This is a genomic window from Streptomyces sp. ISL-96, assembly GCF_018614035.1.
In the GTDB taxonomy this organism is placed as follows: domain Bacteria; phylum Actinomycetota; class Actinomycetes; order Streptomycetales; family Streptomycetaceae; genus Streptomyces.
Genome location: NZ_JAGGPA010000074.1, coordinates 1 through 57,671 on the forward strand (window position 1 = coordinate 1; position 57,671 = coordinate 57,671).

50 protein-coding genes (1 of these 50 running past the window's edge) are annotated in these 57,671 nt (G+C 69.1%); 27 read left to right on the plus strand and 23 right to left on the minus strand.

Annotated elements, in window-relative coordinates; translation table 11 throughout:
- The first annotated feature begins 1,245 nt into the window (after nt 1-1,245).
- The 3 genes from J7E96_RS33205 to J7E96_RS33215 all read left to right on the plus strand — a co-directional run bounded on the left by J7E96_RS33205 (nt 1,246) and on the right by J7E96_RS33215 (nt 5,266).
- A complete protein-coding gene (locus J7E96_RS33205) occupies nt 1,246-3,804 on the plus strand; it encodes a glycoside hydrolase family 95 protein (protein WP_285439551.1) in 2,559 nt (852 codons plus the stop codon).
- A gap of 456 nt (nt 3,805-4,260) precedes the next feature.
- Nucleotides 4,261-4,419 (plus strand): hypothetical protein, encoded by a 159-nt coding sequence (locus J7E96_RS38325; protein ID WP_285439552.1) that lies wholly within the window; start codon nt 4,261-4,263, stop codon nt 4,417-4,419.
- Nucleotides 4,420-4,429: 10 nt separating this feature from the next.
- Entirely contained in the window at nt 4,430-5,266 is an 837-nt protein-coding gene (locus J7E96_RS33215) for a MurR/RpiR family transcriptional regulator (RefSeq protein ID WP_215136978.1), read from the plus strand.
- Nucleotides 5,267-5,415: 149 nt separating this feature from the next.
- Here the strand turns inward: J7E96_RS33215 and J7E96_RS33220 are convergent, their stop codons facing one another.
- The 6 genes from J7E96_RS33220 to J7E96_RS33245 form a co-directional block, all read right to left on the minus strand.
- Entirely contained in the window at nt 5,416-5,790 is a 375-nt protein-coding gene (locus J7E96_RS33220; RefSeq protein WP_215136981.1) for a hypothetical protein, read from the minus strand.
- 65 nt (nt 5,791-5,855) lie between these two features.
- Nucleotides 5,856-6,239: a roadblock/LC7 domain-containing protein gene (locus J7E96_RS33225; protein WP_215137088.1), complete on the minus strand. Its 384-nt coding sequence runs from the start codon at nt 6,237-6,239 to the stop codon at nt 5,856-5,858.
- 35 nt (nt 6,240-6,274) lie between these two features.
- On the minus strand, nt 6,275-7,036 hold the full coding sequence (locus J7E96_RS33230; protein WP_215136982.1) for a transcriptional regulator: 762 nt from the start codon (nt 7,034-7,036) through the stop codon (nt 6,275-6,277).
- On the minus strand, nt 7,033-7,407 hold the full coding sequence (locus tag J7E96_RS33235; protein ID WP_215136984.1) for a hypothetical protein: 375 nt from the start codon (nt 7,405-7,407) through the stop codon (nt 7,033-7,035). The genes J7E96_RS33230 and J7E96_RS33235 overlap by 4 nt, the downstream gene beginning before the upstream one ends.
- Nucleotides 7,408-7,539: 132 nt before the next feature.
- Nucleotides 7,540-8,910 carry an APC family permease gene (locus J7E96_RS33240; protein WP_215136986.1) on the minus strand — a complete coding sequence of 457 codons (1,371 nt, stop codon included), beginning with the start codon at nt 8,908-8,910 and terminating at the stop codon, nt 7,540-7,542.
- Nucleotides 8,911-9,025: 115 nt separating this feature from the next.
- Nucleotides 9,026-10,360: a diaminopimelate decarboxylase gene (locus J7E96_RS33245; RefSeq protein ID WP_251070798.1), complete on the minus strand. Its 1,335-nt coding sequence runs from the start codon at nt 10,358-10,360 to the stop codon at nt 9,026-9,028.
- 142 nt (nt 10,361-10,502) lie between these two features.
- On the opposite strand from J7E96_RS33245, the gene hutU reads away from it, so the two are divergent.
- From hutU to hutI, 4 genes are all read left to right on the plus strand, one after another.
- Nucleotides 10,503-12,161 (plus strand): urocanate hydratase, encoded by a 1,659-nt coding sequence (hutU, locus tag J7E96_RS33250; protein ID WP_215136990.1) that lies wholly within the window; start codon nt 10,503-10,505, stop codon nt 12,159-12,161.
- A gap of 53 nt (nt 12,162-12,214) precedes the next feature.
- Entirely contained in the window at nt 12,215-13,414 is a 1,200-nt protein-coding gene (locus J7E96_RS33255; protein WP_215137090.1) for an allantoate amidohydrolase, read from the plus strand.
- Entirely contained in the window at nt 13,405-14,739 is a 1,335-nt protein-coding gene (locus tag J7E96_RS33260) for a formimidoylglutamate deiminase (RefSeq protein ID WP_215136992.1), read from the plus strand. Before J7E96_RS33255 ends, J7E96_RS33260 begins: the two co-directional genes overlap by 10 nt.
- A 245-nt stretch (nt 14,740-14,984) precedes the next feature.
- Complete coding sequence (hutI, locus tag J7E96_RS33265) at nt 14,985-16,172, plus strand: imidazolonepropionase (RefSeq protein WP_215136994.1); 1,188 nt, start codon at nt 14,985-14,987, stop codon at nt 16,170-16,172.
- Between the two features lie 106 nt (nt 16,173-16,278).
- On the opposite strand, the gene J7E96_RS33270 is transcribed toward hutI, so the two are convergent.
- A complete protein-coding gene (locus tag J7E96_RS33270; protein WP_374196744.1) occupies nt 16,279-17,214 on the minus strand; it encodes an RNA polymerase sigma factor SigF in 936 nt (311 codons plus the stop codon).
- A 251-nt stretch (nt 17,215-17,465) separates the two neighbouring features.
- Here J7E96_RS33270 and J7E96_RS33275 point away from each other — a divergent pair, with 251 nt between their 5' ends.
- The 6 genes from J7E96_RS33275 (at nt 17,466) to J7E96_RS33300 (ending at nt 22,794) form a co-directional block, all read left to right on the plus strand.
- Nucleotides 17,466-17,834 (plus strand): STAS domain-containing protein, encoded by a 369-nt coding sequence (locus J7E96_RS33275; RefSeq protein WP_215137092.1) that lies wholly within the window; start codon nt 17,466-17,468, stop codon nt 17,832-17,834.
- 194 nt (nt 17,835-18,028) lie between these two features.
- Nucleotides 18,029-18,532, plus strand: coding sequence for an ATP-binding protein (locus tag J7E96_RS33280; RefSeq protein WP_215136997.1), 504 nt, complete (start codon nt 18,029-18,031; stop codon nt 18,530-18,532).
- A 185-nt stretch (nt 18,533-18,717) separates the two neighbouring features.
- Nucleotides 18,718-19,407, plus strand: a complete 690-nt coding sequence (locus J7E96_RS33285; RefSeq protein WP_215136999.1) for a peptidase — start codon at nt 18,718-18,720, stop codon at nt 19,405-19,407.
- Nucleotides 19,408-19,415: 8 nt separating this feature from the next.
- The gene (locus J7E96_RS33290) at nt 19,416-20,342 is read left to right on the plus strand and encodes a hypothetical protein (RefSeq protein WP_215137000.1); all 927 of its coding nucleotides are present in this window, start codon (nt 19,416-19,418) and stop codon (nt 20,340-20,342) included.
- An 83-nt stretch (nt 20,343-20,425) separates the two neighbouring features.
- Nucleotides 20,426-21,472: a hypothetical protein gene (locus tag J7E96_RS33295; protein ID WP_215137094.1), complete on the plus strand. Its 1,047-nt coding sequence runs from the start codon at nt 20,426-20,428 to the stop codon at nt 21,470-21,472.
- Between the two features lie 14 nt (nt 21,473-21,486).
- The gene (locus J7E96_RS33300; RefSeq protein ID WP_215137096.1) at nt 21,487-22,794 is read left to right on the plus strand and encodes a hypothetical protein; all 1,308 of its coding nucleotides are present in this window, start codon (nt 21,487-21,489) and stop codon (nt 22,792-22,794) included.
- A 692-nt stretch (nt 22,795-23,486) separates the two neighbouring features.
- Here J7E96_RS33300 and J7E96_RS33305 read toward each other — a convergent pair.
- Nucleotides 23,487-24,986: a peptide MFS transporter gene (locus J7E96_RS33305; protein WP_215137002.1), complete on the minus strand. Its 1,500-nt coding sequence runs from the start codon at nt 24,984-24,986 to the stop codon at nt 23,487-23,489.
- A 470-nt stretch (nt 24,987-25,456) separates the two neighbouring features.
- Between J7E96_RS33305 and J7E96_RS33310 the strand changes: the two genes are divergently transcribed.
- Together J7E96_RS33310 and J7E96_RS33315 are read left to right on the plus strand one after the other, a co-directional pair.
- Nucleotides 25,457-26,134, plus strand: coding sequence for a response regulator transcription factor (locus J7E96_RS33310; RefSeq protein ID WP_215137004.1), 678 nt, complete (start codon nt 25,457-25,459; stop codon nt 26,132-26,134).
- A gap of 15 nt (nt 26,135-26,149) precedes the next feature.
- On the plus strand, nt 26,150-27,415 hold the full coding sequence (locus J7E96_RS33315; RefSeq protein WP_215137006.1) for an ATP-binding protein: 1,266 nt from the start codon (nt 26,150-26,152) through the stop codon (nt 27,413-27,415).
- Here the strand turns inward: J7E96_RS33315 and J7E96_RS33320 are convergent.
- A complete protein-coding gene (locus J7E96_RS33320; RefSeq protein WP_215137008.1) occupies nt 27,408-27,929 on the minus strand; it encodes a GtrA family protein in 522 nt (173 codons plus the stop codon). The genes J7E96_RS33315 and J7E96_RS33320 overlap by 8 nt on opposite strands.
- A gap of 244 nt (nt 27,930-28,173) precedes the next feature.
- Here J7E96_RS33320 and J7E96_RS33325 point away from each other — a divergent pair, with 244 nt between their 5' ends.
- The 4 genes from J7E96_RS33325 to J7E96_RS33340 all read left to right on the plus strand — a co-directional run bounded on the left by J7E96_RS33325 (nt 28,174) and on the right by J7E96_RS33340 (nt 33,218).
- Nucleotides 28,174-29,292: a 5-(carboxyamino)imidazole ribonucleotide synthase gene (locus tag J7E96_RS33325; protein ID WP_251070805.1), complete on the plus strand. Its 1,119-nt coding sequence runs from the start codon at nt 28,174-28,176 to the stop codon at nt 29,290-29,292.
- Nucleotides 29,289-29,828 (plus strand): 5-(carboxyamino)imidazole ribonucleotide mutase, encoded by a 540-nt coding sequence (gene purE, locus J7E96_RS33330; RefSeq protein ID WP_215137010.1) that lies wholly within the window; start codon nt 29,289-29,291, stop codon nt 29,826-29,828. Before J7E96_RS33325 ends, purE begins: the two co-directional genes overlap by 4 nt.
- A complete protein-coding gene (locus J7E96_RS33335) occupies nt 29,825-31,018 on the plus strand; it encodes a dipeptidase (RefSeq protein WP_215137012.1) in 1,194 nt (397 codons plus the stop codon). Before purE ends, J7E96_RS33335 begins: the two co-directional genes overlap by 4 nt.
- 955 nt (nt 31,019-31,973) lie before the next feature.
- Entirely contained in the window at nt 31,974-33,218 is a 1,245-nt protein-coding gene (locus J7E96_RS33340; RefSeq protein ID WP_215137014.1) for a dipeptidase, read from the plus strand.
- A 67-nt stretch (nt 33,219-33,285) separates the two neighbouring features.
- Here J7E96_RS33340 and J7E96_RS33345 read toward each other — a convergent pair whose 3' ends face one another.
- Nucleotides 33,286-34,632 (minus strand): UDP-glucose/GDP-mannose dehydrogenase family protein, encoded by a 1,347-nt coding sequence (locus J7E96_RS33345; RefSeq protein ID WP_215137016.1) that lies wholly within the window; start codon nt 34,630-34,632, stop codon nt 33,286-33,288.
- Between the two features lie 187 nt (nt 34,633-34,819).
- Between J7E96_RS33345 and J7E96_RS33350 the strand changes: the two genes are divergently transcribed.
- The gene (locus J7E96_RS33350; protein WP_215137018.1) at nt 34,820-35,977 is read left to right on the plus strand and encodes an acyl-CoA dehydrogenase family protein; all 1,158 of its coding nucleotides are present in this window, start codon (nt 34,820-34,822) and stop codon (nt 35,975-35,977) included.
- Nucleotides 35,978-36,177: 200 nt separating this feature from the next.
- Here J7E96_RS33350 and J7E96_RS38950 read toward each other — a convergent pair whose 3' ends face one another.
- Both J7E96_RS38950 and J7E96_RS38955 read right to left on the minus strand, forming a co-directional pair.
- Entirely contained in the window at nt 36,178-36,573 is a 396-nt protein-coding gene (locus tag J7E96_RS38950) for a tyrosine-type recombinase/integrase (protein WP_374196745.1), read from the minus strand.
- An 18-nt stretch (nt 36,574-36,591) separates the two neighbouring features.
- Nucleotides 36,592-37,353: a tyrosine-type recombinase/integrase gene (locus tag J7E96_RS38955; protein WP_374196746.1), complete on the minus strand. Its 762-nt coding sequence runs from the start codon at nt 37,351-37,353 to the stop codon at nt 36,592-36,594.
- Nucleotides 37,354-37,476: 123 nt separating this feature from the next.
- Here J7E96_RS38955 and J7E96_RS33360 point away from each other — a divergent pair, with 123 nt between their 5' ends.
- Nucleotides 37,477-38,019, plus strand: a complete 543-nt coding sequence (locus J7E96_RS33360; RefSeq protein ID WP_215137020.1) for a hypothetical protein — start codon at nt 37,477-37,479, stop codon at nt 38,017-38,019.
- Between the two features lie 82 nt (nt 38,020-38,101).
- Here J7E96_RS33360 and J7E96_RS33365 read toward each other — a convergent pair whose 3' ends face one another.
- The 5 genes from J7E96_RS33365 to J7E96_RS33385 all read right to left on the minus strand — a co-directional run bounded on the left by J7E96_RS33365 (nt 38,102) and on the right by J7E96_RS33385 (nt 41,892).
- The gene (locus J7E96_RS33365; protein ID WP_215137022.1) at nt 38,102-38,857 is read right to left on the minus strand and encodes a transposase family protein; all 756 of its coding nucleotides are present in this window, start codon (nt 38,855-38,857) and stop codon (nt 38,102-38,104) included.
- A gap of 295 nt (nt 38,858-39,152) precedes the next feature.
- On the minus strand, nt 39,153-39,362 hold the full coding sequence (locus J7E96_RS33370; RefSeq protein ID WP_215137024.1) for a DUF397 domain-containing protein: 210 nt from the start codon (nt 39,360-39,362) through the stop codon (nt 39,153-39,155).
- 997 nt (nt 39,363-40,359) lie between these two features.
- Nucleotides 40,360-41,211: a helix-turn-helix transcriptional regulator gene (locus J7E96_RS33375; RefSeq protein WP_215137026.1), complete on the minus strand. Its 852-nt coding sequence runs from the start codon at nt 41,209-41,211 to the stop codon at nt 40,360-40,362.
- Complete coding sequence (locus tag J7E96_RS33380) at nt 41,187-41,705, minus strand: DUF6879 family protein (protein ID WP_215137028.1); 519 nt, start codon at nt 41,703-41,705, stop codon at nt 41,187-41,189. Before J7E96_RS33380 ends, J7E96_RS33375 begins: the two co-directional genes overlap by 25 nt.
- Complete coding sequence (locus tag J7E96_RS33385; RefSeq protein WP_215137030.1) at nt 41,695-41,892, minus strand: hypothetical protein; 198 nt, start codon at nt 41,890-41,892, stop codon at nt 41,695-41,697. The genes J7E96_RS33380 and J7E96_RS33385 overlap by 11 nt, the downstream gene beginning before the upstream one ends.
- A gap of 377 nt (nt 41,893-42,269) precedes the next feature.
- Between J7E96_RS33385 and J7E96_RS33390 the strand changes: the two genes are divergently transcribed.
- The 3 genes from J7E96_RS33390 to J7E96_RS33400 all read left to right on the plus strand — a co-directional run bounded on the left by J7E96_RS33390 (nt 42,270) and on the right by J7E96_RS33400 (nt 46,105).
- A complete protein-coding gene (locus tag J7E96_RS33390; RefSeq protein ID WP_215137032.1) occupies nt 42,270-43,448 on the plus strand; it encodes a Cmx/CmrA family chloramphenicol efflux MFS transporter in 1,179 nt (392 codons plus the stop codon).
- Nucleotides 43,445-44,455 (plus strand): IS481 family transposase, encoded by a 1,011-nt coding sequence (locus tag J7E96_RS33395; protein WP_215137034.1) that lies wholly within the window; start codon nt 43,445-43,447, stop codon nt 44,453-44,455. Before J7E96_RS33390 ends, J7E96_RS33395 begins: the two co-directional genes overlap by 4 nt.
- Before the next feature lie 474 nt (nt 44,456-44,929).
- On the plus strand, nt 44,930-46,105 hold the full coding sequence (locus J7E96_RS33400; protein ID WP_215137036.1) for an amidinotransferase: 1,176 nt from the start codon (nt 44,930-44,932) through the stop codon (nt 46,103-46,105).
- A gap of 6 nt (nt 46,106-46,111) precedes the next feature.
- Here J7E96_RS33400 and J7E96_RS33405 read toward each other — a convergent pair whose 3' ends face one another.
- Nucleotides 46,112-47,368 carry an LCP family protein gene (locus J7E96_RS33405; RefSeq protein ID WP_215137038.1) on the minus strand — a complete coding sequence of 419 codons (1,257 nt, stop codon included), beginning with the start codon at nt 47,366-47,368 and terminating at the stop codon, nt 46,112-46,114.
- 108 nt (nt 47,369-47,476) lie between these two features.
- Between J7E96_RS33405 and J7E96_RS33410 the strand changes: the two genes are divergently transcribed.
- Entirely contained in the window at nt 47,477-48,031 is a 555-nt protein-coding gene (locus J7E96_RS33410) for an acyl-CoA thioesterase (RefSeq protein ID WP_215137040.1), read from the plus strand.
- Nucleotides 48,032-48,049: 18 nt separating this feature from the next.
- Here the strand turns inward: J7E96_RS33410 and J7E96_RS33415 are convergent, their stop codons facing one another.
- Nucleotides 48,050-49,411: an LCP family protein gene (locus J7E96_RS33415; RefSeq protein ID WP_215137099.1), complete on the minus strand. Its 1,362-nt coding sequence runs from the start codon at nt 49,409-49,411 to the stop codon at nt 48,050-48,052.
- Nucleotides 49,412-49,602: 191 nt separating this feature from the next.
- Here J7E96_RS33415 and J7E96_RS33420 point away from each other — a divergent pair, with 191 nt between their 5' ends.
- The gene (locus tag J7E96_RS33420; RefSeq protein ID WP_215137042.1) at nt 49,603-50,619 is read left to right on the plus strand and encodes a glycosyltransferase family 2 protein; all 1,017 of its coding nucleotides are present in this window, start codon (nt 49,603-49,605) and stop codon (nt 50,617-50,619) included.
- Nucleotides 50,620-50,675: 56 nt separating this feature from the next.
- On the opposite strand, the gene J7E96_RS33425 is transcribed toward J7E96_RS33420, so the two are convergent.
- From J7E96_RS33425 to J7E96_RS33440, 4 genes are all read right to left on the minus strand, one after another.
- Nucleotides 50,676-52,316: an LCP family protein gene (locus J7E96_RS33425; RefSeq protein WP_215137044.1), complete on the minus strand. Its 1,641-nt coding sequence runs from the start codon at nt 52,314-52,316 to the stop codon at nt 50,676-50,678.
- Between the two features lie 50 nt (nt 52,317-52,366).
- Nucleotides 52,367-54,112 carry an LCP family protein gene (locus tag J7E96_RS33430; protein ID WP_215137046.1) on the minus strand — a complete coding sequence of 582 codons (1,746 nt, stop codon included), beginning with the start codon at nt 54,110-54,112 and terminating at the stop codon, nt 52,367-52,369.
- Between the two features lie 217 nt (nt 54,113-54,329).
- Nucleotides 54,330-55,631: an LCP family protein gene (locus J7E96_RS33435; protein WP_215137048.1), complete on the minus strand. Its 1,302-nt coding sequence runs from the start codon at nt 55,629-55,631 to the stop codon at nt 54,330-54,332.
- Between the two features lie 153 nt (nt 55,632-55,784).
- Nucleotides 55,785-56,549, minus strand: a complete 765-nt coding sequence (locus J7E96_RS33440; protein WP_215137050.1) for a TIGR03089 family protein — start codon at nt 56,547-56,549, stop codon at nt 55,785-55,787.
- A 139-nt stretch (nt 56,550-56,688) separates the two neighbouring features.
- Here J7E96_RS33440 and J7E96_RS33445 point away from each other — a divergent pair, with 139 nt between their 5' ends.
- Nucleotides 56,689-57,671 carry the 5' portion of a peptidoglycan recognition protein gene (locus J7E96_RS33445; protein ID WP_215137052.1) on the plus strand. 445 nt of this gene lie beyond the right edge of the window, so the window shows 983 of its 1,428 coding nt (coding positions 1-983); its start codon is at nt 56,689-56,691; the stop codon falls past the right edge of the window.

The following is a 57,671-nucleotide window of genomic DNA, read 5'->3' on the forward strand; positions in this document are numbered from 1 at the left end:
GGGGGGGGGGGGGGGGGGGGCGGTGGGGGGGGGGCCACCGCGCGGCCGGGGGGGGGGGGCGCGGGGGGGGGGGGCGGGGTGGCGGGGGGGGGGGGGGGGGGGGGTGGGGGGGGGGGGGGGGGGGGGGGGGGGTGGGGGGGGGGGGGGGGGGGGGGTGGGGCGGCGGCGGGGGGGGGTGGGCGGTTGGGGGGCAAGCAGGTTGCTGGTGTGGGTGGGGGGAGGGGCGTCCAGGAGTCAGTCGCAGTCGGCCGGCTCGACACTCATGGCCCGGTCGACGGGTTCTCAACGGGGCTGGATGGAGTGAACCCAACAGAAGGCGGATGCGATCCCTACGGCTGAGGGGTGCGGTGAGGTTGCCTGGGCAGTGAGGCTGGTGACGTGAACGGGCGGCCGAGACATGATGGTGGTGGGGCCGTACAGGCGGCCACTGCGCCCGCGTTGTGGGCTTTCGAAATGCGACGAACCCGGCACTTGGCGAATTCCTTCACCTCTGCAGTCCCACCCGCCTCAGCCGTTTCGATTCCGGCTATCAGGTGAGCGTTTCGGCCCGCCTTGGCCCGACGAGCCCCCTGGACTCGCGGCTCGTGCGGCCGGTGTGACGGTTTGCCGACCGACGGCCTGGGGACCTGACCGGATCGAAAAACTTGGGGACGTGAGGCAGGCGAGTTTTGTCCTTGGTGGGGTTAGGGCATTCCAGCAATCCACCAGCTATGTAGATGGTCGGCCGGCAGCCTCGAGGGTCGAGGAGATCCGGGGTGCGTTCGGGCCGCGCTGCTGGATTCAGCATGTGCCGTATGGCTGAGGTAGGGGGCAGCCAGTGATGTCTTCCCACTCGGTCGACGATTCCGCCGAAGGACAACCAGAGCGTCAGTCAAGGGTCGGGTCAGACCACCCAAGCAGTGCCACCCACATCCTCACTGTCAAGGGTGAAGCGAAGCGCAATCGCCGCAGGCGACGCGACGTAGGAGCGCCCTTGAGGGGCGGGCCTCCGCCGCCACACTTACGTGTGGCGGCCCCCGTCGCAGACGCGACCAACGCCCCGGGGCCGCCAGAGCCCCGCGCCCCCTCAACGCCCCCGGCCCCGCCTCTGCCCCCGCTCGTAGCAGTGCGCAGGGCACAACATCCGATGAGTTCGTGGAATCCTGTCAAAGAATGCCGAACTATTGCCTCAACTGCCCCTCCACTTCTAGTTTCGGCTCGCCAGTCATCCGAGCTCTAGTGTGTGCTTGTTGAGGAGTGGGTTCGTTGTCACGGAAGTACACCAGGAGATCGGTCATCGGTGGAGGGACCTCCCACGCTGCCCCCACCGCCGGTCCCATCGCAGCCCCCAATCCCCAATCGAACGCCCCCGCCCTCCTCTGGTACGACAAGCCCGCCGCCAGCTGGGAGCGGGAAGCCCTGCCCATCGGTAATGGCGCCATGGGCGCCAAGGTCTTCGGTGGTGTGGCCCGGGACCGGCTTCAGCTCAACGAGAAGTCCTTGTGGACCGGCGGACCCGGCAGCAAAGAGGGGTACGACCACGGCAACTGGCCGCAGCCGCGGCCGGGGGCCATCGCCGACGTACAGAAGATCATCGACGAGAAGGGGGCGATGGACCCCGACGAAGTGTCCCGGCGGCTCGGGAATCCGGCGTACGCGACCGTCGGCAAAGTCCCCGGGTTTGGCGACTACCAGAACTTCGGCGATCTCTTCCTCGACATGCCCGGCGCCCCCGCCTCGCCCGTCGGCTACCGCCGCGGCCTCGACATCGCCGACGCCGTCGCCACCGTCTCGTACAGCGACGGTCAAACTCGCTTCACCCGCGAGTACTTCGCCAGCTACCCCGCCGGCGTCATCGCCGGACGCGTCTTCGCCGACCGGCCCGGCCAAGTTTCGTTCACGCTCAGCTTCAAAAGCGCGCAGGCCGGGGCCTCCGTTACCGCCAAGGACGGTCGGCTCCTCATCCGTGGCGCCCTCGCCGACAACGGGCTGAGGTACGAGGGGCAGGTGCACGTCCTCACAAGCGGCGGAACCCTTACCGACGGTCACGACGGCAGTGGTGACGGGCGGGTTGTCGTCGCTGGCGCGGACAGTGCCACCTTCGTGTTCTCCGCCGGGACGGACTACGCCGCCGCCACCCATCCGCACTACCGGGGCGACGACCCGCACGCCCGTGTCACCGCTGCCGTCGACCAAGCCGCCGAGCAGACGTACAGCGAGCTGCGTGAGGTCCACGTGGCCGACCATCGCGCTCTTTTCCACCGAGTACGGCTGGACATTGGGCAGCATGACGAAGCCGCCCCCGACCCAGCCTCTGCCCCGCCCCCCGAAGTGCCCACCGACCAGTTGCTCAGTTCCTACACCGGCGGGGCCTCGTCCGCCGACCGTGCGCTGGAAGCGCTCTTCTTCGCGTACGGGCGCTACCTGCTCATCGCCTCCTCACGGCCCGGCTCCCTCCCGGCCAACCTCCAGGGCGTCTGGAACAACTCCAACACCCCACCCTGGAACGCCGACTACCACACCAACATCAACGTCCAGATGAACTACTGGCCCGCCGAGTCGGCCAACCTCGCCGAGACCGCCCAGCCCTACCACCACTTCATCGACGACCTCCGGGCGCCGGGACGCAGTACCGCCCAGTCGATGTTCGGAACGGACGAAGGGTGGGTGGTGCATCAGAACACCAACCCGTTCGGCTACACCGGCGTACACGACTGGTCCACCTCCTTCTGGATGCCGGAGGCCAACGGCTGGCTCGTCCAGCAGCTGTACGAGCGCTACCTCTTCAGCCGGGACAGGGACTTCCTGCGCGAGCAGGCCTATCCCGCCATGAAAGAGGCCGCCCAGTTCTGGCTGGCGAACCTCCATACCGACCCGCGCGACGGCAAACTCGTCGTGTCGCCCAGCTACTCGCCCGAGCAGGGGAACTTCACCGCGGGCGCCTCCATATCCCAGCAGATCGTGCACGACCTGCTGGTGAATGTCGTCGAGGCGAGCGAAGTCCTCGGATCCGGTTGCGATGAGGAGTTCCGTACGACGGTCAAGGCCGCCCTCGTCGACCTCGACCCCGGACTGCGCATCGGCTCATGGGGGCAGCTCCAGGAGTGGAAGGCCGACCTCGACAGCCGTACCAACACCCACCGGCACGTCTCCCACCTCTTCGCGCTGCACCCGGGACGCCAGATCGAGGCAGGTTCGGCGTACGCCGACGCTGCGCGCGTCTCGCTCACGGCGCGCGGCGGCGGTGGCACCGGGTGGTCGAAGGCATGGAAGATCAACTTCTGGGCGCGGCTGCGCGACGGCGACCACGCCGCCAAAATGCTCGCCGAGCAGTTGAAGTCCTCGACCCTCCCGAATCTTTGGGACACCCACCCGCCGTTCCAGATCGACGGCAACTTCGGTGCCACGTCCGGGATCGCGGAGATGCTGCTCCAGAGCCACGCACGCGTTGCGGGTGCGGGTGCGGGTGCGGGTGCGGGTCCGGGGGCGGTCGTTGATGTGTTGCCCGCGCTGCCCTCCGCCTGGGCCGAGCGGGGTTCGTACGACGGCCTGCGCGCCCGTGGCGACTTCACCGTCGGGGTGGACTGGCGGCAGGGCGCCGCCACGGAGATCCGGATCGCGTCGGGCAGCGGCGTGACCGCGAAGCTGCGCAGTCCGCTCTTCGCGGGTCCCAGCCCCGGCCCGTTCCGTGTCGTACGAGCGGACGGGAACGGGGGCGGGGACGGGGGCGACGAGGAGCCCGTCGGCCACACGGTGCAGGACGGGGTCCTCACCTTGCCGACCCGCGCGGGCGAGCGCTACCGGATCGTCGCCAGGCAGGGATGACCGTCGAACTCCCCGGACTCGCTCACTCCGCCCGCCCGCCCGCAGGCGGCGCGGGCCGGTTCACCGTCCGTGCGACCGCCGGTACCTCCGACTGGTCGGTCTCGGCCACGCGCAAGGTGCTGGTCTTCGACGCGCCGGAGGCCGGGGCGCGGGTCGTCGACGCGGGTACGAACGCCAAGGCCAAGACGCGTCGCCCTGTATTGGGTGGACGGCCCGGCCGACGGAAATTACCCCGCCCGGACCGCCTCCGCCTCCGTCTCTCCCGTTCGGGAACCGCTTGTGCACTGTGTCAAATTTGATCACCGGCCACCCCTTGCCGGGGCTGTATATAGTCATGCAGAGTTCTTGGTGTCTGAATAGTGATGTCAATGGGCGGGCAGAGCCTCCCGGTCGCCGCATCCTCTTGCACGCGTCTACGGCCGCTTCACCGGAGTCGGCGCCAACCGCTCCGAGGCCTTGCCCACCGAGGCCGTGCCCACTGAGGCGGTTGCCGACCACGGCCTGCGTCTGCTGCGCAGCCATGACGCGGTGTTCGATCCTGACCCTGTGGACCGCCCGCTCACAGATGATGTGACTGCGGCGGCCGCGCTGCTCGACCAGTTCACGGACCTTTGAGGGGGATGGCATGAGCGACAGCCCTGCCGCACGACTGCAGCAGCTCTTCGACGGGCATCGGCTGACGCCGACGCAGCGGCGTATCGCGCACTGCATGGTGCGCAAGGCCGCCGATGTGCCGTTCCTGTCGAGCGTCGAGCTCGCGGAGCTGGCCGGGGTCAGCCAGCCGTCCGTCACGCGTTTCGCGGTCGCGCTCGGCTTCGACGGCTACCCGGCCCTGCGCAAGCACCTGCGCGAGGTCGCGCCCACCGAGCCGTCGCCGGGCGAGGACGACTACAACGAGTACCAGCAGGCGGTCCTGGCGGAGATCGAGAACCTCAAGCACCTCGCGGAGCTGCTGGCCGACCCCCGCCCGGTCGAGGAGGCGGGCCGCATCCTGGCCGCTTCCAGCCCGCTGCCGGTGCTGGGCCTGCGGGCGGCGTCCTCGCAGGCGCGTGGCTTCGCGTACTTCGCGGCGAAGGTCCATCCCGACGTACGGCTGCTCGACGAGAGCGGGTCGATGCTCGCCGACCGCATCGACGGGGCCCGCCGGGCGGGTGCGACCGCGCTGCTGTGCTTCGCGCTGCCGCGCCATCCGCGCGAGGTCGTGGACGCGCTGGCGTACGCGCGGGAGCAGGGGCTGACGGTGGTGACGGTCGCCGACTCCGCCTTCGCGCCGGTGGCCGGGCACAGCGACCTGCTGATCCCGGCGGCGGTCGGCACTGGCCTGGCCTTCGACACGGCGTGCGCGCCGATGCTGCTGGGGCGGGTGCTGCTGGAGGCGATGTGCGACGACTTGCCGGACGCGCAGGCGCGGCTGGAGGAGTTCGACGCGAGGGCGGCGGCGCGGGGGCTGTTCGTGGAGTAGGTCCGGCAGGCGATGGTGCTCGGCTCATGGCCCTGCGGGGCTTTCCCCTACCCGCCCCTCCCCGAACTGGGGGCAAGCCCCCAAACCCCCGAGACGCCCTACGGGCGTTTGAGGAGCGGGTCTGGGGGAGCGCACCGCACCGACGCCCGTCAAACGTCCAGTTCCGCCTCGATCCTCCGCAGCTGGTGGCGGGCCATCGCCAGATTCGCCCGCGCCTTGTCCAGCGCCAGGTAGAGGAACAGCCCGTTGGTGCCGCGCCCCTTGAGAAGCCGGATCAAGTGGTACTGGCCGCCGAGCGTGATCAGGATGTCCTCGATCTCGTCCTTGAGGCCCAGGTGCTCCATGGTGCGTACCTTGGCCCGCACCACATCGGTGTTGCCCGCGGCGGCCACTGTCAGGTCGAGGTCCTTGCTGCCGCCGAGCGTGCCCAGCGCCATGCCGCTGGTGTAGTCGACCAGGGCGACGCCGAGGGTTCCCTCGATGCCGGTCATCGCTTCCTTGAGCGCGGTTTCGGTGTTGGCCATGGGGCTCGCACTTCCTTTTCGTCCGGTGGTGTTCCTGGTTGCTGCTGTCGTGCGTTTCGGTACGGTCATGCCTTCTCCCGGGCGCTGTCGACCAGGGCGCCGATGCGGACACTGGCCCGGCGGGCCTCAAGGTGGAGCCGGCCCACGTTGATGCGCGGCCCGGCGAGGAGCGTGAGGACGGCGGAGGACCCCGCCGCGTAGGTGGCGACGTAGCCGTCGTCGCCGCGCACGAGCAGTTCGCGGAAGGCGCCCTGGCCGGTCGCCTCGCTGAGCCGCACGGCGACGCCGAGCGCCGCGGCGGTGAGCGCCGCCACCCCCTCGGGCTCCACGTTCGTGGTGTCCTGGGCCAGTACGAGGCCGTCGACGCTTGCCGCGAGCGCGCCGGTCAGCTGGGGAACCCTGGCTCTCAACTGCCGCAGCTCGTCGAGCACTTCGGGTTCAGCCGCCATCATTTTTCTCCTTTCCGCGCGTTGTCTCAGGGACATCACAGGCTTGCCTCCAGGGCGTCGCGGAGCCGGCGCAACAGGGCGGTGTCCGGGTCGTCGGCGACCCGCCCGACCCAGGCGGGCACGGGAGACGGGGGCGGTGGCGCGTCACGCGGGGTGGCGACCGTGCCCGCCGCCGCGAGCCTGCGTACGTCGATCAGCGTGTGGAAGGCCGGCCGGCCCAGGGCCCGGGCGATGTCCCCCGGCGTGCGTTCCCCGTCCGCCAGGTCGAGGACGGCGCGCTGCCTGCGGGTGACCGGCTGCCCCGATGGGGTGGTGCGGCGTACGACGGGTGCGGTGTCGGTGTCCGGGTACGGCCAGAGCTCGTCCAGCAGCTGTCTGCGCCGCCGCGACTCGCGCTCCACCACGGCGGCGGAGACCGGGCGTATGCGGCCCAGCCAGTGGGCCGCGCCGTACCGGAAGCGGGTCGGGCCGCTGCCGGGGGCGAGGGCGAAGAAGGCGGCGTCGAACAGCGCGCTCAGATGGCACAGTTCCAGCTCGCCGCCGGCCAGCCGGCCGCTGTCGACGAGGAAGCGCCCGACCCGGCCCCGGGTGCCCGCCCGGTCGACGGCCTCCTGCCAGTCCTCGGCGGGCAGCCGCCCGGTCGAGGTCAGCAGTACGTCGATGCCGGGCGCGGCGGGGCTCTCGGCGTGCACGACCTGGCCGTCGACGAGGTACAGGGTCCCGTGGTCCCGCAACAGGGCGCCGGTGGCGCGCTCGGCGGCCAGCCGGTCCAGCATCGGGGACACGGTCCCGGTCATCCCAGGACCAGCCGCTCGGCGAGGCTGCTCAGGCGTAATCGGGCCAGCGCCAGATTGCCGTGCTCGCGGTCGAGCCACAGGTGCAGGAAGACGCTGCTGTCGAAAGTGGTCTCGACGAAACGCAGCAGGTGGTAGCCGCTCGGCGTGGTGATGATGACGTCCTCGACGGGCAGGCCGTTCGGGGAGAACGCCCGCTGCTCGGCGGCCATCCGGGCCAGTTCCGCGGTCTCCGCCGCGGTGGCCTCGTGGTCACCGTTCGGCGACTCCCCTTCCGTGCCCAGCGCGAGTCCGCTCGTCCAGTCCACCAGGGAGGCTCCGAGAGCGCCGGGCAGAGCCATCGCCGCGCGCAGACATTCGTCGATTCCGGGCATGCGGAACCCCCCTTCCGGTGTGGCACACGGATGCGGACTGCCGGACACGCGTTCTGTGGCAGTGACGAGGAGATTACGTAAAGGGAGGTGCGCAGGCAGGTAGTTCTGGCATTTTCCACGTGCACATGCCAGCTAGCTTTCGTTTCGTGCCTTCATTACTGCTTTATTGATCGCCCATAGACCGATTCCGATCAAAAGTAGGACGCCTGCGCGGATGTAGACGTCCGCCGGCCGGTCGGCCAGCGGACTGGCGAGGACCAGGGCGGTGATCGCGCCCAGCACCGGCAGGACCGTCGGCGTACGGAAATGCTGGTGCGCCACGCGGTCCCTGCGCAGGACCAGCACCGCGACATTGACCACGGCGAACACGCACAGCAGCAGAAACGCCGTCGTGTCGCCGAGCCCCTCGATCTCGCCGGTCGACACCAGGCCGATCGCCAGCAGCGACACGAACACGATGCCGACGACGGGTGTACGGCGCCGGGAAAGGACCCGGCCCATGGCGCGCGGCAGGATGCGTTCGTTCGCCATGCCGTAGCAGAGCCGTGAGGCCATCATGATGTTGATCAGCGCGGAGTTGGTCACGGCGAACAGCGCGATCAGGGCGAAGAGTCGGGGCGGGAAGTCGACGCCGCCCGCCTTCACGACCTCAAGCAGCGGTCCGCTCGATTTCTGCAGCGTCGTGTAGTCGACGAGCAGCGACGAGACCAGCGCGACCAGGACGTAGATGGTGCCGGTGACCGCGACGCCGATGAAGATGGCCTTGGGGAAGGTGCGTTGCGGATTCTTCGTCTCCTCCGCCATGTTGACGGAGTCCTCGAAGCCGACGAAGGCGAAGAAGCCGAGCGCGGTGGCGCCGAGGACGCTGGTGAGCAGGGTGTAACCCGTACCGGACGCCTGGAACTCGCCCAGCCGCGCGGGCTCGCCGTCGCCCGAGAAGACGGCGTACGCACCGATCGTGAGGATGATGGCCAGGCCGGTCAGCTCCACCAGCGTCAGCACCACATTCGTCTTCACCGACTCCGACACGCCCCGCAGATTCAGGGCGGCGAGCGCGACGATGAACAGGATCGCGACGAGCGTCGGCGGCACGGCGTCCGTGAACTCCGCCAGATAGTCGCCGCTGAAGGCACGGGCGGCCGCGCTCGCGGACGACAGGCCCGAGCACATCACCATGAAGGCGATGATGAAGGTGAAGAACGGGACCTTGAAGGCCTTCTGCGTGTAGAGCGCGGCGCCGGCGGCCTTCGGGTACTTGCCGACGAGTTCGACGTACGACGCCGCCGTCAGCAGCGCCACGACGAAACCGATGGCGAACGGCAGCCACAGCGCGCCGCCGACCTTCCCCGCCACCTTGCCGGTGGTGGCGTAGATGCCGGTGCCCAGGATGTCGCCGATCACGAACAGGATCAGCAGCTTGGGACCGAGCGCGCGCTTGAGCGGTGTGTCGTCGACGGCTGCGGGTGCTCCTGGCGATCCGGGCACTTCGGAACTGGTGGTCATGGGACCTCCCCCGATGTCGGTGTGGGGGATTCTCTGCCCGGTGGAACCCGAGTGATGCCCGCGAGTCCGTTCGCGGCGACGGCTCCAGGGCCTCCGCCTTCTCCTCGCCGCTCAGTTACAGGACGTCCTGGAGGAGCGCGTCCGGGTGTTTCCCGCCCGACTCCGCGACGATCTCGGCGAGCGTCTGCGGCGGCCGTACGACGCTGAAGCGGACCTCGTCAGGAGTGGCGGTGAAGCCGTGGATCGGGGCCCTGGCAAGGCTGTTGTAGGCGTAGTGCGCGGCCATGTAGTACGCCCCGGTGTCCAGCACCGCCGCGTAGTCGCCCTGGTCCAGGAGCGGCAGCAGCCGGTTCTCGGCGAGCAGGTCGCCCGCGAAGCACGCGGGGCCCGCCACGTCCTGCGCGACCGGCGGGCCCGGCTTGGGCAGGCCCTTCGCGTCGTACGCCGCGATGCGCAGTGGCCAGGACTCGGGGGCGTACACGGTCCGGGTCGCGATCTGGACGCCCGCGTGGGTGACGGCGATCGGCCGGTCCCCGGACCTCTTCGCGTACTCGACGCGGGCGAGGACCGTGCCGTGCTTGGCGAGCAGCGAGCGGCCGAACTCGGTGACCAGGCCGTAGCGCCCGTCCAGCAGGCCGGGGACGTGCTGCTTGAGGAGCCGGGCGTAGTCGGCGTACGTCGGTGCCTCGGCGTCGGAGGTGAAGTTGACCGGGAGGCCGCCGCCGATGTCGACGGTGTCGATCTGCTGCCGGCCCGCAGCCGCGTTGATCTCCTCGGCGAGGTCGTACGCCGCCGCCACGCCCCGTGCCATCAGCTCCAGCGGCAGGCCCTGCGAGCCCGAGTGGGTGTGCAGGCGGGTCATCCACGGCCGGTCGAGGTACGTGCGTACGACCCATTCGCGGGCGCCGGGGTCACGCAGCGCCACGCCGAACTTGGACGTCGCGGTGGCGGTGGAGAGCGCGCCGATGGAGCCGCCGCCGATCTGCGGGTTGACGCGCAGGCCGATGGGGGAGGTGGTCGGGGCTGATGCGGCCAGCGCGTCGATGCGCGCCAGCTCCTGCGGATTGTCGGCGTTGACCGCGATGCCCAGCGCGAGGGCTTCACGCAGCTCGGCGGGGGTTTTGGCAGGGGAGTCGAGCACGGTGTGCGCCGGGCGTACGCCGGCGGCCCGGGCCAGGGCCAGCTCGCCGGGACTCGCGACTTCGGCGCCGATGGCGGCGTGCTCGTACAGCAGCCGCAGGACCGGGACCAGCGGCGTCGCCTTGACGGCGAACGCGTGCAGGACCGGGGTGCCGGGCGGGGTGACCCCGCCGAACGCGGCGCGCAGGGCGGCGGCCGAGGCGCGGATGCCGGTGACGTCGAGGAGGCCGGCGATGGGTGCGTCGGGGCCGACGATGCCCTGCTCGACGGCAGCGCGTACGGCCTGCTCGCGCCGCTGGGGCGCACTCATGTCCGGGCTCATGTCCGAAGCCATGTGTTCCAGCCAACCACTGCCTTGAACCCCGCGCAGGCGGCCGGGTGTATTGACTAGCTCTATTCATCCAGCCAGGATGTGAATAGACCCCAATGCAGTAGTCGCGAGGAGGCACACCATGTCAGGACCCCGACCCGTACGGGCGCCGCGCGGTACGGAGCTGAGCGCCCTGGGATGGCAGCAGGAAGCCGCCCTGCGCATGCTCCAGAACAACCTCGACCCCGAGGTCGCCGAGCACCCCGACAAGCTCGTCGTCTACGGCGGCACGGGCAAGGCGGCCCGCGACTGGCGCTCGTTCGACGCCATGGTGCGCACCCTCAAGACCCTGAAGCAGGACGAGACGATGCTCGTCCAGTCCGGGCGTCCGGTCGGCGTCATGCAGACCCACGAATGGGCGCCGCGCGTGCTCATCGCCAACTCCAACCTGGTCGGCGACTGGGCGAACTGGGAGGAGTTCCGCCGCCTGGAGGCGCTCGGCCTGACCATGTACGGCCAGATGACCGCCGGGTCGTGGATCTACATCGGCACCCAGGGCATCCTCCAGGGCACTTACGAGACCTTCGCGGCCGTAGCGGCGAAGAAGTTCAACAACACCCTCGCCGGCACCATCACCCTCACCGCCGGCCTCGGCGGCATGGGCGGCGCCCAGCCGCTCGCCGTGACCATGAACGACGGCGTCGCCATCTGCATCGACGTCGACCCGCGCGCCATCGAGCGCCGCATCGAGCACCGCTACCTCGACGTCAAGGCCAACAGCCTGGAGCACGCCCTCCAGCTCGCCGTCGAGGCCCGCGACGCCCGGAGGCCCCTCTCCATCGGCCTCCTCGGCAACGCGGCCGAGCTCCTGCCGCGCATGCTCGCCGAGGGCGCGCCGATCGACATCGTGACCGACCAGACGAGCGCCCACGACCCGCTCTCGTACTGCCCGCTCGGTGTCGACTTCGACGACATGGCGTCGTACGCCGCCGAGAAGCCCGCCGACTTCACCGTGCGCGCCCGCGAGTCCATGGCCAAGCACGTCGAGGCGATGGTCGGCTTCATGGACGCGGGCGCCGAGGTCTTCGACTACGGCAACTCGATCCGCGGCGAGGCCCAACTGGCGGGCTACGCGCGCGCCTTCGACTTTCCCGGCTTCGTACCTGCGTACATCCGCCCGCTCTTCTGCGAGGGCAAGGGCCCGTTCCGCTGGGCGGCGCTGTCCGGCGAGGCGTCGGACATCCACAAGACGGACAAGGCGCTGCTCGACCTCTTCCCCGAGAACGAGTCGCTGCACCGCTGGATCAAGATGGCCGGCGAGCGCGTCCACTTCCAGGGCCTGCCGGCCCGTATCTGCTGGCTGGGCCAGGGCGAGCGCGACAAGGCGGGCGCCCTGTTCAACGACATGGTGGGTGACGGCACCCTCGCGGCCCCCCTCGCGATCGGCCGCGACCACCTCGACTGCGGCTCCGTCGCCTCGCCGTACCGCGAGACCGAGGCCATGCTCGACGGCTCGGACGCGATCGCCGACTGGCCGCTGCTCAACGCCATGGTGAACGTCGCCTCCGGCGCGTCGTGGGTGTCCATCCACCACGGCGGCGGCGTCGGAATGGGCCGCTCCATCCACGCGGGCCAGGTCTCGGTGGCGGACGGCACGAAGCTCGCGGGCGAGAAGATCCGCCGCGTACTGACGAACGACCCCGGCATGGGCGTCATCCGGCACGTGGACGCGGGCTACGACATCGCGGAGAAGACGGCCGACGAGCAGGGCGTACGGATCCCGATGCGGGAGGGCGAGTGACCTCCGTGGCGCGCACAGACGGCCCGCCGCACACCTCCACCTCGTTCCACGAAATGTGGGCGGACCTCAAGCCCATCGGCCGTAACGCCACCTCCGGCGGCTACCGCCGCTACGCCTGGACGGCAGCCGACCAGGACTGCAGGGCGTGGTTCCGTGCCCAGGCCGAATCCCGCGGCCTGACCTACGAGGTCGACCGCAACGGCAACCAGTGGGCCTGGCAGGGCGACCCCCTCGCCGGGGACGCGGTCGTCACCGGCTCCCACCTCGACTCCGTCCCGGACGGCGGTGCGTTCGACGGCCCGCTCGGCGTCGTGTCCTCCTTCGCCGCGCTCGACGAACTCCGCCACAGGGGGGTGGAGTTCACCAAGCCGCTCGCCATCACCAACTTCGGTGACGAGGAGGGCGCCCGCTTCGGCCTGGCCTGCGTGGGCTCCCGCCTGGCGGCCGGGCAGCTCACGGTCGCCAAGGCCCACGAGCTGCGTGACGCGGACGGAACGACCCTCCCCCAGGCCATGGAGGCGGCCGGCTACGACCCGACCACCATCGGCCCGGACCCGGACCGCCTCTCCCGTATCGGCGCGTTCGTCGAGCTGCACGTGGAACAGGGCCGAGCCCTGGACCTGACCGGTCACCCCGTAGGCATCGCATCCGCCATCTGGCCGCACGGCCGCTGGCGGTTCGACTTCCACGGCGAGGCCAATCACGCGGGCACCACCCGCTTGGAGGACCGCCGCGATCCGATGCTGACGTACGCGGAGACGGTCGTCGCGGCCCGCCGCGAGGCGCAGCTGGCCGGGGCCCTCGCGACGTTCGCGAAGATCACCGTCGAGCCGAACGGCGTAAACGCGATCCCCTCCCTCGTACGCGGCTGGCTCGACTCGCGCGCCGCTGACCAGGCGACTCTCGACCAGGTCATCGCCGGCATCGAGCAGGCGGCCCGCGAGAACGCCACCCGCGCGGGCATCGACCTGCGCATCACACAGGAGTCCTTCACTCCGGTGGTGGAGTTCGAGCACGCCCTGCGCGACGAACTGGCGAAGCTCCTCCAAGGCGGTCACGGCGACATTCCCGTCCTCGGCACGGGCGCGGGACACGACGCGGGTATTTTGTCCGCTTCGGTCCCGACCGCCATGCTGTTCGTACGGAACCCCACGGGTATCTCGCACTCCCCGGCCGAGTACGCCGGCGAGGACGACTGCGTCGCGGGGGTCATCGCACTCGCCGACGTACTGGAGGGGCTCGCGTGCACGTGACCTACTGGCTGGAGCACGCCTGGCTGCACACCTTCGTCGAGCAGGGCGTGGTCCTGGACGTGGCGGACGGCCGCATCACGGCCGTCCGCAAGGACGTCCCGGCCCCGCCGCCCGGCGCCACGGTCCTGCGGGGCCTGACCCTGCCGGGCTTCGCGAACACCCACTCGCACGCCTTTCACCGGGCGCTGCGCTCGACGGTGCAGGTCGGCTCGGGGACGTTCTGGACCTGGCGGGAGGTGATGTACGGCGTCGCCTCCCGCCTGACGCCCGAGACGTACTTCGACCTGGCGAAGGCGGTGTACGCGGAGATGGCGCTGGCGGGGATCAGCGCGGTGGGGGAGTTCCACTACCTGCACCACGCACCCGGCGGTACGCCCTACTCCGACCCGAACACCATGGGCGAGGCCCTGATCGCCGCCGCCGACGAGGCGGGCATCCGCATCACGCTCCTGGACACGGCGTACCTCGCGTCGGGCTTCGGTACGCCGCCGAACCGCCAGCAGCAGCGCTTCTCCGACGGCACGGCGGACGCGTGGGCGGAGCGGGCGTCGCTGCTGAAGGACCGCGATCACGCTCGTATTGGCGCGGCGATCCACTCGGTACGGGCCGTACCGGCGGACCAGCTGGCGACGGTGGCGGCGTGGGCGCAGGCCCGGGTGACGCCGCTGCACGTGCACCTGTCCGAGCAGACCGCCGAGAACGACGCGTGCCTGGCCACGCATGGCTGTACGCCGACGCGCCTGCTGGCGGACAACGGGGTCCTGGGGCCGCGTACGACGGGCGTACACAACACGCACCTGACGGATGAGGACATCGCCCTCCTGGGCAGCACCTCCACCGGCACCTGCATGTGCCCGACGACGGAACGGGACCTGGCGGACGGCATCGGCCCGGCGACCCGACTCCAGAAGGCGGGCTCCACCCTCTCGCTGGGCAGCGACAGCCACGCGGTGATCGACATGCTGGAGGAGGCGCGGGCGATGGAACTGAACGAACGCCTGCGCTCGCGTACGCGCGGCCACTGGACGGCGGCGTCCCTGCTCCGGGCGGCGTCGGCCGACGGGCACGAGGCGCTGGGGTGGCGGGACGCGGGGGTGATCGAGCAGGGTGCGCTGGCGGACCTGACGACGATCGCGCTGGACTCGGTCCGGACGGCGGGGCCGCTGCCTCGGCTGGGCGGGGAGACGGCGGTGTTCGCCGCGTCGGCGTGCGACGTGCGGCACACGATTGTGGCGGGACGCCACATCGTGAAGGACGGCACCCACACGATGATCCCGGACGTCCCCCAGGCCATGGCGAAGGCGATCACCGCCGTTTATCGATAACGGGTCCCGAACTGGGGGCAAGCCCCCGGCCCCCAGTCAACACAGACGCCCTCCGGGCGTGTCCTCAAACGCCGGACGGGCTGGAAAATCCAGCCCCTCCGGCGTTTGAGGAGCGGGGTCTGGGGCGGAGCCCCAGTTCGGGAAGGGGCGGGTCGGGGAACAGCCCCGCGCAGCGGCCCGCCCCACCCCGCGCGCCCAGCCCACCGCACCGCACCGCACCGCACCGCACCCCCGGAGAGGACCCCGTGACCACCACCCTCATCACCAACATCGGCACCCTCGTCACCAACGACCCCACCCGAGCCACCGCCACAGATCCCCTCGGCCTCATCTACGACGCCGCCGTCCTCATAGACGGCGCCCGCATCGCCTGGACCGGCAAAGCCCAAGCCGCACCCCCCGCCGACACCGCCCACGACGCGCAAGGCCGAGCCGCGATCCCCGGCTTCGTCGACTCCCACTCCCACCTCGTCTTCGCCGGCGACCGCACCGACGAGTTCAACGCCCGCATGTCCGGGCAGCCGTACGCCGCCGGCGGCATCCGCACCACCGTCGCCGCCACCCGCGCCGCGACCGACGAGGCGCTCGAAGCGAACCTCACCCGCTACCTCCGCGAGGCCCTGCGCCAGGGCACGACCACCTTCGAGACGAAATCCGGCTACGGCCTGACGACCCACGACGAGGCCCGCGCCCTCCGCATCGCCGCGGCGCACACCGACGAGGTCACCTACCTCGGCGCCCACATCGTCTCCCCCGACTACGCCGACGACCCGGCCGCGTACGTCGAACTCGTCACCGGCGAAATGCTCGACGCCTGCGCCCCCCACGCCCGCTGGATCGACGTCTTCTGCGAGAAGGGCGCCTTCGACGGCGACCAGGCCCGCGCCATCCTCACCGCCGGCAAGGCGAAGGGCCTGCACCCCCGCATCCACGCCAACCAGCTCACCTACGGCCCCGGCGTCCAGCTCGCCGCCGAGCTCGACGCGGCGAGCGCCGACCACTGCACCCACCTCACCGACGCCGACGTGGACGCCCTCGCGAACAGCGACACCGTCGCCACGCTCCTCCCCGGCGCCGAGTTTTCCACCCGCGCCACCTGGCCAAACGCCCGCAGGCTCATCGACGCGGGAGCAACGGTCGCACTCTCCACGGACTGCAACCCGGGCTCGTCCTTCACCAGCTCGATGCCGTTCTGCATCGCACTCGCCGTACGCGACATGGGGATGACCCCGGACGAAGCCATCTGGTCGGCCACAGCGGGCGGCGCGGCAGCCCTGCGCCGTACGGACATCGGCCGCATCGCCCCCGGCGCCCGGGCCGACCTGGCCCTCCTCGACGCCCCGTCGCACGTCCACCTCGCCTACCGCCCCGGAGTCCCCCTCGTATCCGAGGTCTGGCAAAAGGGTGTGCGTACGACGGGACACGCCGGGTAGGCGCCACAACGTAGAGGAGGGCCTGCCCCGGATAGCGCCTGGGGCAGACCCTCACTCACACACACTTCGCGCCGTACGCCGAGGCGAGGCGACACGACGCGAGGTATTACTCCTCCAGCGTCAGCCCCTTGCGCAGTTTGTTCAGCGTGCGCGACAGCAGGCGCGACACGTGCATCTGCGAGATGCCGAGCTCGTCGCCGATCTCCGACTGCGTCATGTTGGCGACGAAGCGCAGCGAGAGGATCTTCCGGTCCCGCGAAGGGAGTTCGGCGATCAGCGGCTTCAGGGACTCGACGTACTCGATGCCTTCGAGCCCGTGGTCCTCGTAGCCGATCCGGTCGGCCAGCGCGCCCTCGGAGTCGTCCTCCTCGGGCTGGGCGTCCAGCGAGCTCGCGGTGTACGCGTTGCTCGCGGCCATGCCCTCGACGACCTCTTCGTTGCTGAGGTCGAGGCGCTTCGCGAGTTCGCCCACCGTCGGGGCGCGGTCCAGCTGCTGGGAGAGCTCGTCACCGGCCTTCGCGAGGTCCAGGCGCAGTTCCTGGAGGCGGCGCGGGACGCGGACCGACCAGGACGTGTCACGGAAGAAGCGCTTGATCTCGCCGACGATCGTCGGCATCGCGAAGGTGGGGAACTCGACGCCACGGCTGAGTTCGAAGCGGTCGATCGCCTTGATCAGGCCGATGGTGCCGACCTGGATGATGTCCTCCATCGGTTCGCTGCGGGAGCGGAACCGGGAGGCGGCGAACTTGACCAGGGCCAGGTTCAGTTCGACGAGTGTGTTGCGTACGTACGCGTACTCGTGCGTTCCCTCTTCGAGGATTTCGAGGCGCGCGAAGAGCGTCTTCGACAGGGCTCTGGCGTCCAGCGGCCCCACCTCGTTGTACGGGGGGATCTCCGGGAGGCCTTCGAGGCCCTCGGCTCTGGTCTCGATCTGCTCGGAGAGGGCGGGTGGGGCGGGCGGGGGTGTCGACGGCGCGGTCTGCTGCACGGGGAGCGCAGGGAGCGCAGAGAGCGTTCGCGTTTCGTCGAGCCGGGGTGACATGGTCTCCTCCATCGTTCTCGGCATATGGCTGCCGATGCCGATACGTCTGCGTGCGATGTGCGGCGCCTCCAAAGCCGGTCGTGTTGGTTGTGTCCCTACTAGGCCTACCCGCTCTTGACCAGCACTTGCAAGTCCCTTATGTCCGAATTGGTCAGTATTGCAGGGGTCTTCGGGTACCGATCGGCGTGGAGAAGGCGTAAGGTTCTGGCACGTTAATGACAGTCACGACTGCGAAGAGGGACGAGACGGACATGGAGCGCGGGACGGTCGGCAGCGCGAACCGGGGTCGGCTCCGGGTCGCAGTTCGGACCGAGGGTCAGAGCGAAATTGTCACGCCGGCGGGTGAGCTCGATCACCACACCGCCGAGTTGCTCCGTGAACCTCTGGAGAATGCCCTTGAAGCCGGGCGTGCGCGCCTGGTCATCGACTGTTCGGCCCTCGATTTCTGTGATTCCACCGGGCTCAATGTGCTGCTGGGTGCTCGCCTCAAGGCCGAAGCGGCCGGGGGCGGGGTTCACCTGGCCGGGATGCAGCCAGTGGTGGCCAGGGTCTTCGAGATCACGGGGGCCGAGGCCGTCTTCACCGTCCACGAGTCACTCGAAGCCGCGATGGAAGAGTGAATTCCGCCTCAGTGGCACCTCCTGCTGACCGGTTTGGTAACCCGTGTCACACGTCCGTACCGAAAAAGTGGGTGTTCTCACCGTTCGGCCGGGCAGGAGGTCTCTGACCCTGTTGACCCCAGGGGGCCCGGATGCCCCCGCCGTCCTTGCAGCGATGAATTGATGAATTGGCGAATCGGTGAGGTGAAGCGCTGATGGGCACCACCCGGCAGCCTCGGTCGGGCGGCCTCGGCCCGGACTCGGCGAGCCACGGCTCTGCCTCGGCCCCGGCCTCTGCCGTGTCCGCCGCCGGTCAGGGGCGTTCCCTGGCGCTGACCAGTGCCAGCGGCATCGTGCCGCTCGCTCGCGACTTCACCCGCCAGGCGCTGTACGACTGGGGCTGGCTCCCCGCTTCGTCGGCCGACCGGCGGGCCGCTGCCGAGGACGTCCTGCTCGTCGTCTCCGAGCTGGTCACCAACGCCTGCCTGCACGCCGAGGGGCCCGAAGAACTGCGCGTCGCGTGCGACGGCAAAGTGCTGCGCCTGGAGGTCGTCGACCGTGGCACCGGCCAGCCTGCCCCGCGCACGCCGCACCGGGCCGGGCGGCCCGGCGGCCACGGCATGTTCATCGTGCAGCGGCTGTGCCTGGACTGGGGAGTCGAGCGGAGCCAGGAGTCCACAGGCAAGACCGTCTGGGCGGAACTCGCCGCTCCGGCGTAGTAGTCCGTAGTCACGCAGTCCACCGCACGGTCCCTCCCCAGGCGTTACCGGCGGTTCGCGGTCATTCAGGTGCACGTCTATCCGGCGTGCACTTTCTCTTCCCCCCGCAAGGCCTCAGGCGTACCTTGACGCCCAATCTGATGTGTCGTCAGTAACCTGAAGCTTCCGGCATAAGGGGACTCGAGGTGTCGTACCAGAAGCGGACAACTCTCGCGCTGGCAGCGGCGGTCGCGGGCTCGGTGGTGCTGCTGGCCGCCCCCGCGGCCCATGCCGACGTCGTGGACGTCAACTACCAGTGCAAGACGCCGATCGGGAACAAGGGAGCCGTCTCCCCGATCGACATCAAGGCCGTCAAGAGCGGCAGCGCGTACAAGCTCACCATGTCCTTCCAGAAGGGCGTCTCGTCCAGCCCCGTGGAACTGGGCAAGGGGGCGATGAATCCGAGCGCCGTCATCAAACTGGGCGGTGCGGACAGCGGCACCGTGCCGGTGTCGGGCCCGCCGAACCCGGCGGCCATCCCCGCCAACACCCCCATCAAAATCAGCGACTTGACGGGTACGTACACCCCTGCCAAGAGCGGCAAGGTCACCTTCACGGCGTCCGTCCTGACCATCAAGGCGCTCGGTACGACCACCACCTGCACCCCCTCCAACAACCCCAAGCCGTCGCTCGAACTCGACGTCAAGGGCGCGGGCGGCGGCGGCTCCTCGGGCGGTACGTCGCAGAACGCGTCCGGCGGCAGCCCCGGCGAGCTGCCGAAGACGGGCCCGCTGGACTCCGCACTGGCGCTCGGCACGCTCGGCGGCACGGTCCTGCTGACCGGGGCGGCCGGGGCGCTGTGGCTGACCCGGCGCGGCCAGCGGCCCACGGGCTGAAGCCGCCCGTGCAGCCGCCGCGCAGTGTCCGTCACGCCGGCCACCGCCGCCGTCTCGCCGTCGCGGCCGTGGTGCTGCTGTGCGCCGCTGCCGCTGCCGTGCTGCCGCCGTCCGCCGCCGCGGCGGACGGCGGGCCACCCTGGACCGCGGCCCCGAGCGGCGACGGCAGACCGTACTTCTACCTGGAGGGCGTGGCCGGCACGGTCTTCGAGGACACCCTGTCGCTGACCAACCCGGGCAGCGAGCCCCGCACGGTCGGGCTGCGCGGCACGGGCAAGGGTGCCGGGGCATGGATCGTGCTCGCCACCCCCGAGCTGAAGATCCCGCCGCGCACCCGCGCGGAGGTCCCCTTCACGGTGACGGTGCCGCCGGGTGCGGCGCCCGGCGACCACACGGGCGCGATCGTCGCCTCGGGAGCGGGCCGTGAGACGGACGTACGCGTTCATCTGCGCGTCAGTGGCCCGAGGCTGGCGGCGCTGACGGTCGAGGACGTGACGGTCAGCTCTCAGGGCGACGGCGCGGTCATCGCATACGCACTGGTCAACCGGGGCAACACCACGCTCACCCCGCGCCTGGCCGTCCGCGCCGAAGGCCTGGCCGGCGGCGATCTCCTGCACCGCGCGCCCCGCACCCTCCCGGAGCGCCTCGCCCCCGGCGAACGCGTGGAACGCACCGAACCCTGGCCCGACGCCCCCGCGCTCGACGCGGCGACCGTACGCCTCACCGCGACCGCGGCAGGCGGCGCACGCGGCGAGGCGACGGCGTCGGCGTCCTTCGTGCCCTGGCCCACGGTGACGGGCGCGGCGCTGCTGGTACTGGCCGCCGGGGGAGCGGCGGCACGACACGTACGCCGCCGCCGAACCCCGCCAACGACGCCCACGGCCCCTCCAACGACCCCCGAACGGCACCTGGCGCAGGCAGGAGCGACAACGTGACCCCCGCCACCCCCGACTGCCTCCGACCTGGCGCCCGCTCCGACACCCGAGGCCGCCCTGCGGGAGCGACCCCTGCTTGCGCACTGGGGGCCGTAGCGTTGCTGCTGGGCCTGGTCCTTCTCCCCGCCAGTGCCGCCGCCAGTGCCGCCGCCAGGGCCGACCCGCCCCCCGTGGTCACGCTCTCCCAGCAGGAGGCCGGCAAGGGCGGTGACATCACCGTCAGCGGGACAGGGTGGCGGCCCAAAACGCTCCTCATGATGCTGATCTGCGGCCAGTCCGCCCCCGGCAGAGGCGTGATCGGTGGCACCAACTCCTGCGCGAACTCCGACGGCCGCGCCGTGACCACCGACGCCCAAGGCGCCTTCCGCAAGAAGATGCCGGTGGCCGAGCCGCCGAAGCCCTGCCCGTGCGTCGTGCACGTCGCGACGGTCACCGGCAGCGAACCAGCCGCAGTGGACGCCGAGTTCAAGGTCGCCGGCCACCCCGTCGCACCGCTCCCGCAGCCCGGCGAGGGCGGAAAACTCGCCGTGCTCGCGGCCGCCCGGCTCGATGGTTCGGGCTCCGTACTGACCTGGTTCGGCGCCCCGCAGACCCGCAGACTCGTCGTCACCGTCGGCAATCTCGGCTCCGACCCCGTGAAGGACCCCGTCTTCCAAGTCGGCACCTCGCACGGCGTGTTCGCCCCGCAGTGGGAGGAACGCCAGTGGCGGGGCACCATCCAGCCCGGCAAGAAGGCCCGCGTCGCCCTGGACGTCCAGCTGTCGGCCGGCGCGCACGGCGACTACCTCGTGTCACTCAAGTACGGGCAGAAGGTACTGGCCGAGCAGCCGTGGGGCGTGGGACGGCCGTGGGGCGTCACGCTCTTCTGGGTCCTGCTGTGCGTCGTCGTCCCGGCGGCGGTCTTCCGTATCGGCATGGCGGCAGTCGACCGGGTCCGGCCGGTCCGGCCGCGTACGCCGGGCCGCCACCGCCCGGCGCGCCTCCAGACCCGACCCCCTACACCACGACGGAACGCGACAAGCGCCCCGGCCCTGCCGTGGTTCACCCCGGACAACGCGCCGGGCCCGCACACCCAGATCTCCGCACCGTCCAAGTCCCAGAACAGTCCGACGACGAAGGGAAATTCGTGACCACGCAACGGAGGATGAGCGCGGCCGGCGTCGCGCTGATGCTCGGCGGCGCGGGAATCCTGCTCGCGGCGAGTCCCGCGCAAGCAGCCGAAGTCTCGTTCAAGACCGAGTGCATACCCCCGCCCATCTCCGGCATGCCGCCCGTACAGGGCACCACGAAGGTGCAGATCACCGCACCCGCGGAGGCCAAGGTGGGCGACGAGGTCGAGGTGGTGTGGAAGACGGTCGAGGCCGCTTCCAAGAACCCCGACGTCATCGATCTGGAGAAGGACACCGTCAAGCCGACCGGAACCATCAAGGTGACCGGCGCGGCGACCGCAGACCTGAAGATGGAGGGTCCGCGGCAGAACCCGCCGATCCCCAAGAACAGCCCGATGGTGCTGTCCGACATGAAGGGCAAGCTGAAACTGGAGAAGGCCGGCGAGGTCACTCTCACGCCCGACGCGTACAACATCAACGTCAGCAAGCCGATGTCCACGGACACCAAGTGCACGCCGAAGGAGACGGTCAAGGCCGCCGCGACCATCAAGGTCACGGAGGCCGGCGGCGGTACGTCGGGCGGCACGACGTCCGGCGGCAGCGATACGGGCGGAACCGCTGCCGGTGGTACGGCCTCGTCCGGCGGCAGCACGACGTCCGCCGGCGGCACCACGTCCGGCGGTGGTGACGGCGGGCAGAGCGACTTCCCCGGCAAGGAGGTCACCGTAGCCTTCGAGTGCAAGTCACCGGGCCCGGCGAGCATCAACTCCAAGGTGGCGATCAACGCCAAGAAGAACAACGGCAGTTACGACCTGATCGTCAAGACCGCCAAGGGCGTCATGGACAGCCCGGCCGCACTCCCGGCCGGCGCGCTCAAGCCGTCCATGGCGATCCCGGTCGGCGGCGCAGACAAGGGCACGGTCCCCGTGACCGGCCCCGCCAACAAGGACCCACTGGAACAGGGCAAGCCGGTGGATCTACCGGACATGACAGGGACGTACAAGCCGGGAGCCACCGGCAAGTCCACCCTCAGCCCGGGCACGCTAACGATCGAGGTGACCCTGGGCGCCCAGAAGATCACCATCCCCTGCACCGTCAAGGGCAAGGCGGAGGTCTCCCTGGAGCTCGACACCTCCGCCCAGCCCGGCGGCGCGTCGGGCGGCACCACGTCCGGCGGTACGGCCGGCGGAGGCACAGCGACCACCGGCGGCGGCCTGGCCGACACCGGCGCAGCCGACAACGGCGGCCTGCGCGCCCTGGGCCTCGTAGCGGGCACGGTGATCCTGCTGGGCGGCGCGGTGTTCACGTTCACCCCGTGGCGCCACTTGCGCGGCAGCCGCTGAGCCGTTGCGCAGAGCGGGTGCCGGGACAGCTCGCGCTTCCCGGCACCCGCGGTACGTCCGCCGTCGCTCGACACCCGCGCTGTGGGTGCGGGGCCGCATTCTCGACGAGGCGGATGCGATGAACCCCCCACTTAACGAATCGCAACGCCCCTTCAGCCCCACCAACCCCAGCCGTGACGCTTCCCGCCCCTTCGGGAGCGTTTCAACCCGCTCCACCCCCGGCGACACCACCACTCACCCACACCAGCCACGTGCTTGAGGCTCCACCGACCACCGCTCGGGGGTGGGCGCCGAACCGGCCCGAGTCACCCCATTCAACTTTCGCGCTCAGCCTGCAGACTGTCCGGTCCGCAGGTCGACCCGACTGCGCGGCCGTCCACCGGGCGTGGGTGATCTGTGCGTCCGGAATGGGAGTGTCGCACCAGCAACCGTCGCCGCACCCGCTGAGACTGGGGCCGAGCTGCCCCCTCAACCTTCCGCGCCCCACCCACACACCCGCCGCTCGGCAGCGATAGCCGGGCCAGCAGCTCAGCTTGCGCCGGGCCCGCCCCCGGGGGCGGCCCCTCACCCCAAACAACCAACGCCCCGGCCCCGCCCAGCGACGCGGCAAAGGCCGGGGCCCCCACGCAACAGCGTGGCGGCCCCGGCCTCCGGAACGACAGCTACTCAGTGCACCAGCCAGTGCACCCCCGTCAGTGCACCCCGCCCATAAGCGGCTGCACCTTCCTCCGGTACATGAAGATCGCGAACCCGCCCAGCATCGCGATGGCGCCCTGGCTGGCGAACCACCACTCCGTGTCCGTCGGCGCTCCGATCAACTGCAGCAGCGCGATCACCGAGGATCCCGCGGTCACGGCGAGGAACCAGACACCCATCATCTGCGACGCGTACTTGGCCGGAGCCAGCTTCGTCGTCAGCGACAGGCCGACCGGCGAGAGCGTGAGCTCACCGACGGTCTGGATCAGGTAGACCGAGCACAGCCACAGCGGAGTGACCTTGACGTCGCCCCCGGACGCCGTCTGGGCCAGCATCATCACGAAGAACGAGGCGCCGATCATCACCAGACCGAACGCGAACTTACTCAGCGTGCTCGGCTCCTTGGCGCGGCGCGAGAGCGCCACCCACAGCCAGGCGAAGACCGGCGCGAGCGCCATCACGTACAGCGGGTTCAGCGACTGGAACCAGCTCTCCGGGAAGGCGAAGCCGAGCATCGAGCTCGCGGTGTTGTCCTTGGCGAACAGGGTCAGCGTGGAGCCGGTCTGGTCGTAGATGCCCCAGAAGGCGGCGGCGGCCACGAAGAACCAGACGTACGCCGACACCCGCGACCGCTCGACGGCGCTCAGGTCGCTGTCGCGCTTGATACGGATGATGTAGAACGCGGGCAGCACCAGACCAAGGATGGTCAGCGGCCACAGCACCCAGTCGATCGTGAACTGGCCACTGAGACCGACCACCGTGTACGCGACGCCCGCGACGGCAAGCCACACCAGCGCCTTGCGGACAATGCCCACGCGGTCCGCGTCCGACAGCGGCGCCGGCACCTCATTCGACTCCGGCGCCAGGTTGCGGAAGCCGAGGAAGTAGAAGGCGAGGCCGATGGCCATGCCGACACCGGCCATGGCGAAGCCGTAGTGCCAGTTGACCTTCTGGCCGACCCAGCCGATCGTCAGCGGGGCGACGAAGGCGCCGAGGTTGATGCCCATGTAGAAGATCGTGAAGCCACCGTCACGACGCGGGTCGTTCTTGTCCCGGTACAGGTGGCCGACCATCGTCGAGATGTTGGCCTTGAGGAGACCGGAACCGGCGGCGATGAACGCCAGGCCGATGAAGAACGACACCACCGTCGGCAGCGCCAGCAGGAAGTGGCCGATCATGATGATCGTGCCGGAGACCGCCACGGTCTTCCGGGCGCCCCAGACACGGTCGCCGAACCAGCCGCCCGGCAGGGCGAGCAGGTACACCATCGCGTTGTACACGGAGTAGATGGCGATGGCGGTGCCCGCGTCGAACCCGAGGCCGCCGTCGGCCACCGCGGCCGACAGGTAGAGCACGAGCAGGGCGCGCATGCCGTAATAGCTGTAGCGCTCCCACATCTCGGTCATGAACAGGTTGGCCAAGCCGCGGGGGTGGCCGAGGAAGGTCCTCTCGACGCCAGGAGTACTGGCCGAGTCCTTCGTCAGGCTGGACGCCATGGTGGATCCTCGCTCGCTCGGGACGCGTCCGCCTCGTGAGCGGGTGCGCGCCCGGTGTGGGGGTGGCCGACGGCACGCGACGGCCCGGCCGACAGGTCATTCACTGTCCGGGCAGGCGATGCCATGGCGGGCGATGCCAATCCCGCACAGAAAAGAGCCCTTTGGTGTGTTTCATCGCCAAAAGGTCTCTCGGTCCTGCTACAGACGACTCGCCACGATACGGCACGACACCGGTACATATGGAAGGACTTGAGATATGGATCACAGGGTGTACCGGAACCAGCGAGCCTGATTCGAAGGTCGATACCAGGATCGCATCCCACAGCCGCAGGACAGCACGAGGACGGCACGAGGACAGCGCAAGGACGGCACGAACACAGCACGAGGACAGCACGAGGACGGCGCGAGGACAGAACGATCACTCGGCATCGAGACCCCTCCCCGTACCCCACGCGGACTACCATCACCCCATGACCCGTGTACTGCTGGCCGAGGACGACGCATCCATCTCGGAGCCGCTGGCCCGTGCCCTGCGCCGGGAGGGCTACGAGGTCGAGGTGCGCGAGGACGGCCCGTCCGCGCTGGACGCCGGTCTCCAGGGCGGCGTCGACCTCGTCGTACTGGACCTGGGACTGCCCGGCATGGACGGCCTTGAGGTCGCCCGCCGGCTGCGCGCCGAGGGCCACGCCATCCCCATCCTGGTGCTGACCGCCCGCGCCGACGAGGTGGACACCGTCGTCGGCCTCGACGCCGGCGCCGACGACTACGTCACCAAGCCCTTCCGTCTCGCGGAGCTCCTCGCCCGCGTACGGGCCCTCCTGCGGCGCGGCGCCAGCGAGCCCGCCCCCCCGCCCGCCACCCACGGCGTACGGATCGACGTCGAGTCGCACCGCGCCTGGATGGGCGAGGAGGAACTCCAGCTCACGGCAAAGGAGTTCGACCTGCTCCGGGTCCTCGTCCGGGACGCCGGCCGCGTCGTCACCCGCGACCAGCTGATGCGCGAGGTCTGGGACACCACCTGGTGGTCGTCGACGAAAACCCTCGACATGCACATCTCCTGGCTCCGCAAGAAACTGGGAGACGACGCCGCCAACCCGCGCTACATCGCCACCGTGCGGGGCGTCGGCTTCCGCTTCGAGAAGAGCTGACGTACACACACAGCCATGCGCCGCCGCCTGATCAACTCCACGCTCGCCGTGGTGCTCGTCGTCATCGCCGTCTTCGGCGTCTCCCTGGTCCTCGTCGAGACGCGGACCATCAGCAACAGCGCCCAGGAGAGCGTCGACTCCGAGGCGCTGCGCCTGATCAGCGTCGTGGAGAGCCGCATCCTCGGTGAGGAGAGCGTCAACCCGGGTGTGCTGGAGGAGCAGATCCACCCCGAGCGGTACGCCCGTATCGAGATCCCGGGCCGCCCCCCCATCGAGATCGGCGAACGCCCTGAGGGCAGCCTCATCACGGGCGTCGCGCGGAGCAAGTCGGGCGAGAAGGTCACCGTCCAGGAGTCCCGCTCCACCGTCACCGACGAAGTCGGCCGTACGCTCATGATCATCGGGGCGGTGGCGCTGCTCGCCGTGATCGCCGCGGTACTCCTCGCCGTACGCCAGGCGAACCGGCTCGCCTCCCCGCTCACCGACCTCGCCGAAACCGCCGAACGCCTCGGCTCGGGCGACCCAAGACCCCGCCACAAGCGGTACGGCGTACCGGAGCTCGACCGGGTCGCCGACGTACTCGACTCCAGCGCAGAGCGCATCGGCCGGATGCTCACCGCCGAGCGCCGCCTGGCGGCCGACGCCTCCCACCAGCTCCGTACACCCCTCACAGCCCTCTCCATGCGGCTGGAGGAGATCACCCTCACCGAGGACCTGGACACGGTGAAGGAGGAGGCGACGATCGCGCTGACGCAGGTCGAGCGGCTCACCGACGTCGTACAGCGGCTGCTCACCAACTCCCGCGACCCGCGCACCGGCTCCGCCGTCGTCTTCGACATCGACGAGGTCGTCAAGCAGCAGATCGAGGAGTGGCGCCCGGCCTACCGCAGCGCGGGCCGCGCCATCGTGCACTCGGGCAAGCAGGGCCTGCGGGCCGTCGGCACACCGGGCGCGGTCGCTCAGGTGCTGGCCGCGCTGATCGAGAATTCGCTGATGCACGGTGGCGGTACGGTCGCCCTGCGCACCCGCGTCACCGGCAATCAGGCCGTCATCGAGGTGACCGACGAGGGTCCCGGCGTACCGGCGGACCTCGGCGCGCGGATCTTCGAGCGCAGCATCAGCGGCCGTAACTCGACCGGGATCGGGCTGGCCGTGGCGCGCGACCTGGCGGAGGCCGACGGCGGCCGGCTGGAAATGCTCCAGCAGCAGCCGCCGGTGTTCGCGCTCTTCCTGAGCAGGGTGGCGCGCCCGAAGCAGGAGCCGGAGCCGACGGTCAGGTGACGCGGTCGATTCGGGCGGCGTCCCGCCGGTCGTCCAGGAAGGGCTCCGCCGTCTCGGCGGCATCACCGCCGACGCCCGGCAGCTTCTGGAAGACCCAGGTGCGGTACGACCAGAACCGGAAGACGGTCGCGATGCCGATTCCGAGGAACTTGAAGAGGTTGCTCTGCAGCGGGCTGTCCCAGCCGAAGCCGTACGTCGCGGCGTACAGCACACCGCTCTGGATCACCAGGCCGATCACACTGAACAGCAGGAAGAGCGTGAGCTCCCTGGTCCTGCGGTTCTTGTCGCGCTCCCGGTAGGTGAAGTAGCGGAAGCCCAGGTAGTTGAAGCCGATCGCGACGACCGTGGCCACGATGCTCGCCCGGACGACGGGGAGGTCCGTGAGGTGCCGCACGAGGTTGAAGACGCCGAGGTCCACCAGCAGCCCCAGTCCACCGACCGTGCCGAACTTCGCGAACTCGCGCCCGATCTGTGCCAGGCGCCTTCGCAAGGGGCCGCCGTCCCGTCCACTCATGGTGTTCGCAGCCCCGTTTCGGTCGATGTCGTCAACGATCGGTCATGTCGTCAACCCAGCCATGCTAACCAGGCGCCCCCGGCACATGCCTGCGGGCACCGTCGACGCGTATTGACCGGTGTATCGAGGTGTATCCAGGTGTGCCGAGGCATGGCGGGGCCGTGACATTGTCCGCGCGGAACGCGCGGACAAGGGGCCGCGGGCCTGCGGATATCCTGGGGGCGTGACGTTCCCCGTAGTTGGCATGGTCGGTGGCGGTCAGCTCGCCCGTATGACCCACGAGGCGGGCATCCCCCTCGGCATCAGATTCAAGCTCCTCAGTGACACTCCCCAGGACTCGGCGGCCCAGGTCGTCAGCGATGTCGTCATAGGCGACTACCGCGATCTGGACACACTGCGCGCCTTCGCGCGTGGCTGCGACGTGATCACTTTCGATCACGAGCATGTCCCGACCGAGCACCTGCGGGCCCTGGAAGCGGACGGTATCCCCGTCCGGCCGGGGCCCGACGCACTGGTGAACGCCCAGGACAAGGGCGTAATGCGAGCGAAGCTCACGCAGATCGGAGCGCCTTGCCCGCGCCACCGCATCGTGAGCGACCCGGCGGACGCGGCGGCGTTCGCCGCCGAAACCGGCGGCTTCCCAGTGATCCTCAAAACAACCCGCGGCGGATACGACGGCAAGGGCGTCTGGTTCGTACGCAGCGAGAAGGACGCCGAGGAGCCCTTCAGGGCCGGCGTCCCGGTCCTCGCGGAGGAGAAGGTCGACTTCGTACGGGAACTGGCGGCGAACATCGTCCGCTCCCCGCACGGCCAGGCCGTCGCCTACCCCGTCGTCGAGTCGCAGCAGGTCGACGGCGTGTGTGACACCGTGATCGCCCCCGCGCCCGGCCTCTCCGAAGAGCTCGGCGGCCAGGCACAGGCGCTCGCACTGCGCATCGCGGGTGAGCTGGGCGTCGTCGGCCACCTCGCCGTGGAACTCTTCGAAACGACAGACGGCCGGATCCTCGTCAACGAACTGGCGATGCGCCCGCACAACTCCGGCCACTGGACCCAGGACGGCGCGATCACGTCCCAGTTCGCGAACCACGTCCGCGCCGTTCTCGACCTCCCGCTCGGGGACCCGCGCCCGCGCGCCAAGTGGACGGTCATGGCGAACGTCCTCGGCGGCGACTACCCGGACATGTACCAGGCGTACCTGCACTGCATGGCCCGCGACCCGCAGCTCAAGATCCACATGTACGGAAAAGACGTGAAGCCCGGCCGCAAGGTCGGCCACGTCAACACCTACGGCGACGACCTCGACGACGTGCTGGAGCGCGCCCGTCATGCCGCCGGCTACCTGCGAGGAACGATCACCGAATGACGACGACCCCTGCCGCAGCCCCCGTAGTCGGCATCGTGATGGGCTCGGACTCCGACTGGCCCGTCATGGAGGCGGCGGCCAAGGCGCTGGACGAGTTCTCGATTCCGTACGAGGTCGACGTCGTCTCGGCGCACCGGATGCCGCGCGAGATGATCACGTACGGCGAGGACGCGGACGCCCGCGGCCTCAAGGTGATCATCGCGGGCGCGGGCGGCGCGGCCCACCTCCCCGGCATGCTGGCGTCCGTGACGCCGCTGCCGGTCATCGGCGTACCGGTCCCCCTCAAATACCTCGACGGCATGGACTCGCTCCTGTCCATCGTCCAGATGCCGGCGGGCGTGCCGGTGGCCACGGTCTCGGTGGCGGGCGCGAGGAACGCGGGCCTGCTGGCGGCGCGCATCCTGGCCACACACGACAGCGACCTGCTCTCCCGCATGCGGGAGTTCCAGCAGGAGCTGAACGACCAGGCGACGGAGAAGGGCAAGCGGCTGCGCGCGAAGGCGCAGGGCGCGGACGCGTTCGGCTTCGGCAAGTGAACGAACCGCCCCAGGAACTGTCCCGGGCGCGCGAGCTGCTGGCCACCCACCCGGTGGTCGACGGCCACAACGACCTGCCCTGGGCGCTGCGCGAGCAGGTCCGCTACGACATCGGCCGGCGCGACATCGCCACCGACCAGTCGGCGCACCTCCACACGGACATCCCGCGCCTGCGCGCGGGCGGCGTGGGTGCGCAGTTCTGGTCGGTGTACGTACGCTCCGACCTGGCCGGGGACGAGGCGGTGAGCGCCACCCTGGAACAGATCGACGCCGTGACGCAGCTCCTGGCCCGCTACCCGGACGACCTGGTGCGAGCCCTGACAGCGGACGACATGGAGGCGGCACGGGCGGACGGCCGGATCGCCTCCCTGATGGGCGCCGAGGGCGGCCACTCCATCAACAACTCCCTGGCCACTCTCCGTGCGCTGCACACGCTGGGCGTCCGCTACCTGACCCTCACCCACAACGACAACATCGCGTGGGCGGACTCGGCGACGGACGAGCCGGGGGTGGGCGGCCTGTCGCCCTTCGGCCACGAGGTCGTCCGCGAAATGAACCGCATAGGCATGCTGGTGGACCTGTCCCACGTGGCGGCCACAACGATGCGAGCGGCCCTGGCCACCACCGTGGCCCCGGTGATCTTCTCCCACTCGTCAGCCCGTGCGGTCTGCGACCACCCGCGCAACATCCCGGACGACGTACTGGAACTCCTCCCCGCCAACGGCGGCGTGGCCATGGCGACGTTCGTACCGAAGTTCGTGCTGCCGGAGGCGGTGGACTGGACGCGGCGCGCGGACGAGAACATGCGCGCGCACGGCTTCCACCACCTGGCGATGACGGGGGAGGCGATGAAGGTCCAGCGCGCCTTCGAGGACGCGAACCCGCGTCCGATCGCGACGGTGGCCACGGTCGCCGACCACCTCGACCACATGCGCGAGGTCGCCGGCATCGACCACATCGGCATCGGCGGCGACTACGACGGGACGGCCTTCACCCCGGCCGGCCTGGAGGACGTGTCCGGCTACCCGAACCTGATCGCGGAGCTGCTGCGGCGCGCGTGGTCGGATTCCGACGTAGCGAAGCTGACCTGGCACAACGCGGTACGGACCCTACGCGACGCGCAATCAGTAGCCGACACACTCCAACACCGCCCCCCATCCAACGCAACGCTGCCCGAACTGGACACATAACCGCGCTTGCACCGTTCGGCCCTTGGGGGCCTCTCGGGCTTCGTGCGGCTGCGCCGGACTCCGTCCGTCGGCCGGTGGTCGTCCTGCGCGGGCTCTGGGGTCGGTGCCGCGCCGTGGCGGCTGTTTTGGACGCCGCGCTTGCACCGCTCGGCCCTGGGGGCCTCTCGGGCTTCGTGCGGCTGCGCCGGACTCCGTCCGTCGGCCGGTGGTCGTCCTGCGCGGGCTCTGGGGTCGGTGCCGCGCCGTGGCGTCTGTTTTGGACGCCGCGCTTGCACCGCTCGGCCCTGGGGGCCTCTCGGGCTTCGTGCGGCTGCGCCGGACTCCGTCCGTCGGCCGGTGGTCGTCCTGCGCGGGCTCTGGGGTCGGTGCCGCGCCGTGGCGTCTCCTCGGACGTCGAACGTTCGGGTACGGCGTTGTTTCGTTCGCGTTCGTTGCATTCGACGCCCTGCGGGGAGCGCCCCGGCACGTCCCCTCCTGGCACAGTGACAGGTGAAACGGGGTGGCGCGCGCCCTGCCCCGGCTGCGGCTGTGGCTGCTGTGGGCGGGGGCTTGCATCGTGATCCACTGCGCCGACGCGCGTCCTGCTGTGCGCGACCGCCACCGGGCGGGTCGGCCCCGTGTCCGGGGGTCTGCGGCTTGCCGGCCTCGTTGGGCGCGGGGCAGGTCCCGCCCGGCCTGGCCTCGCGGACCACCGTGCCAGGAGGGCACGTGTCGGGGCGCTCCCCGCAGGGCGTCGAACGCAACCCGCCCGGGGACTCCCAGTGCCCGAACGTTCGGCGCCCGAGGAGACGCCTCGGCGCGGGACCGACCCCAGCGTCCCAGGCTTCCGCCCCCCGTGGGGCCGCACCTCCGCCGCACGCACACCCCCCGTACCCCGAACGCACCACCCGCCGTGAACCCTCGCCGCTCCCGTGTCACCGTGGCCGTACCGTGTCCATGAATTCGGAGCCCCGTCATGGCAGATCTGCAGGACGACCCGCAATCCTCGTCCACCGCCGCGGTCGGCGAGCTCGACCGAATGGCGCCTGCGGCTGTCCCGAAGCGCACCGAGCCCGCGTCGGCGGAGTCCGTGTCCCGGCCGACGCCGGCCGCAGAGCCAACCGAGCCCGAGTTTGCCGAGCTCGTGCCCGACCCCGGCCCCGACCCCGAGCCCGACCCCGAGCGCAGTGAGCCCGAGGCCGCCGAGCCGCAGCCCCCCGAGCCCCAGGACAGCCTCAGCCGCGCCCATGCCCTTCTCGCGGCGCACCCCGTCGCCGACGGGTACAACCGTCTCGCCTGGACCCTCGGCCAACGCCAGTGGCACGACCTCGAACTGGGCGAGAGCACCCTGGACACCGACATCCCCCGCCTGCGCACCGGCGGCGTAGGCGCCCAGTTCTGGTCCCTGCTCGTGCCGGCGGAGTACGCCGGCGACCGCGCCATCAGCGTCACCCTCGAACAGATCGACCTCGTCAAGAAGGTCGTGGCGGCCTACCCCGAGGCCCTCCGCCTCGCACTCACCGCCGGCGACATGGCCGACGCCCGCAACTGCGGCCGCATCGCCTCCCTCCTCGGCCCCGTCTCGGGACACGCCCTCGGCGAGTCCCTGGGCACGCTTAGGGCGTACCACGCACTCGGCGTGCGCAGCGTCGCGTTCGCCGGCACGCGCTGGGCGGGCGCGAAGGGGGAGGGGCTGACCCCGTTCGGTCAGGAAGTCGTACGGGAGATGAACCGCCTCGGCGTAGTCATCGACCTCACCGGCGCCCCGCGCGAAGCCGTGCACGGTGTGCTGTCCGTCAGCCGCGCCCCGGTCCTGCTCTCCCACTCCGGCGCCCGCGCCCTCACCGACACCCCTGCGAACGCCTCCGACGACGTACTCCGTGCACTCACCCCCGACAAGGGCGTCTGCATGGTCGGCTTCGCCGCCGAACAGACCGTGCGCCGGGTGGCGGACCACCTCGACCACGTGCGGGAGGTGGCGGGCCCGGAGTGCGTGGGACTCAGTGGGATGTACGGGGCGGACGTGGCGGACGTACCGCACGGGGACGACCTCCGGGACGTCTCCTGCTACCCGCATCTCATCGCGGAGCTGCTCGACCGCGGCTGGAGCGAGGCCGACATCGCCCTGCTGACGTGGGGCAACGCGGCGCGAGTGGTACGGGACACGGAGTTCACGTCCCGCGCCACCCGCCGACGCCGCCCCATCCCCACCGCGCCGTGACGCAAGAACGCGTGCCCCTCAAGGCCCGCGAGGCGGAGGACCGGCGGGGGCCTACGACGGCAAACCGCTACGCCTTCGGCCGCCCCATCGCCCGGTACGTCCAGCCCGCCCCACGCCACAGCTCCGGATCCAGCGCGTTGCGCCCGTCCAGGATCAGCCGTACGGAAGCCACCTCGCCCAGCTCCTCCGGGTCCAGCTCCCGGAACTCGCGCCACTCCGTCAGGTGCAGCACCACATCCGCGCCGCGCACCGCGTCGACGGCGGTCGGGGCGTACCCCAGGGTCGGGAAGAGGCGCTGCGCGTTCTCCATGCCCTTCGGGTCATAAACCGTCACCTGGCCACCCTGGAGGTGGATCTGCCCGGCGACATTGAGCGCCGGTGAGTCCCGTACGTCGTCCGAGTCCGGCTTGAACGTCGCGCCCAGCACCGCGACCCGCTTCCCCAGGAAGCCGCCGCTGCCGCCCACCGCCTCGCGCGCCAGCTCGACCATGTGCCCGCGCCGCCGCATGTTGATCGAGTCGACCTCGCGCAGGAACGTCAGCGCCTGGTCGGCGCCCAGCTCACCGGCCCGCGCCATGAAAGCCCGGATGTCCTTGGGCAGGCACCCGCCACCGAAGCCGATCCCCGCCCGCAGGAACTTCTTCCCGATCCGCTCGTCGTACCCGATCGCCTCGGCCAGCTTCACGACGTCGCCGTCAGCCGCCTCGCACACCTCGGCCATGGCGTTGATGAACGAGATCTTGGTCGCGAGGAAGGAATTGGCGGACGTCTTCACCAGCTCCGCCGTGGGGAAGTCCGTCACCACGAACGGCGACCCTTCCTCGATCGGCCCGGCGTACACCTCGCGCAGCAGCTTCTCCGCGCGCTCGCTCTCCACGCCGGCCACGATCCGGTCGGGATGAAGCGTGTCCTGTACGGCGAACCCTTCCCGCAGGAACTCCGGATTCCAGGCGAGCTCCGCGTCCGCACCCACCGGCGCCAGCTCCGCCAGCAGATCCGCGAGCCGGGCGGCGCTGCCGACCGGGACGGTCGACTTGCCGACGACCAGCGCCGGCCGGGTCAGCTGCGGCGCGAGCGAGGCGAAGGCGGAGTCGACGTAACTCATGTCGCACGCGTACTCACCGTGCTTCTGCGGCGTGTTCACACAGACAAAATGGACGTCGCCGAAGGCCCCGACCTCCTCCCAGGAGGTCGTGAAGCGCAGCCGCCCGCTCGAACCCTCGATCCCCGCGACGTGCTTGCGCAGCAGCTCCTCAAGCCCGGGTTCGTACATCGGGACCTTGCCGGCGGCCAGCATCTCGATCTTCTCGGGCACGACGTCGAGCCCGAGCACGTCGAATCCGAGCTCAGCCATGGCCGCGGCGTGGGTGGCGCCGAGATAGCCGGTGCCGATCACGGTGATCTTGAGGGCCATGTAGTGAGCTCCAGAGAGGTGCGGGCAGACATCCGGCCCGAGCATAGTCGGGCAAGCCGGAGCGGACCTTTCCCTGTGCCTCCCCGTGCCGCTCCCTGTCGGCAAGCTCACGTATCCCTACGACCGCCCAGCCCCCTAAAATTAGGGTTACTTAACGGTAGTTAGCATCCTTGGGGAGTGAGAGACCTTGGCAGGCTCGCCTGATTTCGACATGTACCGCCCGTCCGAAGAGCACGACATGCTCCGTGACGCGGTGCGCTCGCTCGCCGAGGCGAAGATCGCGCCGTACGCCGCCGAGGTCGACGAGGAGGCCCGCTTCCCGCAGGAGGCGCTGGACGCCCTGGTCTCCTCCGACCTCCAGGCCATCCACGTCCCGGAGGCCTACGGCGGCGCGGGCGCCGACGCGCTGGCCACGGTCATCGTCATCGAAGAGGTGGCGCGCGTCTGCGCCTCGTCCTCCCTGATCCCGGCGGTCAACAAGCTCGGCTCACTCCCGCTGATCCTCTCCGGCAGCGAAGACCTGAAGAAGAAGTACATGACGCCGCTCGCCAAGGGTGAGGGCATGTTCTCGTACGCCCTGTCCGAGCCGGACGCGGGCTCCGACGCGGCAGGCATGAAGACGAAGGCAGTCCGCGACGGCGACCACTACATCCTGAACGGCGTGAAGCGCTGGATCACCAATGCCGGTGTCTCCGAGTACTACACCGTCATGGCGGTAACGGACCCGACGAAGCGCTCCAAGGGCATCAGCGCCTTCGTCGTCGAGAAGTCCGACGAGGGCGTTTCCTTCGGCGCCCCGGAGCGGAAGCTCGGCATCAAGGGCTCGCCGACCCGCGAGGTCTACCTCGACAACGTCCGCATCCCCGCCGACCGCATGATCGGCGAGGAGGGCACCGGCTTCGCCACCGCGATGAAGACCCTGGACCACACCCGCATCACGATCGCGGCCCAGGCCCTCGGCATCGCCCAGGGAGCCCTCGACTACGCCAAGGGCTATGTCCAGGAGCGCAAGCAGTTCGGCAAGCCGATCGGCGACTTCCAGGGCGTGCAGTTCATGCTCGCGGACATGGCGATGAAGCTGGAGGCCGCCCGCCAGCTGACCTACGCGGCCGCCGCCAAGTCCGAGCGCGTCGACGCCGACCTGACCTTCTTCGGCGCCGCGGCCAAGTGCTACGCCTCCGACGCGGCCATGGAGATCACCACGGACGCGGTCCAGCTCCTCGGCGGCTACGGCTACACCCGCGACTACCCGGTCGAGCGCATGATGCGCGACGCGAAGATCACTCAGATTTATGAAGGCACGAATCAGGTTCAGCGGATCGTGATGGCGAGGAACCTGCCGTAGCAGGGTTTCCGCAGGTCAGCCCCGTTCTCGGGTGATCCGGGAGCGGCGATCGGCTTCCGGTCCGTTCGGGTCCGTTCCGGACTGTTACTGGGCGTCATGCTGGGGGAATCCTGGGCGGACCATGGGCGCAGAACAGGTGCTGACCTGCACAAACAAGAAGGCCCCCGGCGTGATGCCGGGGGCCTTTCGCATGGGCAGGGTCAGGCGACTTCGTCTCGCTCGGTGGGGTCGTCCGCGTCCGGGGTCAGCATGGTCGCGATGGCTGCGCGCCCGCGCTGCTCGGCCCCTTCGAAGATGTAGTGATAGTGCTCGCGGAGCACGTCCGTGCTGCTGTGCCCCATCCAGTCGGCCACATCGTTCTCAGGGACGCCCGCGTACAGCAGCCGAGACCCGTAGTAGTGCCGCATCGAATGCGGCTTGCAGTAGGCCACCTCGCCCTTCGTCAGGGAGACCAACCAGATTTGCCGGTAGAAGTACGAGGCGTAGAGGTACCCCGTCCGGGTCACGTTCGGGAACAACAGGCGCTCCGGCCCCCACACGCCGTGGTTCTTGATGTGTTTGCGCAGCTCGAACGCCACGTTCGGCGGAAGTGGCACGACGCGCCCCGGCTCCTCCTAGTCACGGGCCTTGATGTGTCGCCGCTGTAGCGCGCTGTTTTTCCCCGACTCGGATTCGCCGTCCTCCGCGATCTGGAAATCCACGCGTAGAACCTCGGCCTGGAAGTCGATCTGATCGCGCGAGACTGCCATGGCCTCACCGATGCGGAGACCGCATCCCGCCATGAGCCAGAGCATCGCCCGGTATCGAGACGGGGCCCCGTCCAGCATGGCCAAGACTTCCCGAGTCGTCAGCCGACGGGCATTGCTCTTGTGTTCGCGTATCTCCTTGGCGCGGCTACCCGCATGCCTGACCTTCTTGCACGGATTGCGCCCGATGATCTCGTTGACGACGGCCCAATCCATCATCCCGGAGAAGAACGAGAACCGCTGACGACGTGTGCGGGCGGAAAGCTTGCGGTCCTGCTCCATCCACAAGAGCCACTGCTCAATGTCTGCGACCTTCAAGGACACGATGGAGCGAGCCTTGAAGAACGGTTCCAGCGTCGTGTTCTGGATCGAGCGGTACTGCTTCTTCGTGCTGTTCTCCAGCCTTCTTTGACTGGTCCACTGCTCCCACACCGCCGTCACGGGCTGCTTCCCCAGCTTGTCGTCCAGGTAGGTCCCAGCGTCTAGCTCCTGCTCCTTCCGCTTCCGGTGGTCGTCGGCGCGCTTCTTGGTCTCGAACGACTGCTGACGCTGCTTCCCGTCCGGGTCATACCAGAAGGTCGTCCACTTCTTCGCGTCGTCTTTAGAGCGCGCAACCCATGCCCTTGCCACGTCTGACCTGGCTTCCCTTGATGGCCCCACCTGCTGTGGCTAGCCCCTGGCCACAGTGTGCGCATGACCCACCCTGGGTTGTCAACCTAGGGTGGACCACACCCGGTGGTGTATGGTCGGGGTATGCGAGAAGACGAGAGTGGATTCGAGATCACCCAGCAGCAGGGAGGCTGGGTGATCCGAATGTGGTGGCCTGAAGGCCCGATTACTGGAGGCCCGCAGCGCATGACGGTGGAGCCGGCCGAGGGCGCCGAATCGCGTGACATCGTGCGCGGCATCTCCACGACCGTGCTCCGCAGACTCGACCTCGCGGCTGCGGTGAACTTGGCCAAGATGGCACCGCAGGCGCAGCAGACCTTGGGGGACGTCACGCGGGAACTGGACGCCTCGGGGGAGGCTGCTGGCCGCCTCCTGGCGGCTGAAGGCGTCTCGGACCGCTACCTGGCGTTGCTTGCGGCGACGTATGCCGCCATGGCCGAGAGTGGCGCCCCGGCGCCCGTCCCGTGGCTCGCGCGACTGATTGAGCGCCGCCCAGAAACGATTAAGGACCACCTCAAGAAGGCGCGGCGGGATGGCTACCTGGGCACCGTGGCGGGCAAAGCCGGGGGAGAGGTGACCGAGAAGGCCAGGGCAGCGCTGAAGTCCCTGACGAGCGCCGAGAGTTAGCCACTCCGTAGTTTTCGAAATTCATATCTCGATGGCCCCGAGGCGACTCGGGGCTTTCTCATATACGGAGCCTTTTCCAACCTCATGCTGAGGCGTGATGAAGGACGAGGATGGCCTGGATGATCGCGGTGACGCGGTTGGTGCTGCATCGGAGCTGCCGTAGGAGGCGCCAGCCCTTCAGCGTGGCCATGGCCTGCTCTCCGAGGCAGCGGATCTTGGCGTGTGTGCTGTTGTGCCGGCGCTGCCACCGCTTGAGGCGGCGGCCGCGGAAGGGCACCCGGATGGAACCACCGGCGCCTTGATACGCCTTGTCGGCCCAGCACTTGAGGTCGGCCTCGGTGAGTGCGTCGATGATGCCGTGGGTGCGGGCGGCGGTGAGGTCGTGGGTGGAGCCTGGCAGCGCGGGCGAGGCCCACAGCAGCCGCCCGAAGGGATCGGTGAGAACCTGGACGTTCATGCCGTGACGTTTGTGTTTGCCCGAGTAGTACGGGGTGTCGGCGGCGATCCGGTCGATTGGCAGCAGAGTGCCGTCCAGGATCACGAACGCCTTGGTCCGTGCGATGTGCATCACCTCGGCCAGGGTGGGCGCGAGGCCGGCCAGTACCTCGACGGCCTCGCGTATGTAGCGGTATACGGTCGCGATGCCGATACCGAAACCCGTGGCGAGCTGGGCGTACGTGTCACCGCATCGCAGATGAGCCAGGGCGAGGAGAGCCTGACGGCTCGCGGTCAGACGTCGCCATCGGGTACCGATCTCCCCTTGCCGGGCAGCGAGTCGTCCGGTCAGATACCGCAGGGTGCGACTGGACAGGTCGATCGACGACGGGTAGACAAGCACGCGAAGCTCCTGGTGGCCACGGGCGATCTTGGTCGAGAACCCGTCTACCAGGAGCTTCGTCGTTCCGCAGATCTGTCCAACACGCGGCCAGAACCGTCAGGTTGGAAAAGGCTCAGTGCTTGCGCTGCCTGGTCGGCGCTCGGGTGGCAGCGTCACGCCACCACCACAAGCCCCGGCAGCCGGGCTCAGAGAGCCCGGAGTGAGCCCCGCACTGCGGGCACCAGGGCAACCCGCTCTCGGGGTCTATCAGGCACGCAGCAGCGCACCGGGGGCACTTGCGCACGGGGACCTTCTCTCAGGCGCTCAGATCGAACTCTCCGCCCTTGATCGCGGCGGTGAGCGTCGCCCAGTCGGCGGGCGTCATGGTGACGATGGTGTCCGGTCGCTGACTGTCCCGCAACGCAACCACCCCCGGCCGGTTCAGGGCCACCTCGGGGCAGTTGTTCACTCGGGCGTCGCGGCACGCCGCCGCCTTGACGAACTCGAATTCGGGCCGTTGGGTCATGGTGTCAATTCCCTTCGCCGAACAGCGGGGAGTCGGTCCCCGCACCGCCATGCGACCCGCCCCGGCTGCTCGACCTGTCCAGGGTTTCCACCGCCGGGGCGGGAGCTGATCCCAAACGGGCACCCCTAGATCAACCTGGGGGCGTCTTTGGGAAGATCAGAGGGGAGCGGCCGTGTGTCTTCCGGGTGGCCGTAGTTCTTGTGTGCTCGCATCGCTTCCGTGGTTCTCACGGCCTCGGCGCGATTTCCGGAACGGGTGGCCCTCCGCACCTGCTTACGCAGTGATGCGCATTGAACGCATGAGGCTGGGTCCACTTGACCGCTTCGCGGCGCAACCAAGTTCAGCAACTCTTGCACAGACATAGCTAGTTGCCCCCTTAAAGCTTGCCGGTCGCGGCAAGCGTGATGATCGTGCCGCAGGATGCGGCGACCAAGAAAATGAAGGACAGCCAAGCCATACGGCCGAGGAAGCGCCTCACCGTGCTTCGCGGGATTCGTCGCGCACGACAAAGGCGAACGACGTGCAGACTCGGCGGAACGACCGGTGATTACTCCGGGCCGTGTGGCTCATGCATTCCACATCAACCGCCGCCGTGTCCGTGGAGGGCGACGCCTCCCAGGCACAACTAAGGCACTGCGCTTCGTAGGTAACATCCGTGTCCGGGTGTTGAATGATCCGGTGCAGGACGTGCCGGTACGCGGCTCGAATGGCACCCATCACTTACGCCCCGTGCGGCGGTGGCTCCCCGTCGTCGGGTGAGCGGTCAGTTCGATATTCGCATCGCTCGCCGCCGAGAAATCCCCACGCTCCCGTGCCTCCGCGCGCTGCTTATCCAGCGCCGCACACACCCGGCATCCCCTGGCCGGTTGCGGGGGGTCGGCGGGAAGCGACAGGTGGACGGGATCTCCCATCGTCGTCTTTGTCGCGCTCATTGCTGATTGCCTCCCCGACTCGGGTTCCTGTGGCAAGCAATGATCCGCCGGAGGCGTGGCTACCTCTAGCCGGTTTCCTGTTCATGCAACAACTCGTTCCGGATGCCTTCGAGCATGGAACGCATGGCATCACCAGAAAGCGCCATGGAGGCGAACCTCTCGAACTTGTGGACGTACAGCGCAACGTCTCTGGGGTCGGTTACCACGACTTCCGCGTGAACCGTCTCAACGCTGACCATCCTGTCATCCCGGATGACGAACGCGTGATTCGCTATGTCCTGCTGTCGCGCCGACAAGGGCACGATGCGAATGTCGATGTTGGGCAGCCGCGAAAGAGAGACGAGCCTGTCTACCTGTTCTGCCATCTTGGTGGATGACACGATGCGCCACCGTAGTACAGGCTCAGTGATGACGAAGTGGAGTTCCTTGGTCGAGTCGTAGAGAGCCTGTTGGCGCTCTATACGGGCACTGATAGTGCGGTTAAGCACGTCCTCGCCCAGGTCGTGCCGCGAGAGAATCGACCGGATGTATTCGGGGGTCTGTAGCAGGCCAGGGATCAATGCCGGCTGGAAGAGCCGCAGCAACGTCATCTGAGCCTCTAGTGCTCTCGTCTGTTGCTGGGCTTTGTGCACGCCCAAACGACGAATGAGGCGCCAAGCCGTTGTCTCCGTTGCCGCTGCTCTGACCGCTTCTAGATATTCGGTCTTGACCTCATCGGATACTCCGATGGCTGTAAGGATGCGCTCAACGTCCGTGACGGACGGAGCGACCTTCGCCGTTTCAATTTTGCTTAGCTTGCTTGCGGACATGACAGCACTGCGGGCGACGGCCTTTGCTTCCTTCCCGGATGCCTGCCGAAGCGCCCGCAGTGCGGCCCCTAGCTCCCCTCTGTTCACTCGCCGTACTTCGCCCACCATTCGGTGAACGGCACGGCGTGAGCCATAGCCGTATCCCGGTAGGCGCGGAACTCTCCTGCCCGCTCGTCGGGGAGCACTTCGGCTCCGAGGAAAGAACCGTCTTCTGTGTAGCTCATGACACCCGTGGCGGTGTTGTCGAATTGCCAGAAGTCCGGAACCCCTTGGAGGGGGTTCGGACTCTCGGTGGTGTCGAGGATGAAGAATTCTTCACCGCCTGTCGCGTTCTTCTGGTAGCCCCATCCGAGTTCGAATCGCAGATACGGAGTGAGAGGCCGAGAGAGGATATGCACGCGATAGACGCGCTTGCCATTGCTGGTGTGGGAACGGAGTTCTGACACCCAGGCTTCGTTGTAGTCGGCCGGTTGAGGCTCCCCGGCGAGGAACGCCCGGTAGGCGTGCACATTTCCCGACTTGCTGTAATCGTCCAGCGTCTCTAGCCGGAATGCCTCTCGCTCGAAGGTTTCGAAGAGCTCGCCCAGGTTCTTAGGCGCCACGGAGACCCTTCCGAATGAGATCGAAAAGCAACTGCTCCGGAATCTCGACCACGGTTTCGTGTGCGGGAATCTGAAGGCCGTGGTCGGCAGGAGTCTCCCCCTGCACTAGCAGCGTGCCCCTGTCGGTCGCGTAGATCGTCGGGCAATCCTTGAGGTCGCAGGTGCTCACAAGCTTGGTGACCTTCACGGGGTTCCCTCCCTGGCCTGCTCCGTCATGTCCTGGTCGATGCTTCCGACCAACTGCCCTGACACGCAAGGGGTTCGAGATTCCAAGACAGGAAACCGGGCAAGCCTCCTAGATGTTGCGGGACATGACGTCGGTGACACAGGTCAATGCCGTTGAAACGAAGGTGCCTCGACGGGTATCAGTCGGGTACCGTGCGAGCCATGTCGAGTCCTGAGTCAGACAAGGTGGGGGCTTTCGGTCACGCCGTCAGCCCCCTGAAGCCCTGAGCTTGTAGCCCTGTCGTTGCGCCGCATTCTGTGGTGGGACGAGTGTGCCCGTGGGGCTGGCCGCGGTGACGAGATGACCTTCTCGTGCTTCTCCTCACCTCGGAGCCTTCGATGCCTCTCCCGCTGTACCTGCTTGCCGTGGCGGTCTTCGCCATGGGCACCTCGGAGTTCATGCTCGCCGGCCTGTTGCCGGACATCGCCTCAGATTTCGACGTCACAGTCGGGACAGCAGGCATGCTCACCTCGGCCTTCGCGATCGGCATGGTCGTCGGCGCCCCCTTTGTGGCCGCGCTTGCCCGCAACTGGCCCAGGCGCTCCAGCCTTCTCGGATTCATCCTTGCTTTCGCGGCAGCTCACGCTGTGGGCGCCGTCACCACGAGCTTCCCTGTCCTGGTCGTTACCCGGGTCGTTGCCGCGCTCGCGAACGCGGGGTTCCTTGCCGTCGCTCTGACGGCTGCCGCCGCGCTGGTGGCGCCCGCCAAGAAGGGACGTGCGCTGGCCGTGCTCCTGTCGGGTACGACGGTGGCCACGATCGCCGGTGTCCCTGGCGGTTCGGTACTCGGCACGGCACTCGGCTGGCGGGCCACATTCTGGGCTGTCGCTGCTCTCTGTCTGCCTGCGGCTCTCGGAATCCTCAAGGGCATCCCAGCGGGACGTGTGAAGGAAGAGGCGACTGGCGGGCCGGCCTTGCGAGTGGAACTCGCCCTGCTCACAAGGCCGCGGTTGGTCCTGGTGATGCTGCTCGGCGCGCTGGTGAACGCGGCAACATTCGCAAGCTTCACCTTCCTCGCCCCCGTTGTGACCGGCACTGCCGGGCTGGGCGAGCTGTGGATCTCTGCCGTTCTGGTGCTCTTCGGTGCCGGTTCCTTCGTCGGCGTCACCGTCGCCGGCCGACTGGCCGACCAGCGTCCCGGTCCGGTCATCGCAGTCGGTGGTCCGCTGCTGCTCGTCGGCTGGCCGGCCCTGGCGGTACTGGCCGACAAACCGTTCGCCCTGTGCACCCTCGTGTTCGTGCAGGGCACGCTGTCGTTCGCACTGGGCAGCACACTGATCACGCGGGTCCTCTACGAGGCAGCGGAAGCCCCCACCATGGCCGGCTCGTATGCGACCGCGGCACTCAACATCGGCGCCGCCGCCGGCCCCCTCGTCGCCGCGACCACCCTCAGTACCGAGGCCGGGGACCTCGGACCGCTGTGGGCGAGCGGGCTCCTGGTCGCTGCCGCGCTGCTCATCGCGTTCCCCCTCCGCGCGGTGGTCGCGGTCGGCCGAAGCGCCGAGGTGCTCCAGTGACACATGCGAACGCTCCCTTGAACATCGAGGGACGCCGAAGGCTCGTGGAGCGCTGCCGCAGCCGTCCGATCGCCCACGTGGCAGCCGAAGCCGGCGTCTCCCGCGCCTGCCTGTCCAAGTGGAAAAACCGATACGACACGTACGGCGAGGCCGGGTTGCAGGACCGCTCCAGCGTGCCGCACTCCTCACCGACCCAGACCTCACCCGAGGTTGTCGAACGGATTGAGCAGCTGCGGCGGGACAACAAGTGGTCCGCCCGCAGGATCGCGCTCGAACTCGCGAACCAGGGCGTGCAAATCAGTGAACGCACCGTGGGCCGGTGGCTGGCCCGCCTGGGCATCAACCACCGCCGGTTCCTCGACCCCGATGGGTCCATCAACCGGCGCCCGTCACAACGGATTGTGGCCCGCTACCCAGGCCACATGGTCCACCTGGACGTCAAGAAGGCCGGACGCATCCCCGACGGCGGCGGGTGGCGGGCCCACGGCCGCGACTCCGAACAGGCCAGGACCGCCCAGCGCGCCAAGACCGCCGGCGCCAAGGGCGGGTACGTCTACCTGCACTCCGCCGTCGACGGGTTCTCCCGCCTGGCCTATACCGAGCCCCTTCCCGATGAGAAGGCCGCCACCACCGTGGCGTTCTTCAGCCGCGCCCGCGCGTTCTTCGCCGCCCACGGCATCCACCGAATTGTGCGTGTGGTCACCGACAACGGCGCCAACTACCGCGCCGCAGTCTTCGTGCGCTCCGTCACCTCGGGGGCTCTCCGCCACCAGCGGACCAAGCCCTACACGCCCCGGCACAACGGCAAGGTTGAGCGTTACCAGCGCATCCTCGCTGAAGAGCTGCTCTACGCCCGTACCTGGAGCTCCGAAGCAGAACGAACCCGGGCGATCGCGGTCTGGAACGTCCACTACAACTACCACCGACCTCACACCACCGCCGGGAACCGTCCTCCAGCCTCACGCCTCCCCACAAGCGTCACCAACGTCATGGCCAGCAACACCTAGACTCGGCCGAGGACCAGCAGAGCCTGGGCAGGGGCGCGGAGACTGATGATCATGGGGGAATCCTGGGGGAGGCCCCCGTCAGAGGGCATCCGTGCAGGTAGAGACCATTAGAGCTGTAGACCACTCAGATCTACGAGGGCACGAACCAGGTCCAGCGGATCGTCATGGCCCGCAACCTCCCGTAGAACGCAAGTGAAGAACGCCTCTGCCGGGAAACGGCAGGGGCGTTCTTCGCTGTCCGCGGGGTGCTCGGCGACCCGGTCGCCGGATCGGGTGATTCGGCCCCGCGCCCTGCGTCCCCCGGCGACCGGGTGGGTAGATCAGGAGCCTGACCCAGTGGAGAGGTGAGGACCGGCATGACCGCCGTACAGCTGCCGTCCTCGCGGCTTCCGCGACGGCATCGAGGTGTGAGCCCCGGAGCGGGCCGGCTGGATATGGTGAATTACTGACTTCTGCAATCGGAAGTGGTTGAGCATGGCGGCAGCGCAGAGGCCCGGCATTCTGACGGCGGCGGCAGACAACGCGGCAGACAATGATGCGGCCTCGACCGCGAACGCTGCCGCGGAACCTCTCGTTTCTCCGGTGAATTCACACAACGAGTGGGACCCGCTGGAGGAGATCATCGTCGGGCGTCTCGACGGCGCGACGATCCCTACCAACCATCCGGTCGTGGCCTGCAACATCCCGCCATGGGCCGCGCGGTTGCAGGGGCTGGCCGCCGGTTTCAAATATCCGCGCATTCTGATCGAGCAGGCGCAGCTTGAGCTCGATCAGTTCATCGCTCTCCTGGAATCCCTCGGCATCACGGTCAGGCGCCCGGACGCGGTCGACCACAAGCAACGCTTCGCCACGCCCGACTGGTCGTCACGCGGTTTTTGCAATACCTGTCCGCGTGACAGCATGCTCGTGATCGGTGACGAGATCATCGAGACCCCCATGGCATGGCCGTGCCGATATTTCGAGACCCATTCCTATCGCGGAATCCTCAAGGATTACTTCCGGCGCGGCGCGCGCTGGACGGCGGCGCCGAGGCCGCAGCTCACCGACGAACTCTTCGAGGCGGATTTCCGTATCCCCGAAGCCGGCGAACCCATGCGGTACATCCTCACCGAGTTCGAGCCGGTGTTCGACGCGGCGGATTTCGTGCGCGCGGGACGCGACCTGTTCGTTACGCGCAGCAACGTCACCAATCAAATGGGGATCGACTGGTTGCGCCGCCATCTCGGACCCGGTTATCGCATCCACGAGATCGAGAGCCGCTGCCGCACGCCCATGCACATCGACACGACGTTCCTCGTGCTCTCGCCCGGCAAGGTGCTCGTCAATCCTGAATACATCGACGTCGACCGCCTGCCCGACGTCCTGCGCTCGTGGGACATCCTGATCGCCCCCGAGCCCAACCCGATCGACGAGCGCCTGCTCAAGATCACCTCGATGTGCGGCAAGTGGCTCAGCATGAACATTCTGATGATCGACGAAAAACGGGTGATCGCGGAGCGGCACCACACCAACATGCTGCGCGCCCTCGAAAAATGGGGATTCGAGCCGATCCCGTCCGACCTGCTGCACTACGCGCCGTTCGGTGGCTCATTCCACTGCGCGACACTCGATACGCGGCGTCGCGGCACGCTCGAATCGTATTTCGACTGACAATCGTCAGTTGCCCTTGACCGTGACCTTTTCGTCGTTCTTGAGCTGCTGCACGAGCTGCGCGACCTTCGCCTTGTCCCAGACCAGGTTGCCGCCGCTGCTGCCCGAGATCGGGATGTTCATCGACGTACCGTCGCCGCCCGTGACGCCCTTCATCGCGAAGAACATCTGGCTCAGGGACCACAGGCTCATGTCCTTGTCGACGATGAGCGTGTCCAGGCCGGCGCCCATGGTCGGGTAGAGCTTGAACGGGTTCAGGACCGTGCCCGGCGTCGCCGTCTGGCTTGCCAGGGCCGCCAGGAACTTCTGCTGGTTCTTCGTACGGTCCAGGTCGCTGCCCGCGAAGGCGTAGCGGGTACGGACGAAGGCCAGGGACTGCTCGCCGTTGAGGGTCTGCTTTCCGGCCTGGAAGTCGGCACCCGACTTCGCGTCCTTGAACGCCTTCGGGATGTCCATCTCCACCCCGCCGATCGCGTCCACGATGTTGGCGAAGCCGGCGAAGCCGATCTCGACGTAGTGGTCGATGCGGAGGTTGGTGTTGTGCTCGACGGTACGGACCAGCAGCTCGGGACCGTCCTCGGCGTACGCCGCGTTCAGCTTCACGCGCCGTCCCTGGGCCGGGAACGTCTTGCCGGACTCCGATCCGACGAAGGACGGGATCTCCACGTCCGAGTCGCGCGGCAGCGAGATGAGGGTCGGGCCGTTGGAGCCGTCGTGCAGGATCATCATCGAGTCGGTCCGCTTGCCCTCGGCCGACCCGGTGTGCAGCTTCTTCTTGTCGTCGGCCGTCATGCCCTCGCGGCTGTCGGAGCCGACGATCAGGTAGTTCGTGCCGTCACCGGCCTCGGGCCGCTCGATGACCTTCGCCAGGTCGACCTCGCGCTTGAGCTTGCCGTCCGCCCAGAAGTACGTACCGATGGAGACGGCGAGGAGCACGACGACCAGCGTCAGTGATCCGAGCTTGATACGGCGTCTCCAGTCCGGCGCCGGGCCGACGCGCGGCCCGCGCGGCGGCCGGCCGCCACCGCTGTAGACCTGGCCGGTGTTGTATCCGTCACCGTGGGAGCCCTGACCGTAGCCGTCGTCGTAACCCTGCGGCTGCGACGGCACCGGGCGGTGCACCGGAGGCACCGGGGCGGCAGGCGGCGGGACCTGGCCGCGCTGCACGTGCCTCATCACCCGCGCGCCCTCGGGCTGCGCGCCGCCGCTGCCGCGTCCGTGCGGGTCGCTGCGGTCGTTCCATCCGTCCGGCCAGTCGCTCATGCCGAACAGTGTGCAGGTAAGAGGGGGGCGCCTTACAGGGCGGGTAGGAAATCGGGGCAGGGCTGTTGCAGAGCTGATGCAATGCGGCCCGCGCATAAGGTGGAGGGCATGACAGATCAGCCCCTGCACCCGGAAGATGACATTCCGGGCAAGCCCACCGCAGCCTCCCGCACCACGCTCAGCCACATCATGACGGGCAGCGACACCAACCTCCTCGGCACGGTGCACGGCGGCGTGATCATGAAGCTGGTGGACGACGCGGCGGGCGCCGTCGCGGGCCGCCACTCCGGCGGGCCGGCCGTCACCGCCTCCATGGACGAGATGGTCTTCCTGGAGCCGGTCAGGGTCGGGGACCTGGTCCATGTGAAAGCCCAGGTCAACTGGACGGGCCGGTCCTCGATGGAGGTCGGCGTACGCGTCCTGGCCGAACGCTGGAACGAGTCGACCCCGGCCACCCAGGTCGGCAGCGCCTACCTCGTGTTCGCCGCCGTCGACGCGGACGGCAAGCCCCGCCGCGTCCCCCCGGTCGTACCCGAGACGGAGCGGGACCGGCGCCGCTACCAGGAGGCCCAGATCCGCCGCACGCACCGCCTCGCGCGGCGCCGCGCGATCAAGGAGCTGCGGGACAAGCGCGCCGCCGAGGGCCTGGACCTGGAGAACTGACGCGGTCCGGCAAAGGCCCTACGGGCATACGACCTGGTCGCCGGTGACCGTGCCGAACTCACCCTGGTACGGATCGTCCGCCCGTACCGCCCGTACACCCTTGAAATCCGTACCCGCCAGCACCTTCAGCAGCGCCCCCTGCCCCTCCACCGCCCGCAGCTCGCACCCCGGCAGCGCCGCCTGGAGCGACTTCGCCGAGCGGTCCCAGCGCGGGTCGTACGTGACTAGGGTGCGCCGCACATCGTTGCGGTCCGCGTCCTCGGGGGAGCGGGTGGTCTTGAAGCCGGTGGACCGCAGCGCGTCGTCCACGCGCTTGCCCAGTCCCCGGGTCAGCGTCCCGTTGTAGACCTGTACGGAGACCTGCTGCGGCGCCACGTCGACCAGCGTCGCTCTCTTCTTGGGGCGCGGCGGCGCGAGCGGCTTGTCGTCCCGCAGGTTCTGGAACAGCTTCTTGGACTTCGCCTCGTCCCACTTCACGGTCGAGCCGATGCCCTCGATCGGCGGATTGACCCCGGCGATCGGTACGGACGTGAACTCCGACGACGCGGGGGTGAACCCGCGCATCGCCTGCCCCAGGGCGAGGATCTCCTCCGTACCGAAGCCCTTGTCCGCGCGGACCGAGCTGAGCAGCGTGGACGTCACCTGCCGGAACTTCACCGGGTTGAGCAGGACGCCGCTGGTGCCGGCCTTGGCGATGAAGGCGGCGAGGAAGCGCTGCTGGCGCTGCATGCGGCCGAAGTCGGCGGCTCCGTCGATGTGGCGGGAGCGGACGTACTGGAGGGCCTGGCCGCCGTTCAGCCGGTGGGTGCCGACGGGCAGGTCGAGGCCGGTGTAGTTGTCCTTGAGCGGGCGGACCGTGCAGATTTCCACCCCGCCGATCACGTCCACCGTCTTCATGAAGCTGGTGAAGTCGACCTCCATATAGTGGTCGATCTTCACCTTCGTCATGTGCTCCACGGTCCGCACCGTGAGCCCGGGGCCGCCTTCCGCGTACGCCGCGTTGATCTTCGCCGGGTGCGCGCTGTGGCGCTTGCCCGTGGAATGGTCGGTGTGCTCGGGCACCTCCGCGTAGCTGTCGCGCGGCAGGCTCACGATGCTGGCGCGCTCCTTGTCGGCGGAGAGGTGCACCACCATGATCGTGTCGGTGCAGTGGCAGGGTTCGCCGCCCAGCCGGTACTTCCGCTTCTCCTCCGGCGTGATCTTGCCGCGCCGGTCGGTGCCGACGAGCAGGATGTTCGTGCCGTCGCCGGCCGCCGGACGGTTCTTCATGTCCTTGAACGGATCGACCCGCTCGATGCCCGTTTCCATCCCGGTGACCACCGCGTGACCGATGCCACCGGCGCACAGCACAAGGACCGAGATCGTGGTGAACAGCCGCATCGACCACTGCGGGCGCTCGTCCTGCCTTCGACTGCGGCCCGGCTGTGGACGGGGCGACTTGGGCACGTGGGACACCTCCGCGAAGGCAAGGGGGGATCAGCAGCAACGTAGGCCCATACGATCAACGACCTGGGCAGCGACGCGGCCGCCGTGCGTCCGTGTCCCCCGTTCGCGGTAACGTGACCCCCGATATGAACGCCACACCCGCAGTCTCCGTGATCATGCCGGTCCTCAACGAGGAGCGGCATCTGCGCAACTCGGTCCGTCACATCCTGGAGCAGGAGTACGACGGCGAGATGGAGGTGGTGATCGCGATCGGCCCGTCCTCGGACCGGACCGAGGAGATCGCCGCCGAGCTGGTACGGGAAGACCCTCGTATCCATACCGTCCCGAACCCCACGGGCCGTACCCCCGCAGCGCTGAACGCGGCCATCAAGGCCTCCCGGCACCCCATCGTGGTGCGGGTCGACGGCCACGGGATGCTCTCGCCGAACTACATCGCGACCGCCGTCCGCCTCCTGGAGGAGACCGGCGCGCAGAATGTCGGCGGCATCATGCACGCCGAGGGCGAGAACGCCTGGGAGGACGCGGTCGCGGCCGCGATGACCTCGAAGATAGGCGTCGGCAACGCGGCGTTCCACACGGGCGGCGAGGCCGCACCGGCGGAGACCGTATACCTGGGTGTCTTCCGCCGTGAGGCCCTCGAACAGCAGGGCGGGTACAACGAGGAGTTCATCCGCGCCCAGGACTGGGAGCTGAACTTCCGGATCCGTGAGGCCGGCGGCCTGATCTGGTTCTCGCCCGAGCTCAAGGTCCAGTACCGCCCGAGGCCCTCCGTCAAGGCCCTGGCCAAGCAGTACAAGGACTACGGCCGCTGGCGCCACGTAGTCGCCCGCTACCACGCGGGATCCATCAACCTCCGCTACCTCGCACCGCCGACCGCCGTCTGCGCGATCGCGGCGGGCATCGTCGTCGGCGCCGCGCTCACGCCGTGGGGCTTCGTGGTCCCGGCCGGCTACCTGGCCGCGATCGTGGCGGGCTCGGTCCCGGCGGGCAAGGGCCTGTCGCTCAAGGCACGGGCGCAGATCCCGGTCGCCCTGGCCACCATGCACATGTCGTGGGGCTTCGGCTTCCTGACCAGCCCGCGCTCGCTCGCGAAGAAGGTCATCGCGAGCCGCCGCCCGGCGGTCCGTACGACGACCGTATGACCTCAAGTCCCCTGCTTGGGCAGGGGACTTGACCTTCGCGGCGGTGGTCGCCCGAGTCAGTCGGACCAGGTGAAGCCGGGCTGCACTTCCATGCAGGCGTCGGCCTTGGCGCCGTTCAGGGCCCGGGCGGACTTGAGAGCTTCGTCCTTGTCCTTGTCGTCCTTCGCCGCGGACTTGGGGTAAGTGCTGCCGCTCCGCCAGTCCGCGCCCACGACAAGAGTGACGCCTGAGACGTCGGTGGACCGCTTCGCCGAACTCAGCGGCAGGCCGAGGGACTTGGCAACCGCCTGGGCGTCACCCTCCAGGTCGACGCTCGGGAAGTAGACCGTGGTGCGCTCCTGCGGGTTGCGCTGCGTGTCGGCCCGGGCCTGGGTGAAGCCCTTCCCCGTGAGTACGCCGGTGACCTCGCGCGCACGTCCCGTCGCCGCCCCGAGGGCGTCCGTGTAGGTGCCGTTCTGCACCATCACGCCGATCTCCGCGTCCGGCGCGGCCGGGTCCTTGGAGACCTTCGGCTTCTGCTTCTTCGAGGCCTTCCCGTCCAGCGGCGTGTCCTCGCCGACCATCTTGAAGAGCAGTTCGGCTTCGCCCGGCTTGGGAAGGACCCGGTTGTTGTCCGCCGAGGGCACCGACGGCATGGTGGTCATGGTGATCCGGGCCGTCGGGACCTTCTTGAGTTCCTCGCCGAGGTCGTACAGCTTCTTGACGGTGTCGAGCCGGTCGTCGACGGTGAGCGCCCGGGTGGCGGCCTCGGCCAGCTTGCGCAGCTTGTTCGGGTCGCTGAGCTTGGTGTTCTTCTTCAGCTCGCGGACCATCGAATTCATGTACATGTGCTGGGCGTGCGTACGGGCGAGGTCGGTGCCGTCCTCGAAGCCGTAGCGGGTGCGCAGCCACTGGAGGGCCTGCTCGCCCTTGATGTACGTCTCGCCCTTCTTGAGCTCCAGGCCCGAGCCCTCGCCCTTGCTGTTGCGCGAGCGGACGTTGTCCGTGACACAGACCGGGACGCCACCGATGGCGTCCGCCATGGAGACGACACCCGAGAAGTCGATCATCATGAAGTGGTCGATGGTGATGCCGGTCAGCTGGTACCAGGTCGCGACCGTGCAGCCCGGACCGCCGCGTTGGAGACTCGCGTTGGTCATGCGCAGATTCGTCGTCGCCGGGTGGACCTCGCCGGTTTCCGGGTCGGTGCACTTGGGCATCTTCAGGAGCGTGTCGCGCGGCATGCTGATCACTGAGATGTTGCTGCGGTCGGCGGAGACGTGGAGCAGCATCTGTACGTCGGCGAGCGGCGGGCCGTCGAAGGTCTTCTTGGCGCCCCCGAGCCGCTTGTTCGCGTCGGAGTTACGCGCGTCGGAGCCGATGAGCAGAATGTTCAGCGGGGTCTGGCCCGCGGCGTTGACCTTGTGATCGACCATCGGCTTGTCGCCGAGGTTGAGTTCTTCCTTCTTCAGGTTGCCGTTGAGGTGGCGGTAGTAGAGGTATCCGGCGCCGGCCGTGCCGAGTATCAGCAGGGACAGCACGGAGGCGACCCAGCGCAGTACCCGCCGCTTACCGCGTCTGCCGCGCGGATGTGGGCCGCCGCGCCGCCGGGGCGGCCCGGCGGCGTCGCCCTCGTGCAGGCTGTCGTCCCAGCCTCTTCCGTCGGCGGCCCGGACGCCTCCCCGCGTCCGCGCCTCACGCACGGTGTTCTGTCCCACCCCTGGCCCCCCTGTTGTTCAGGCGCGCCGCATCATCCGGTGACCCGGTTTCACTTGGCGCAGATCTTCTGGTCTGCTTGGACCTTCTCCACCTCGGGCGGCTTCACCGGACCGCTGATGGGCACCCCTTCGCCCTTGAAGTCGGCGCCGAGAGTCAGGACCATCGGCTCCATCTCCCCTGCGTCCGCGCTGCCCTTCTTGAGCGCCGCGGCGGGCAGGCCCATCAGATCCGCGAGCTTGCGCGCCTGGTCGGCCTGGTTCGGTGCGTACTCAAGCCTAGTCTTAGCGATCTTCTCCGGGGCATTGCTCTTGTTCGTGGACTTGAGCACGCCCTGCTCGAGCTGGAGCCAGTTGAGGGTCGCCTGCGCGGCTCCGGCTGTGTCGCTGCCGTTGTAGACGTCGACACGAACCTCGGACGCTTCGGACCTGGGGCCCTTGAGCAGTGCGGCCTGCTTGCTCTTGGCGGCCTTCTCCCTCTTCTTCACGTCGGTGAAGGAGACGTCATTCTGCAGGGCGTTGAACACCTGCGGGGCCTTGACGGGGTCCAGAACGACGGTCGCCTTGACCGTCTCGGCGGGGTTGTCTCTCACGGGGATCGTCGTGAAGGCGATGTTCTTGATGTTGATCCGGCCGAGTTCCTCGGCGAGGGCCTTCAGCTTCGGGAGGTCCTCGATCTCCTTGTTCACCGTGAGCGCCTTGGTGGCCGCGTCCGCGAGGTCGAGCATCCTCTTCGGATTGCCGAGGGTGTCTTCCTTCATCTTGCGGATCATCGAGGCGATGAACTGCTGCTGCATCTTGATCCGGTCGAGGTCGCTCTCGTTGCCGAGACCGTGCCGGTTCCTGACGAACGCGAGCGCCTCCTCGCCCTGGATGCGGTGGTCACCGGCCGACAGGTTGAGCTGCGAGTACTTGGTGTCCTTGATGGGCTCGGTAAGACAGACGTCCACGCCGCCGATCGCGGTGGTCAGCGTCTTGACCGCGTTGAAGTCGGCCATCATGAAGTGGTTGATCGGGAGACCGGTGATCTGCTTGACCGTGCGCATGGTGCAGCCCGGATCCCGGCCGCCCACGCCGAAGCTCTCGTTGAACCTCGTGTACGGCGTCCCCGGGATGACCGTCTCCGTGCCGTCCGCATGCTTGGTGGGGCAGTCGGGGATGTCGGTCTTCAGGTCGCGGGGGATGCTCAGAGCGGTCGCGTTCGTGCGGTCTGCCGAGACATGGAAGAGGAAGGTCGTGTCGGCGTGGCCGGTCGAGTTCTTCCTGTCCCCGTAGCCTTCGTTGCCCGCGCCGGTGCGCTTGTCGGTGCCGATGATCAGGATGTTCATCGGCCCGTCCGTCGAGGCACCGTTGGCCGCGTCACCGACGTCCACCGAGTCGATGTTCCCGTTGAGGCGGTCGTACACGACGTACGCGCCGACCGAGACGCCGACGAGCACGAAGCCCATGACGCCGCCGGTCCACAGCAGCGCCTTCTTCTTGCCGGACTTCTTCGCCTTGCGCTTTCGGCGGCCGGCCTGCGGCGCGCCGCCGTCGCCGCTGCCGGAATCGCGCGAGATGCCCGCGCTCCGGGAGCCGTTCGAGGCACGTCGGCTGCGCTGGACGGGGACTTCGCGCCGGGGGCCGGCGGCCCGCTCACGGGTGTTCGTTCTCGACGAAGTCCTCCGGGGAGGGGCCGCCGCCGGCGATCGCCCAGCGGAGTGGTCCAGTCGCAATTCGTAATGACCGGTGTCCGGGTTGAGGACCCACTGGTCTGCGGGGTCGATTTCTTCCGCCCGCCCACGGTTTTGCGCATCCACGGTTGCTTGAGTCCTCCGTCGGGTGCCACATGAGGCGCCTCCCCCAGGCCCTCTGGCGTTCGTTCCAGCAGTGCGACCTCAGGGCCGGAAGCACCGGATCGCGTCACACTATCTGCCCAGTTCAGCGTGGGGCGACGTCCGTGACAAATTCCACTGGCCTTACAACTGGGCAATCCGCCCAATCCGTTCTGTTGCTGGTCAGGCTTTGGCTATCGCTTTACTCGCACTCGTCGGTGGCCGCATTGCTGCCGGTGAAAGTCGGCGTCGGGGCCGGGCTCGCCGATCCCGTGTCGTCGGGCTTCTCGTCGGCCGGGGATTTGTCTTCCTTGTCCGGCTTCTCGGAGCCCGCCGGTACGACGGAAACGGGCGCGTCCTCGCGCAGCTGCTTGAACAGACGGCTGGCGTCCGGCTCCACGAGCTCGTCCCGGTTCGGGTCCTGAGCGTAAGGCTGACGGGGCACCGTCATGAACTGCACCTGGTCGGTGGGGATGTTCCGCATGCCGCGCACCAGGTTGTACAGGTCCTTGAGCGAGTCGAGCCCGGCATCGGTCGTGAGGGACTTCGTCGCCGCGTCCAGCACCGGGTAGAGCCTGGTCGGATTGAGCAGTACGCCGTTGCTCTGCACCTTGTTCACCAGCGCGCCGAGGAATCGCTGCTGGCGTTCCATGCGTTCGGTGTCGCTGCCGTCGCCGATGGTCTTGCGGGCCCGTACGAAGCCGAGGGCCTGCTCACCGTTCAGCTTCTGGCGGCCCTTGTCCAGCCGGAGCAGGGCGTCCTCGTCGTCGATCGGCTCCTTGAGGCAGATCTCGACGCCGTTCACCGCGTCGACCATCCCCTTGAAGCCCGCGAAGTCGATGACCATGTGGTGGTTCACCCGGACGCCGGTGAGCCGCTCGACCGTACGGATGGTGCACGCCGTACCGCCGAGCTCGAACGCCGAGTTGAACTGGGTGGATTGCTCGTTCGTGCGCGTGCCGTCGGGCTTCCGGCAGCTGGGGATGTCCACCATCAGGTCGCGCGGCAGCGAGACGGCTGTCGCGCTCTTACGGTCCCCGGCCAGGTGCAGCAGGATCGTCGTGTCGGAGCGCTGGGTGCCCTTGTCGGGCCCGTACTTGCTGTTGCCCTTGCCGGAGCGGGTGTCGGACCCGATGAGCAGGATGTTCTGGGCGTGCCGCGCGATGGGTGTGGGGCGCTCTTTCTCGTACTCTTCGAGCTCGGCGGCGGCGCTGGTGTCCGTGGTGATGTTGCCGTCGAGCTTCCGGTAGAGCCACCAGCCGACACCGGCGGCGAGGAGGAGCGCGAAGGAGGCGCCGAGGGCGGTCCAACGAAGCCAGCGCGGATGTCCGTTGGCGTCGCCACCTTCCCCCGAACCCGAACCCGAACCCTCACCCGCACCCTCCGCGCTCAGATCCTCGCCATCCGCACCTTCCGTGGCAGCCAGGTCCTTCGCCTCGTCCTCCTCGGCCGGGGTGTCCGGTCCGGAGGGCGTGCCAGCACTGTCGGTCACGTCTGCGTCCATCCTTCACGGAGTCGGCGGCGCGCTGTGGCCGCCGGTCGCAGGGGTAGACGGCTGAACCTCGCGCTTGGTTGTGCGGTGCTTACCGTCGATCATCTACCGGAGTTGACGCTCCGGGGGGAGGGCTCGGCAGCCGGTGGGCCGGACGGGTGGCTCTCAGGGCGCTTGTAGTACCGCCGTGTTGGTGACCCGTTCGCTCTCGATCCGCTTGGCGAGGCCTTCCTCCGAGAGCTGACCGAGATTCCGGCACAGCACCACGGAACCGCCGACGGCGAGGGGCGCGAACAGACCCGAGGACAGCCCCTCCCACGTGTCGTACTCCAGCCCCGACAGCAGCCGCGCCCCGGATCCGAGCCCGAGGCTCTCCGCGTCCGCGCGTGCCCGCTCGACCAGCTGGGCGCCCGTGAGCTCCGTACCGCCGACCCGCAGCGCGGGCTCGTCCGGATCCACGGGGGCGTACGGCGCGAAACGGTCGCCCTGCCCCGGCACCTCGACGGCGTAGTCCGCGAATCCGGCGGGCGGCTGCGGGAAGCGGCCGCCCAGCGGCCGCAGGGCGAGCGCCACGCGCTCCCCGCCGCAGGCCCGCGCCTCCTCCAGCGTGTCGGGCCCGCTGACCACCAGATCGGCGCCGGCCGGGTCCCCGCCCACATCCGCGACCACACCGACGGACGAACAGGCGAGCAGCCAGACGGCGGTCTGCCAGTGCGCGGGAAGCAGCAGCGCGAGCCGGTCGCCGGGCGCGGCGCCGAGGTCGCCCTGGAGCAGGTTGGCGGTCTTCGCCACCCAATTGGCGAAGGTGGCGACGGACAGTTCTACGCGCTCGCCGGTGGCGTCGTCGTAGAAGGTGACCAGGGGCTGGGCGGGGTCCGCGGCGAGCGCGGATCGCAGCAGGTCGGCGGGGGTGCGATCGGTGGCGTTCACCCGCGCAAGAGTACGCCGGTGCCTTCGCGCGGGGGCCGTGCGGCCCGGGCGCGGGAGGGCCGCCCGTACACCGGTTCGGCCGACGCCCCGTCAATTCCCCAATGGACATATTTATCCACTTATGCCCAAGATCTACTGCATGCGTGCATTCCTTGCTTCCGCGATCGGAGTCGCGTGCACCGCCGCTCTGGTCCTGCCCACCGCTGCCAACGCCGCCCCGGCTCCCGCTGTCCCCACGAATACGGCGCCACCGGGCTCCACTCAATCCCTGCCACTCGTGCCACTCCCACCACACAACGACCCCGGGACCGACCGGGCCGCGGGCACCGCGCCACAGGGCCGGTCGGAGCGCGACACCAGACCGTTCTCGCTGGTCGGGGTCGTCTGGGAGGACGCCGAAGCCGAACTCCACGGCACGGTCCAGGTCCGTACCCGCGCCACCGCGACAGGCGCCTGGACCGGCTGGCAGTACCTCGAAACGCACAACCACGAGCACGCCGCCGACTCCGGCACGGCGGAGCGCGAGACGGGGAAGGTCCGCGGCTCGACCGCGCCCCTGTGGGTGGGCGACAGCGACGGCGTAGAGGTACAGGTACGGCCCGAGGGCGCCGCAGCCCTTCGCGGCGCCACCCCCCTCCCGTCCGGACTGCGCCTCGAACTGGTGGACCCGGGCGACGACCCACCCGCGGGCACGTCGGCAACCGCCACCGAAGCCGAAGCGGCCGGCGAGACCGTCGGCGAGGCCGCAGACAGCAACGCCGACAACAACGCCGACGACACCGCGGCCCAGGCCGCCACCGGGTACGACGCGGACGACCCCCGCACCACGGTCATGACCGCGGAGGACGCCGCGGCCTCGGCCGTCAACGCCGACCTCGCCCCGCTCGGCGCCACCGAAGTACCGGCCCTGAGCAAGGCGGAGACGGAGGAGCAGACCTTCGTACTCGGCGGCGGAAAGCCCCGCATCGGGCCGCGCCCGCGCATCGTCACACGCAAGGGGTGGGGGGCGAACGAGCAGCTGCGCGAGCGCAACTTCGTCTACACGCACCGCGTCAAGGCGGCCTTCGTGCACCACAGCGCGACCGGGAACAACTACAGCTGTTCGCAGGCCGACTCAGTCCT

Excerpts from the sequence above, each read along its gene's own strand:
- J7E96_RS33310 (WP_215137004.1), top strand. The coding sequence starts at position 25,457 with ATGACCCGTGTACTGCTGGCCGAGGACGACGCATCCATCTCGGAGCCG.
- J7E96_RS33415 (WP_215137099.1), bottom strand. The coding sequence starts at position 49,411 with ATGCGGCTGTTCACCACGATCTCGGTCCTTGTGCTGTGCGCCGGTGGC.
- J7E96_RS33215 (WP_215136978.1), top strand. The coding sequence starts at position 4,430 with ATGAGCGACAGCCCTGCCGCACGACTGCAGCAGCTCTTCGACGGGCAT.
- J7E96_RS33300 (WP_215137096.1), top strand. The coding sequence starts at position 21,487 with ATGAGCGCGGCCGGCGTCGCGCTGATGCTCGGCGGCGCGGGAATCCTG.
- J7E96_RS33435 (WP_215137048.1), bottom strand. The coding sequence starts at position 55,631 with ATGGACGCAGACGTGACCGACAGTGCTGGCACGCCCTCCGGACCGGAC.
- J7E96_RS33370 (WP_215137024.1), bottom strand. The coding sequence starts at position 39,362 with ATGACCCAACGGCCCGAATTCGAGTTCGTCAAGGCGGCGGCGTGCCGC.
- J7E96_RS33275 (WP_215137092.1), top strand. The coding sequence starts at position 17,466 with ATGGAGCGCGGGACGGTCGGCAGCGCGAACCGGGGTCGGCTCCGGGTC.
- hutU (WP_215136990.1), top strand. The coding sequence starts at position 10,503 with ATGTCAGGACCCCGACCCGTACGGGCGCCGCGCGGTACGGAGCTGAGC.
- J7E96_RS33270 (WP_374196744.1), bottom strand. The coding sequence starts at position 17,214 with ATGTCACCCCGGCTCGACGAAACGCGAACGCTCTCTGCGCTCCCTGCG.
- J7E96_RS33360 (WP_215137020.1), top strand. The coding sequence starts at position 37,477 with ATGCGAGAAGACGAGAGTGGATTCGAGATCACCCAGCAGCAGGGAGGC.
- J7E96_RS33230 (WP_215136982.1), bottom strand. The coding sequence starts at position 7,036 with ATGACCGGGACCGTGTCCCCGATGCTGGACCGGCTGGCCGCCGAGCGC.
- J7E96_RS33325 (WP_251070805.1), top strand. The coding sequence starts at position 28,174 with ATGGTCGGTGGCGGTCAGCTCGCCCGTATGACCCACGAGGCGGGCATC.
- purE (WP_215137010.1), top strand. The coding sequence starts at position 29,289 with ATGACGACGACCCCTGCCGCAGCCCCCGTAGTCGGCATCGTGATGGGC.
- J7E96_RS33390 (WP_215137032.1), top strand. The coding sequence starts at position 42,270 with ATGCCTCTCCCGCTGTACCTGCTTGCCGTGGCGGTCTTCGCCATGGGC.
- J7E96_RS33245 (WP_251070798.1), bottom strand. The coding sequence starts at position 10,360 with ATGAGTGCGCCCCAGCGGCGCGAGCAGGCCGTACGCGCTGCCGTCGAG.
- J7E96_RS33320 (WP_215137008.1), bottom strand. The coding sequence starts at position 27,929 with ATGAGTGGACGGGACGGCGGCCCCTTGCGAAGGCGCCTGGCACAGATC.
- J7E96_RS33340 (WP_215137014.1), top strand. The coding sequence starts at position 31,974 with ATGGCAGATCTGCAGGACGACCCGCAATCCTCGTCCACCGCCGCGGTC.
- J7E96_RS33315 (WP_215137006.1), top strand. The coding sequence starts at position 26,150 with ATGCGCCGCCGCCTGATCAACTCCACGCTCGCCGTGGTGCTCGTCGTC.
- J7E96_RS33400 (WP_215137036.1), top strand. The coding sequence starts at position 44,930 with ATGGCGGCAGCGCAGAGGCCCGGCATTCTGACGGCGGCGGCAGACAAC.
- J7E96_RS33235 (WP_215136984.1), bottom strand. The coding sequence starts at position 7,407 with ATGCCCGGAATCGACGAATGTCTGCGCGCGGCGATGGCTCTGCCCGGC.
- J7E96_RS33410 (WP_215137040.1), top strand. The coding sequence starts at position 47,477 with ATGACAGATCAGCCCCTGCACCCGGAAGATGACATTCCGGGCAAGCCC.
- J7E96_RS33375 (WP_215137026.1), bottom strand. The coding sequence starts at position 41,211 with ATGGTGGGCGAAGTACGGCGAGTGAACAGAGGGGAGCTAGGGGCCGCA.
- J7E96_RS33225 (WP_215137088.1), bottom strand. The coding sequence starts at position 6,239 with ATGGCGGCTGAACCCGAAGTGCTCGACGAGCTGCGGCAGTTGAGAGCC.
- J7E96_RS33420 (WP_215137042.1), top strand. The coding sequence starts at position 49,603 with ATGAACGCCACACCCGCAGTCTCCGTGATCATGCCGGTCCTCAACGAG.
- J7E96_RS33405 (WP_215137038.1), bottom strand. The coding sequence starts at position 47,368 with ATGAGCGACTGGCCGGACGGATGGAACGACCGCAGCGACCCGCACGGA.
- J7E96_RS33345 (WP_215137016.1), bottom strand. The coding sequence starts at position 34,632 with ATGGCCCTCAAGATCACCGTGATCGGCACCGGCTATCTCGGCGCCACC.
- J7E96_RS33305 (WP_215137002.1), bottom strand. The coding sequence starts at position 24,986 with ATGGCGTCCAGCCTGACGAAGGACTCGGCCAGTACTCCTGGCGTCGAG.
- J7E96_RS33255 (WP_215137090.1), top strand. The coding sequence starts at position 12,215 with ATGTGGGCGGACCTCAAGCCCATCGGCCGTAACGCCACCTCCGGCGGC.
- J7E96_RS33280 (WP_215136997.1), top strand. The coding sequence starts at position 18,029 with ATGGGCACCACCCGGCAGCCTCGGTCGGGCGGCCTCGGCCCGGACTCG.
- J7E96_RS33220 (WP_215136981.1), bottom strand. The coding sequence starts at position 5,790 with ATGGCCAACACCGAAACCGCGCTCAAGGAAGCGATGACCGGCATCGAG.
- J7E96_RS33240 (WP_215136986.1), bottom strand. The coding sequence starts at position 8,910 with ATGACCACCAGTTCCGAAGTGCCCGGATCGCCAGGAGCACCCGCAGCC.